Source organism: Shivajiella indica, assembly GCF_042683085.1.
GTDB classification, from domain to species: Bacteria; Bacteroidota; Bacteroidia; order Cytophagales; family Cyclobacteriaceae; genus Shivajiella; species Shivajiella indica.
The window spans coordinates 115,343-173,013 of sequence record NZ_JBHUIV010000018.1 but is presented as its reverse complement, the minus strand read 5'-3'; the positions used below and the strand labels follow the sequence as shown (position 1 = coordinate 173,013).

Sequence of the window (57,671 nt, the reverse complement as noted above, 5' to 3'; positions counted from 1 at the left end):
CCAGAGGATACCTAAGAGAATTGGGATTGAACAATGGATTTATCATTACCTATATCAACGGAGAACCTGCCAAAAACCCAGAAAATTCAGGGAAATTTCTTGAAAGTTACAGCGGAAGGCTAAGATTGGAAGGAATGACTCCATCTGGACAACCCTTTATGCAATCTTACAATGTAAGGTAAATTATTTTTTGTAACTTAATAGAAAATGATAAAGCCATGAAAAGTGCCGCTCCTACCTGTGAAAAGTGCTTCCTTGATTTCCAAGAAGCACTTGAAGAACTGGATGAAAACATCCAATTAGGGAAACTTCATAATTTTGAAGAAAAGTATCAAAAAAAGATCATTCGCTCTTTTGAAATATCCCATGAGCTAGCCTTAAATACGGTAGGTGAATATTTAAAAAAAATGGGTAGAAAAGCAGATTTAGGGCCTAGGGACACTACCGTGGAAGCCTTCAATGAAGATCTCATTGATGATGGTCAGGCATGGTTGGATATGATAATTGACAGGATAAAATCCGACCCACTATATGCGGTGGATTTCCAGCGAGATCTGACTGGAAATATCATCAAAAAATATTTCCGAATGCTAATGAACTTTGAAAGAAAAATGAAGGAAAAAATGAATTGAATAAAATTTTCAACCTTGATGTAGCACAATGGCCAAACTTTACGTCAAGGTAAAGTCAACAACCCAAACTTCCCATGGATAATGTCGTAAAAAAGAGCTTGTTAAAAATTTTTAATTGGCCCGTGTTTATTATTTTGGCTTTGGCCATGTTTCTGACTTTACCTTCCTGTCAAGATGAGGTAAAAAGTAGCTACACCTATCGAACTATGATTCCGGTATTTCTGGAAATGAGTACTTTACGGGAAGCTGATATTATTATTGAGCCGGGAAGGCAATTGGACAATCCGGGAAAAATTTACCTTTATGGAGATTATCTATTTATCAACGAACCCCAAAAAGGAATACATATTCTGGACAACTCAAATCCTGCTTCCCCTATAAATTTAAATTTCATCAATATCCCAGGAAATGTAGACTTAGCCATAAACAGCAACATTTTATATGCGGATAGTTATGTGGATTTACTAGCCTTTGATATCAGCAATGTGAATGATATCAAAATGGTCAAAAGGGTAGAGAATGTATTTGAGCATATGTTCACCGATATGGCTAGAAATACCATCATGACCTTTAAGGACACTGTCATTACTTCTGAATCGGAAATCATGTGGGGTTGGACGGGAAGACCTGGAATGTGGATGGCACTGGAATCTGCTGCTCCAGGACGGTCAAGTGATTCACAAAGCTATGGACAAGGTGGATCTATGGCGCGCTTTACGCTGATGAGTGGGCACCTGTATGCTGTTGATGAATACAGCTTAAGGGTATTTGATGTGTGGCAGGAGGATGACCCCAAGCACCTTAAAAATATCAACCTTGGTTGGGGGATTGAAACCATTTTCCCGTTTCAAGACAAACTTTTTATTGGTTCGAATACTGGTATGCATATCTATGATGCAAGCGTACCCTCTGAACCTAAGGTAATGTCTGTATACGAACATATTACCGCTTGTGATCCTGTAGTGGTAAACGAAGAACATGCTTTTGTCACCTTGAGATCCGGGATGTTTTGTAGATTAGGAGTTGATGAATTACAGGTAGTGGACATCAAAAATCCCTATGCTCCAAAATTAGTAAAGGCTTATCCCATGCTGAATCCTCATGGACTGGCTCTTGCAGGGGATTTTCTTTATTTGGCAGAAGGAAAGCATGGACTAAAAAGTTTCAATGTGGCAGATGTGTTCAATATTGATAAAAACCAATTGGAATTTCTAAAAAGTATGAAGTCAGTGGATATTATTCCAGGTCCTAAATCATTGATCGTAATAGGTCCTGACGGAGTATGTCAATTTGATTATTCTACCCCTTCAGTTCTTCAACCCTTAAGCTGTATTCAAGTGAAAAATCCGGTTGTGGTTTAGACTTTCATTTTCTCTTCATTAACATATAAGGATTTAGACTAATGCTCCTATGAGGAATTTTATTTTTGCTTTCATTATTTCTCTATTCTTTATTGAGCATGGTTATGCCCAGGAAAAAGCCTTCATCAACCATACAGATTTTGGATTGAGCTTTGGCCGGGTGCAAATTTGGGATGGAAACTATAACACAAGGGTAAATATTTCTTTTTCAAGCTTCAATGGGGTAAGAATTAATCCCAACCATGCTGTAGGATTTGTTGTAGGTATTGATACCTATCCTAATTTGACCCTTATGCCTTTGGCATTTGCTTGGAGAGGATTCTTAGAAAAAGGGAAGAGAACATCTCCCTTTGCGGGATTTGATTTGGGATACAGTTCTGCATGGATGGAGAATAGGACCAGTAATGATTTTTCAGAACAATGGTATGAAGGCGGCCTAATGGCTAGCCCTACAATTGGGATAAAAAGAAATTCAAAAAAAGGGAACTATGCCTTTACTTGGAGTTTGGGATACAAAAGACAAAATGCTACGTATTTTGATGGAATAAAAGAATTGCAAATAGCAAGTTCATTGAATTCCAATGACTTGCCTCCTGGATTTTCTTCTGTTCGGGAAGAAGCCTATATTTTCAACAGCCTTTTTTTTAAATGGGGATTGATTTTTTAATCAAAAAATAAGGCAAACTAATTATTTAGAATTTTCGTAAAATTGATCTCTCCTAACTTTTCCATCTCTGTTAAGATTCCTGGATTAGCGAATTGTTGAAAGATGCGAACAATAAGGGGTTTTAATTGTTCAACCATAAAATTTCATATTTTGTGTAAAAGAAGGAACTGTGATTGAACTGAAAAGCTTAATATTGATTTGTTAAATTTTTATTTCTTAAAAAAATGCTTGAAGTCAATGGATTAGTCAAAAAATACGGAAAACAGAATGCCGTAAACAACATTACTTTTTCCTTGGAGGGTGGAGAAGTTGTTGGACTTTTGGGTCCCAATGGTGCTGGTAAAAGCACCACGATGAAGTGCATAGTCGGATTACTTCGAAAAAGTGCCGGCGAAATAAGCATTGGAGGTCATGACCATTTATCGGTGGAAGCAAAAAAACTTTTTTCTTATATCCCAGAAACTCCCCATGTATATGATTTATTGACTGTAAAAGAGCATCTGCAATTCATTGCCCAGGCTTATAGCGTTATCAACTGGCAGGAAAAGGCAGTTGAACTGATGGAAATTTATGAATTGGATGATAAACAGGATAAATTGGGCCGGGATCTTTCCAAAGGAATGCGTCAGAAAGTATCCATTTGTTGTGCCCTTTTGCCTGATCCCCAGATATTATTTTTTGATGAGCCTATGATCGGTTTGGATCCTAAAGCCATAAAAAACACGAAAAGGATTTTCAATGAACTGAAAACAAAAGGCAAGACAATCTTGGTCAGTACCCATCTTATTGACAGCGTCGAGACTATTGCTGATAGGATAATGATCATGAAAGAAGGTAATATCATAGGAAATGATACCCTGGCCAATTTAAAATCCAATTTCAGTAGGGATGATGATTCAAGTTTAGAGGATCTGTTTCTAGAATTGACTAAGGATGAATGAATTCAAGCTTCTTTTACGAAAGGATATTTTTATCCTTCTGAATAATATCAAACTCATACTTAAAAATCCTTTAAGGTTGCTTCCTTATGCTTTTGTAATTGGATATTTCAGTTTTTTCTATTTTCGAAAAGGTAAGAAATCAGGAGAAATCGATACTTCTCAGGTAGAGAATCTCACAGACGCCGCTGGACAGATTGAAGAGGTGAATTTTGCTCTTCAGAACATCAGCGGAGGTTTGACATTACTGGCATTGATTTTCCTCATGTTCAAATTGTATCAATCCACAAAAAAGAATGTAAGTTTTTTCAGCATGGCAGATGTAAACTTATTGTTTACTTCCCCTGCCTCTGCGTCAAATATCCTGTTGTATTATATGATCCGGGCAATTTTTCCGGCTACGGGCGGAGCATTTTTATTTACTTTGTATAGTACAGCCCAGTTGAATGAGCATTTTGACCTGAACATCCTTAATTTGGGCATCATGTCAATGGGCATCATGCTTTTTTTCTTTATTCTTTCTCCCTTAAGGTTTTTGGTATATACGCTGAATACAAAATATAATATTCTTCCTTTGATAAAAAACGGCGTTTTTGGACTTGGATTGATTCTGGGACTGTTGGTACTGATTCCAGGCCTGATGGCAGAAAAATTCTGGCAAGGAATGTTTTCATGGATTGGGTCCCCCTGGTTTGATTTCTTTCCTTTGGTAGGCTGGAGCAGGGGAATTCTCACTTACCTTGCACATGAAAACCTTGGGATTGCCATAGGGTTTATCTCTGCCTATTTTCTTTCCTTCATTTTAATAGTTCAGGTCGTTCTTTCCAATGCCGGGTATTATTATGAAGATGTTCTGGAATCGACTAAATCCAATGAAGAAATAAAAGAAAAAGCTAAAGGTAAAAGAGAAGCATCTGAATCCTCCCTTAGCATCAATGCTAAAAAGAAGCTCGAACTGAAAAATTTCGGACAGGGTGCCGTTGCTTTGTATTGGAGAAATTATGTAAACAGTTCCAGGCAGGACTTCCACCCATTATTTGGAGTCTACGGTTTGGCATTTGCAGGTATCGCTATCATTTTTGCCGTTTTGTCCCATTTTGATTGGTTTTCTCATAAAGTAATCTATGGTTATCTACTGACTTTAATTACCATTTATTTCTTTGCAGGAATGGGAAGAACGAATGTTGGCGATTTAAAAAAACCCTATTTCATTTTAATTCCGGCTTCCTGGACATCCAAATTTTGGAATATGATTAAGTTGGATATTTACCAGACTCTGATTTTTGCTTTTATTTTAATTATCCCTACTGTACTCATTGCCAAGCTTAGCATTGGACTTATCCTTCTATTTCCTCTTTGTATGGTCATGTTCTACAGTACAGGTTTTGCCATTGCCCTGAGTACGGTTGTAGGTTTTGATGAAGGATGGGACAGAAAATTGATCAAACCGCTTATCATCGGAGGAGTTTTTATATTTGGCATAGCGCCCTCACTTGGAGCAGGATTTTTTTCTTATCTGGTTTCCCAACAGTTTGTTTATGCTCTTTTGGGCACCTCTGTTGGAATGATAATCGTCGCTGCAATCATGCTGCATGTGACCCTGGATATTATCAGTAGGCTAGAGTTTAAAGAAATGTAAAAAACCCAAAATCCAGGTTTGAAATTTTAAAACTCAATCTTCCATTAACAATTAAAAATAATCTTCATTCAATTTCAATCCCATATTTATTCAAAAGACCGGGCAGACCTTGTAGTGAAAACTTTGCCTTTTTCAACCTATTGGATTCAGGATCTATTTGGTAATTGTATGCAGTTCTAAAATCAGCCTTTTCCAGAAAGGTATTGTCAAAAATTGCCCCAAATAGGTCACAATTATCGAAAACCACTCCACCCAATTGGGCTCCACCAAAATCAACCTCCTGAAGTTTACAATCCTTAAAAATAGTTTTCCCGATTTTGCATTGGTAAAATGAAGAATGATCCAATATGGAGTCTTTGAATTCAAAAGATAAACCTACCGGTTCACATTTGTCAAAACGCAAACCCAACAACTTGCAATCTTTGAATTTCACATTTTGAAAAGAAGACTTAAAAATCGAAGCCATTGTTAAATTGCAGCCTAAAAACTCGCAATCCATAAAAAAGGAACCTGAAAGTTCCACATTTGAAAAATCACAGGACTTAAAAATACAAGATTCATATTCCCCTTTCTTAAAGGGAATACCTGTAAAATCAATTTGAGTATAAGTTTGCTCAAACACTGTTTATGATATTGAATTTTAACCTTGAGTTTTGGATCATTGATTTTGACTAATTGATAATTGATAATTGGTAATTGGTAATTGGTAATTGGTAATTAAAAATTAACTCCCTCTCCCGCTTTTCTTCAATTCTATATCAGTCAAATCAGCAATTTTTACCGGTTTTCCGCTTTCAATACTGTTTCTGGCTGCTATGCCTACCAAAATGGACATAGCCCCATCCCTGGTTCCTGCGGATTGCCGAAAGGGGTCGGCCATATTCGGGTCTTTGAATAATTTATCTTTTAATCGGGTATCCCCACCACCATGTCCTCCACCTCCATGGGGGATCACTATAATTTCTGATTCACCGAAGTTTTTGGTCAACCTTAATTCATCCTGAGCTAATTCCTGCCATGGTTGACTTTCTTTAATCCATGCTTCCAAACGGCCTTTGGTGCCATTAAATGCGATGCGATAGCCTTCATATGGAGAATAGGTTGTAAGAGAATAACTTACCTGCACTCCGTTCATATAGCGAATCTGAACAGCCATTTTATCATAAATGTCAATATCTTCCCTGAACACACATCCATCTCTGAGATAGCCATCATATTGCTCATTTTTTACATATAATTCCACCAAATGATTGTTTTTGGTGATGTCCCAGTAGAAGTTACACTTACTTTTGTGGGGACATGGCCGGCAATGTGTATGGCGGAATTCTCCGTTTTTTCCGTAAAACTCCAATGCACCATAAGCAAAAACTTCCTCCGGATCTGAATCCAACCACCAATTGAGCAAATCGAAATGATGGGTGGATTTATGAACCAATAATGTACCTCCCTTTTCTTTGTAGGCATGCCACCTTCTAAAATAATCCGCTCCATGAGAGGTATCCAAATACCAATGAAAATCCACTGATGTAATTTCACCGATTTCCCCATTTCTCAAAATTTCATAAATTCGCTGACGATGTGGAGAATAGCGGTAATTAAAGGTGACTATCACCTTTTTACCGGATTTCCTTTCAGCATCCAAAATAGTCTGACATTTTACCTCATCAGTGGTCATCGGTTTTTCGGTAATGACATGCGCACCAAATTCCAGAGCCTTTGTAATAAAGATATGGTGGGTATTATCGACTGTGGTCACAATAACAACCTCAGGTTTGGTTTCTTCCAGCATTTTATCAAAGTCAGTAAAAAGCGGGCAGCTAAGCCCTATATATTGTTGGCCCAATTTTAACCTTCCTTCATTTATATCACATAGTCCAACGAATTGCACCTGATCTTTATATACATTCTGAACATCCCTGCCGAACATGCTCACTCCTCTGACTCCAAGACCTACTAAAGCAATTTTCATTTTTTGATCCGGCTTATCACGTAATTCCAAAGCCTTTGCGATGCCACTTAAAAAAACAGACCCTGCAGCCATGGTTGCTGTTTTCGACAAAAAATTTCTTCTGGATTGGTCTGTAATAAACTTGGTTTTCATGGGTTTGATTTTGAAGGTTATTCTTTAAAAATATTAATTTTTAATTGAATTGTTAAAAAACTTTTTTTTACGGACTTAAATCCATCGATCCATTAAGGCATTAAAAGTAAAAATCATGACTTATATCAGTTAGCCTGGGAATATTTATCATTAAATAGACCTTGACAAAGGATGAAATTTGTTGAAACAAATTATAGCATGAATTCTTTTCCTCAACAATTGCTTCAAAAGTATAACGTACCAGCGCCCCGATATACATCCTATCCTACAGTTCCGCTTTGGTTAGATGACTTAAATGAAATAGGTTGGATAAGTTTGGTGAAAAAGGCCTATGAAGACTTTGGTGAGGAAGAAGGAGTAACGCTCTATATCCACTTACCTTATTGCGAAAGCCTTTGTACTTATTGTGGATGCAATAAAAGAATTACCAAAAACCATTCGGTTGAGACTCCCTATATAACCACAATCATGAACGAATGGGAAGCATATCTAAAGATTTTTGAAGGAAAACCAAAATTGGCCGGAATCCATCTGGGTGGAGGTACACCTACATTTTTCTCCCCGGAATCTCTTCAGGAAATGCTGGGTTTTATTATTGAGAGTTCCGATGTGATGCCTGATGCAGAATTCAGTTTTGAAGGTCATCCAAACAATACCACCAGAGGTCACCTACAGACCCTATTTGACCTTGGCTTTAGAAGAGTCAGCTATGGGATTCAGGATTTTAATGAGGAGGTACAAAAAGCCATACACCGAATCCAACCATTTGAAAGAGTGAAGGAGGCAACGGATGTCGCCAGGGAAATTGGGTATAAATCCATAAACTTTGATTTGATTTATGGTCTACCCCACCAAAACCTTCAAACAATTGCCGATACCTTTGAAAAAGTTGCAACGCTAAAACCTGATAGAATAGCATTTTATAGTTATGCCCATTTACCGTCCGCCTTTCCTGCCCAAAAAAGTTTTGAACAACATCTTCCCATAGAATCCCAAAAAAGGGCATTATATGAAAAAGGCAAAGAAATCCTGGCACAAATGGGTTACCTCGAAGTAGGCATGGATCATTTTGCCTTGCCAAATGACCCCTTATATCTCTCAAAGATAAATAAAACCCTGCATAGAAATTTTATGGGCTATACTACATCCCCTTCAAAGATATTAATCGGCTTGGGAAATAGCTCAATTTCGGATGTCTATTATGGATATGCCCAAAACACCAAAGAAATAGACCTCTATAAGGAACAGATCAGCTTGGGACATTTTGCACTCAGCAAAGGCCATATCATGAGTAAGGAGGATATCAAGACACGAAATTTGATCTTACAACTTATATGTAATCAGGAGGCCCAATGGGATTTCTGCTACTATTCTCTACTGGGAAAGAAAAACTGGGATAAATTGAAAACTTTCAAAGAAGAGGGTTTAATTGAATTTGATACTACTGGGATTAAAGTGAAATCCGAAGGCCTTCCTTTTATCCGTAACATCTGTATGGTATTCGATTTAAGAATGCAGGCTAAAGAAACTGAAAAGTTTGGGTTCAGTAAAGCCATTTAGGTTAAGATGAAGAAATAAACCCGGATAACCCTATTTTTCAGGAAATGCTGTCCTGGGTTTTGGGACAGCATTTTTTTCATGAATAAAGTTCATGTGGCCATTTATAAGTATCATTCACACATGGTGATTTCTATTTTTTCATCGCCATAATCAAAAACCTGGAGCTTCGGACTGAGGTAATGAATTCCTAACCCCATACCTCTGACAATAAATAGAATTCCAATGAACATAGCCACATAGGGGAGAGCTTGGGTAAATTTTGCTCTCAACGAAACGGAGATGATTTTCCCTGTGATCATGATAGCCAGCAGCATTGGAATGGTTCCTACTCCAAAAAAGAACATATACAGTGCGCCATTGAGCGGACTTTGAAGAGCCAAAGAGGCAATTAATGCGATATATACCATACCGCAGGGCAAAAACCCATTCAAAACTCCAGAAGCAAAAAATGCAGTGGTTCCACCCTTCTTTAAATAATAACCCAACAAAGATTTAAGCTTAGCAACTGCTCCAAACAAGCCTGTTTTGGAAATCCATTTTTCTGAGCTTTTATAAGAGAAAGCCATCACCAAAATGACCGATCCCATTCCTATGGATACCCATTGCTGTAAACCTGCCAAAGCAATTGAAAAACCTAGAAGGCCAATCAATGCACCCAAAAAAGAATAAGTGATGGTTCTCCCTAGATTGTAGATGATCTTGTTTTTCAAAAATCGGGAATTGTCCTTTGAAGACACAGCCAAAGCAATAGGGCCGCACATTCCCAAACAATGGAATGAGCCTAAAAAACCCAACAAAAAGGCTGTCCAGATCATTTAAATATTGATTTTCTCTTCTTTGTAATAGCCCACACCGTTTTCAACCCAAGTAAGTTTTACCCTCCAATATCCGGGCTTTAAACTTTTAACATCTACTGAGTTTACAGCTGGATCAGTTATTTCAAATGTGATTTTTTGATCTAATCTTGCATCTGAAGGCCTAAAAAGGTGTAATGTTCCTTTTGCCCCCACAGGTAAATGGAGGTCTACAATTTTTGATTGATTATTATAAATCAGTACTTCATGATCCAATTGGCCCGCATTGACCATTTTGTCAATTTGGTCCTGATATTTAATTTCTTCCTCATAATAGTTTTGGGTGACCAGATGCAAATCATCCTGCTTGACACAAATAGTTACCATAGATATTATGATAACCCCAAATACTATCAATGATAATGTGATTCCCTTTCCCCAATCCATATTGACTTTATAATTTTAATAATTAATAATTTTCTAATTGATATTTGGTAATTAGTAATTGGTAATTGTTAATTGTTAATTGTTAATTTTCCTACCTTTCCACAGGTCCTACAAAGCTGGTTTTGATCTCATCTATAACTTCCCCATTTTGAGTGAGTAAAAGGGTGATTTTATCCTGATTGGTTTTAATATTATCTGAATCAGTCACCAAAAAGAATCTTCCTTCAAATTTTGCTTGTCCTTCCAAAGACCAATTTTGATCACCTACTACTTCCACTCTATATTTTTCATCCATAGGAACCAAGGTTACCTCCTGGGGATCAAATGTTTTATTGATGAAGGTAACTTCGTAAAGGTTACTTATTTCTCCGGTATCCCTAGTTTGATAGGTCATACCCCTGAACCTTGTAACTGTTGCCCCCAAATCTTCCCTTGTAGCCAAAAGGGCAACAAAGGCCCCTACCAATATTACAAGCAATATAGAATACAGCTTTACTCTTGGCGTAATGAGATTTTGAGTGCCTTTTAAGACAGAATTATCAGAGGCATAACGGATCAGACCCAATGGTCTATCCACTTTTTCCATGACTTCATCACAAACATCTATACATGCCGTACAATTGACACATTCCATTTGCACCCCATTCCGGATATCAATGCCTGTCGGGCACACCTGAACACAAAGCCCGCAGTCAATGCAGTCCCCTTTGGGTTCTTTTTCAACAATATTTTTCCTTATCGGAGCCCTGGGTTCTCCCCTGACATGGTCATAAGTTACATTGATGGAATTGGCATCTAACAAAACCCCTTGAAGCCTCCCATAAGGACATACCACCAAACAGGCCTGTTCCCTAAACCAAGAAAACACAAACAGAAATATTCCTGTAAAAGCCATCAATGCAATGAAGCCTGCCATATGGGCACTTGGGGGTTGACTGACAATTTCCACTACCTGATCTATTCCAATTAAGTAGGCCATCACAGTATGGGAAATCAAAAGAGAAATGAGGAGGAAAATGGTCATCTTCAATCCCTTTTTCCAAATCTTCTCCCCATTCCATGGCATGGCATCCAACTTTCTTTGTTGATTGGCATCCCCTTCTATCCAATATTCGATCTTTCGAAAAACCATTTCCATGAAAAGGGTTTGTGGACAGGCCCAACCACAAAAGACCCGTCCAAAAACCGCAGTGAATAAAATCACAAATACAAAAAAGATCAAGAGTAAGAAAATAAGCAAATGGGTGTCCTGAGGCCAAAATGCAGCACCGAAAATGATAAACTTTCGTTCAAAGAAATTGAATAACATATATGGCCTTCCACCAACTTTAATAAATGGACCGGCAAATAAAATGGCCAGCAAAACCCATGAAAGGTATGTTCTCCAACGGTAAAATTTGCCGCTGACTTTCTTTGGATATATCCAGTTCCTTTTCCCGTCATCCTTTATGGTTGCCAGGGAATCCCGGAACTTCTCAGGATCCAAATGTGGATTTTTGGTACTCATTTTAATTTTTATTTGCCCAAGAGGAGTGCATGGTTGCCGGACGCCACGCACTCTCTGGTAATTTTTAAATATTTATTTAATTCGCTTCTACTCCTTCCAATACTTCCTCAGCAATTGGCTGTTCTGCTTCTTCGTTGGCAGGCTCATGCCTTTCCCCTTCCGGAGCCTTTGGATTAGCCGGGGTGGTGCCCACCAGAGTCAAAATATAGCTGGAAACATTTTGCATTTCTTCCGGACTCAGTTGGTCCTGCCAAGGAATCATGCCCTTTGCAACCACACCGAATTTGACCACTTTGAAGATATCATTAATACTACCTCCATGTAGCCAGTATTCATCCGTAAGGTTTGGTCCTACTCCCCCTCCTCCGTCAGATGCATGACATGCCACGCAATTGGTATCAAAAATACTTTTGCCTGAGGACAAAGCCGTGGCAGAATTATCAAAGACAACGGTATTTTCATCAATAGAACTCAAAGCCAATGCTGCTCTTTCTTCGGCCTGTACAGCCGCAATCCTCATTTCTTCTTCATACTCTTCTAACTGGGTTTTTCCCAAACCTAGAACTGAAAAGTATGTGAAATAAACCACACCGAAAGCAATGGTTATGTAAAATATATTGGCTAACCAGGGAGGCATATGATTATCCAACTCAACAATTCCATCATAGCTGTGGTCCATCATAAGAGCTTTCTCTTCCTTACCTCCCACTGGTTTCATTTTTCCGGTAATATATTTTAGCTTGAACTCATCCCACCAGGTAGGTTGGGCTGCCAATTCCGGATTCTCCTTTTTGAAAACAGACATCATGAATGACATCAGATAGATCATGAGGATGAGAAGCAAAACAATTACTCCAAGGATAACCGCAAGGATAACCAATAAGGTAAGTTGACTACTTTCCATTTGCTGGATTTTATCAACCCAGCCGATTTCACTGGTCTGAGCCATAGTTGGCAAAGCGGTTATCATCCCTGCCAAAAGAAATAATAAGGATTTAAACTTTTTCATAGCCGCTGGATTTATGTGGTTCATCATGCAAAGGCATTTCCTTCATATGATCTATATATTTTTTATCTACTTTGATCACCCAAATAAACATCCCGATAAAGAAAATCACGAAGATCAATAAGGATATAATGGGATAGATTTCAATGTTCTCGATGGAACTCAATACTTCCTTTTTCATAACTTTGATAATTAAGGATTAGAAGCTGTCGTTTTTTTGATATCTGTTCCCAATCTCTGCAGATAGGCTATCAGAGCTACAATTTCAGATTCTGGCAATACCTCCACACCAGAGGCCTTAAGGTTTGCCACTATCTGTTCTGCCTGAAGCATCAAGTCAGCATTAGCCTGGGCATCATATCCATCAGGATAAGGAACTCCCAATTTCTGCATGGTCCTGATTTTGGCAGGTAGATCACTATGGTCCATGATGTTGGTCGACAACCAAGGATAAGGTGGCATCAATGACCCAGGAGACATACTTTCAGGGTCGACCATATGGTAATAATGCCAGCTGTCAGGATATTTACCCCCAACCCTATGTAAATCCGGGCCTGTACGTTTGGACCCCCAAAGGAAAGGCCTATCATATACAAATTCTCCGGCTTTGGAATATTCACCATAGCGCTCAGTTTCGGAACGGAAAGGCCTGATCATTTGGGAATGGCAGCCCACACACCCATGGGAAATGTATAAATCCCTTCCTTGCAGTTCGAGTGGTGTGTAAGGTTGAACACTGGAAATAGTCGGTACATTAGATTTTACCAGAAGTGTAGGAATAATCTCTACCGCACCACCTATCAATATTGCGACAGTTGCCATGATGGTAAAGAAGACTGGCTTTCTTTCCCAAGCCCTGTGCCAGAATTCTCCTTCATGGGAAACAGAAGGTTTAAGAGCAGGTGCTTCATCTGCCTCCTCAGCAACAAATTTCCCTTGCTGGGCAGTTTTCACCATATTATACACCATCAAGAAAGCTCCTGATAAATACAAAAGACCACCAAATGCTCTCAGCATATACATGGGAACAATCTGAATGACTGTCTCAAGGAAATTAGGATAGGCCAATCTTCCCGCTTCGCTAAATTCTTTCCACATCAAAGACTGGGTCAAAGCCGCAACATACATAGGCAAAGCATAGAATATGATTCCTATCGTTCCCATCCAAAAGTGGGTAGTTGCCAATTTCGTGGAATAAAGGTTGGTTTTCCACATTCTAGGCCACAACCAATACAGCATGGCAAAAGTGAAAAATCCATTCCATCCCAATCCCCCAATATGAACATGGGCTACAATCCAGTCAGTGTAGTGTGCAATGGCATTCACGTTTTTCAAAGACAACATAGGTCCTTCAAAAGTGGACATACCATAAGCAGTGACAGCCACTACCATAAATTTCAATACCGGATCCACACGTACCTTGTCCCAAGCTCCTCTCAATGTCAGCAAACCATTCACCATACCACCCCATGAAGGTGCAATCAGCATTACTGAAAAAACAACTCCTAATACCTGTGCCCATTCGGGAAGTGCTGTATACAATAAATGGTGAGGCCCGGCCCAGATATATAAGAAAATCAGTGACCAGAAGTGGATGATGGATAGTTTATATGAATAAACAGGTCTGTTTGCTGCTTTTGGCAAATAATAGTACATCAACCCTAAAAATGGGGTAGTCAAGAAGAATGCTACTGCATTATGACCATACCACCATTGTACTAATGCATCCTGCACGCCTGCATAAGCGGAATAACTCTTCAAGAAGGAAACCGGTAGAGCAAGTGAATTGAAAATATGTAGAACCGCCACGGTCACAAATGAGGCCAGATAAAACCAAATGGCCACATACATATGTTTTTCCCTTCTTTTGATCAGTGTACCGATCATATTGGCGCCAAATGCTACCCATACCAAGGCAATGAGGATATCAATCGGCCATTCCAGTTCCGCGTATTCTTTGGAGGTCGTAATACCTAAAGGTAAGGTAATTGCTGCCAATAGGATTATTAGCTGCCATCCCCAAAAATTGACCCAGCTAAGGGCTTTACTCCACATAGGAGCTTTCAATAATCTGGGCATGGAATAATAAATTCCTGCAAAAATGGCGTTTCCTACAAATGCAAAAATAACTGCATTTGTATGAAGTGGTCTTATCCTGCCAAAGGTAGTGTAAGGATTTCCCAAGTTGGCTTCGGGTAGAAAGAGCTGAGTGGCTGCAATCACACCGACCAACATTCCGACGAGGCCCCATGCAATTGTGGCGACCCCGAAGTACTTTACGATTTTGTTATCGTAACTGAACTGTTCAAGAGTTGTTCCAGGCATACTTATTTCGATTTAGTTGATGGTACTTTTTTATCTTTGTTTTTTGTTTCATTATCAAATAGGATTCTTATTGCCGGGGTATGGTTATCCTCAAACTGCCCACTTTTCATCGCTCTAAAAAAGAGGAATAAAAAGGATCCAGCGAGAATCAAACTGATGGCAATAAGTATAAATATCACTTCCATAATTACCAGATTTTTTCCTTTAGGCCACGTTTATAAGCAATCAAATTCGTTGCAACAGTGGTAAACAGAACTACCGAAATACTACTTATAGGCATCAGTACCGCACAGAAAACCGGGCTGACCAATCCTTGCACCGCAAAGAATATCCCTACTAGATTGTAGGAAAAACTCAGACCAAAACTGGCCTTGATGATTTTCCTGCTTGTCTTGGTGAAATCCATAAAAGCCGGAAGTTTTTCCATCATGCTTGCGTCCATGATGGCATCGGATGCAGGTGAAAAATTGGTTACCTTGTCTGTGATTGCCACCCCTACATGACTTTCCCTCAATGCCCCTGCATCGTTTAAACCATCCCCTATCATAAGGGTATTTGCACCCCCTTTATTGAGGTTCTTGATATACAGTAATTTATCGGTCGGACCCTGATTGAAATTCATCCGGATTTGATCACCGAATACCTTTTTTAGATTTTCCCGCTCATGGTCCTGATCCCCGGAAAGAAAATGGACCACCTTGCTTTTTTGAATGGTGGAAACCACTTCCCTGATTCCCTTTCTTAAGCCACTTTGAATAAAGAAATAACCCAAAACAGTATCTTCAATGGCAAAAAATACCAGGTTACCATCTTGTGGTAGGTTTTTGATTTCAGCTTTCACAAATTCAGCTGAACCCAATCTAATTTCCTGGGTTTTATAGGTGGTCCTCAAACCCATCCCTTTGACTTCCTCCACTTCGGATAACAAACTCATGGCTTTTACATCTTTCAGCCAGGAATTAATCCTGTTACTTAAGGCATGGGTAGACTGATTGACCATGGCCTTAATCAGAGCTTTTGATTCCAAAGCAAGGGGTTCTCCATGATATTTAATTTTTGCCTGGTCAGGCGCGGTCAGGGTTCCTGTTTTATCAAATACCACGGTATCGATTTTGGCAATCCTTTCAATAACATGGGAATTTTTCAGATAAAATTTCCCCTGACCAAAAACCCTAAGGGTATTTCCTAAAGTAAATGGTGTAGACATCGCAAGTGCACAGGGGCAGGTTATGATTAAAACCGATGTAAAAGCCAGCACACCCAAGGAAACATTTCCGGAAAGAAACCAAAAAACAAGCGCTGCAAGTGCAATCAAAAGGACTGTAATGGTAAATTTCCCTGAAATCCGGTTTGCCAAGGACTCAAGACCGTCATTTTTCTCTTTCCCGAAAGAATCATTGTTCCATAAATCAGTCAAATATCCCTGAGAAGGAGACTTTTGAACAGCGAGCAAGATAGCTTTTCCTTTTTGCCTTCCTCCCGCATGAATAAGTTCCCCTTTTTTCCTTAATACAGGAACCTCCTCTCCTGTTACAAAAGAATAATCAATAAATGCCTCACCTTCCAACAATATACTGTCAGCTGGTATTAATTCCTCATTCCGTACTTTGATGATATCCCCTACATTCAACTTTATCAGAGGAATAACTTCCTCTTCATCCCTGGCAACTTTTGTGACAGCCACAGGAAAATAAGATTTGTAATCCCTATCGAATGATAAAGTATCATATGTTTTTTGCTGATAATATTTTCCGATTAAAAGGAAAAATAAGAGACCTCCCAAGGTATCCATGTACCCTTCATTCCCAAGAAGAAAAATGTCATAAAGGCTGTAAGAAAATAGGGTGATTATCCCGATCGCAATGGGTACATCCATATTGACTGACCCATTGCGTACCGAAAGCCAGGCCGAACGGTAATAATCAGTGGCCGCATAAAAAAATACAGGTAAGGCCAGCATGACATTCAGATAATTAAAGGTTTTTTTGAACCCTTCCCCCAATAGTTCTGCCTCTGCAAAGTATTCAGGCAAACTGAATAACATCATGTTGCCAAAACAAAAACCTGCAACTGCCAATTTGTAGATAAGTTTTTTGTCAGTTATACTGACCTTTTTCTTTTCTACATCAGAAAGGTTAATGGCAGGTTCATATCCTATTCTTGAAAGCAGTTGAACCAGCTCTTTTAGGCTAATTTTTTCCTGATTGTATTTGACCTGAACCTTTTTCTTTAAAAAGTCCACTCTCCCTGAAACAATGCCAGGATTCAGCTTGTGCAGGTTTTCCAACAACCAAATACAGGAAGCACAATGTATCAAGGGTATTGAAAAAGTAATATGGGTTTCTTCCTCATTTTGGAAATCTACCATTTTTCGAATGATATCCCCATCGTCCAAATAATCAAAACGATTCTCTCTTGAAGATACCGATTTCTGGTTTAATCCAGGGTTGTCGGCAATGGCATAGTAGTTACAGAGATCATTTTCATTCAATACTTCATAGACCAACTTGCACCCTGTACAGCAAAAATCCTTTCCATCAAAATTTAGGACATCATCTTTGCAATTCTCCCCGCAATGGAAACAGGATGAAATTACTTTTTGTGACTCTATTTTTGTTGGTTTTGACATTTGGTACAATTTAACACGCTTGGAACCTAAAAAACATGACGAAAATCATACTTTGACTAAGATTAGTATGATAAATAAAATGAGAGCCGATCGTACCACATCCCTCCCTTATAAAAATGAAACAATACTTTTGCAAGATCAGATTGATAGTATTTGGTAGTGACCAACAAAGTACATTTGTGTTTTACTGCATAGGACCAAAAATCACCGATCCTTGTAAAATTAAATTTAATAAATGAAGTCTCTCTGGTTGATTGGGTCAATAACTGTACAATTTCCTGCTCTTCTTTTAACTTGGATTTTGGAATAAAACAGGGAGAAATAATAGTTGCTTTACTTTCTCTGATATTTTCTTTAAAAAGGCCAACGAAATTTCGGATCAATCTAGCAGAGGCAGGTGTTCCATCATAGTGGAACAATAAACTTTCGGTGGACATCTCCCGGTCAAACAAAAGAACAGGTATTTCGCAGGGTTCTTCTTCCAATGGCCGGGGTTTATCTAAGCCATGCAGCCAATCCAAAACCTCCGGAAGGTGAGCGGTATAGAGACTTGGCTCCTGTTCTGGGCTACACATCAATCCTTTCCCTCCTTTTGTAAGGTGGGCAGGAAATCCAATGGGTAATCTCTCACAATAGTGGGGAGAGATGATTTCTTCCGGTACGGCAAACTTTACCGTGGTTTCTATTTTTCCCTGCATAGCTTCAAAACATTTACTACAAAGCTAATTCGGAAGGGAAATTTTTAGAGTGATATTAAAAAGGTTCAAACATGATTATTGTCATGTTTTTTGCAATTTTATTTTGAAAAGTTATGGCTTTTGGAATAAGACAATAGGATTTTGTTTTAACAAGAATACCATTGCCTTATAAAGTTCAGGGTGATATTGCTCGAATTCAGAAGGTTTTTCAAAAAATGACTCTAAGGATATTGCAAAAAACTCATGGATATTGATAGCAGCAGCATCCCTAAAAAAGGAACCTTCGCGAGCTATGATTTTTTGGATCTCCTCATTTGCATATTTAGTATAAACTTTCCAACGTTGAGGATTAAAAAAATTACTTTCCTGATTATAATGAATTTGGTTCTCTAATTTTAGTGCATGGGCCATTTCATGAATACCAAGGTTCACCCCATCATTGGCTATAAGAAAACCTTCAACAAAACTCTTCCAAGAAAGAACAATGATGCCGAGTTTAGGATTAACTTCTCCCTGATGGTATTTTTTATTGATTGTGGAATAATAATTATCCGGGTAAATCAAAATTTTAGAAAAATGCTTCATCCTCACCTGATTGAATCCAAAAGTAACCATCACAGCAGTAGCTCCTATCAACAATTCCATTTCTCTTGTAATCTCTTTCAGCCCTCCTCTGGCAAAAAAAGTTTTGGATGCCAGAAAAATCCTTAGTTTCTCAAGGAATTCTTCCTGGTGCTCTTTCCTAAGTTGATTAAAAAAAGGGAAAAGTTTTTGAAGAACAGTAATGTCATCCTTGGTTAGCTTTTTTGAAAATAGGAGCAATCTGATCTCAGAAAAAAGCTCGAAAAGCGAACGGGGTAAATGGAAAATAAAAAGCATAAGTACAATAATAAAAAAAGGTGCGATAAAAATACCGCACCTTCTTATAAAAAGAAGATTAATTTACTTCGCGTAATTAACAGCTCTCATTTCCCGGATAACGGTGATTTTGATCTGTCCCGGATACTGCATTTCTTTTTCTATTTTTTGGGAAATATCAAAAGAAAGCTTGCTGGCGGTCTGGTCATCTACATTGTCAGCATCCACCAAAACCCTTAGCTCACGGCCGGCCTGCATGGCAAAACACTTGTTTACCCCATCAAATGCCAAAGCCAGTTCTTCCAGTTCTTTCAGCCTCTTGATATAACTATCCATGATTTCCCTTCTGGCACCTGGTCTGGATCCTGAAATAGCATCTGAGGCCTGTACAATCGGAGATATCATTGAAGTCATTTCAATTTCGTCATGGTGTGCTCCAATAGCATTACATACTTCAGGATGTTCCTTATATTTCTTGGCCAGTTCCATACCTAATATAGCATGGGGCAATTCTGCTTCTTCCGGCCAAACTTTTCCAATATCATGAAGTAAACCCGCCCTTTTGGCAAGTTTGGCATTCAACCCCATTTCAGCTGCCATCGTAGCACAAAGCTTGGCAACCTCCCTGGAATGCTGTAGCAGGTTCTGCCCGTATGAGGACCTGAATCTCATCCTCCCCACCATCCTGATCAGCTCGGGATGTAGACCGTGAATACCCAAATCAATACAGGTTCTTTCCCCTATCTCCACAATCTCTTCCTCTATGTTTTTCTCTGTTTTGGCCACCACCTCTTCAATTCTGGCAGGGTGAATTCTGCCATCCTGAACAAGTCTGTGCAGGGAAAGTCTGGCAATCTCCCTTCTTACCGGATCAAAGCCGGAAATAATAATGGCCTCAGGAGTATCGTCCACAATAATTTCAACACCCGTAGCAGCTTCCAAAGCTCTGATATTTCTGCCTTCTCTACCAATGATTTTCCCTTTGACATCATCAGATTCTATATTGAACACGGACACGCAATTTTCAATAGCATGCTCGGTTGCTGTTCTTTGAATTGTATCCAACACGATTTTCTTAGCCTGTTTGGTGGCAGTCAATTTTGCCTGATCCAAGATATCCTTGATCTGGGAAGACGCTTTTGTAGTGGCCTCATCCTTGAGCATTTCCACGATTTGCTCTTTAGCTTCTTCTTTGGTCAATCCGGCAATTTTTTCCAAATCGGAAATTCTTTGGTTGGTAATCCGGTCAAGTTCTTCTTTTTTCACCTGTACGGAATGAAGCTGGGCGCTGAGGTTTTCCTTCTTACTGTCCAACTCTGCTTCCTTTCTTTTGATCTGTTCTATTTCTTTGGACAGGGCCTGCTCCCTTTGTTTAAGCTTGGTTTCGTTGGTGATGATGATGTTTTTCTTTTTATTCACCTCATCCTCAAACTCAGATTTAAGTTTCAGGTATTTTTCCTTGGCCTCAAGTATTTTGTCTTTTTTCAATGCTTCAGCATTGATTTCTGCCTCACGGATGATACTTTTTGCCTTTTCCTTGGCTTCTTCTTCCATCTTCTTGCTGTTATTTTTGATGAAAAAGCCTGCAATAACAGCGCCTATACCCAGGCCAATGATGCCTGCGATAATAATGTATAATGATTCTCCCATAGGTATATTAGATATATTTTACCTACCGGAAAAGAAAAATTCCGCGAATTTGAGGGGGAAATAATTATAAAAGCGAACTCAGATGTTGGTTGATTTGAATGATTTTTGAATTGATTAAATCTGTATCTTCATTATTGACTGCGGTCACCTCCATGGATTCCACCATACAATCAAACGCAACCATTGCCAATAAATCCTGACGATCATCCAAACCAAACTCTTCTCTGTATCTTTTTATTTTATCATTAATCAATTTGCCTGCCCGTCTGATTTTGGCCTCATCCTCTGTCTTCACCTTCATAGGATATTCCCTATCTCCAATTTTTAATCTAATTGACAGTGTTTCCATATTACTCGGACAAGTAGGCGATTATATTGTCGATTTCCTTTATATAATTATTGATCTTTTCTCTCAATTCGGCAGACTCTACTCCTTCCACCGGTAAGCTATTTACAAGTTTAGCTAATTTAATTTGATTTTTAAAATCCTCCAACAATCGCTCCTTCTCCTCCAAGGTAGATCGCAATACAAACAATTCTTCATTCAGGGCATGATTGTCCTGTTCCAGTTGTTGCAACCTTTGCCCCACCTTTTCGGCTAGCTTTTCCAAATGTTGAAGTTCTTCTTGAATCATTGGTTATTTTCTGATAAATGCATGTACTTCTTTTTCAAAACTTTGGATTAAACGGTCCATCGTTCTCTCTATAACTTTGTCAGTAAGTGTCTGTTCTGTATCCTGAAGATAAAAACTTAAGGCATAGGCTTTTTTACCAGCTTCAATTTTATCCCCTTGATAAACATCAAAAACCCCTATCCTTTGCAATAACTTTCCACCTGCCTTTAAAGCTACCGTTTTTATCTGATCAAACGTCACTTCTTTATCGATAACTAAAGAAAGATCCCTTCTCACTTCAGGAAATTTGGAAATTTCCATGTACTTTTTCAAGCCTTTTGATTTTTTAGTCAACAGATCCCAATTAAGTTCTGCAAACAATACTTCCTGCCTTACTTCTACCAGTTTGGCCAAATCCTCCTGAGCCACTCCGATCGAGCCTAATTCTTTAGACCCATGCATCATTTTTAATCCATAATCAAAGGGAGAGGAATGAATGATTTCAACTTCAACATTATCTACTCCCAACTTTTCCAGGATAAGTTCAACTACAGCATATAAATCAGCAAAAACAACTGTCCTAGATGCTTCTCTCCAGCTTTCAGCAGCTTTATCTCCCGTCAGAAAGAGGGAAAGTTTTCTTTCTTCCCGATAACCCCCTGCCTCTTTGAAATATACGGTCCCAAATTCGAACAACTTTAAATCCTTCTGTCTACGGTTGATATTATAGGCCAAAACCTCCATACCTGAAAACAACAGCGTTTGTCTCATCACCCCCAAATCCTCAGATAACTTGTTTTGTATTTCCACCCTCTCACTGACATCAAGAAAACCTGATTTATCCGCATATTGAGGTTTGGTCAGGGAATTGGTGATGATTTCATAAAAACCCAGGGAAGAAAGAACTTCTGACAACCTATATTGCAGCTTATTGAAATCTTTGGACGGATGTTCGGCCAAATAATCTGCCTTCAGATTTTCGGAAAGCGCTACATTGTCAAATCCATGTATCCTAAGAATTTCCTCGATTACATCTGCTTCTCTTATCACATCAACCCGATAAGGTTTAACAGCAACTTTAAATCCATTTTCATTTTCTGAAATAAAACTAATTTCCAAGCTTTCAAGTATTTCCCTGATCTCTTGTTTTGGAAGTACTTTTCCAATCAAGCGGTTAATGCTGGCATAGCTGACTTCAATTTCAGTATCTCCAACCGGATTGGGATAAACATCGATGATATCGGAAGTTATTTCTCCTCCTGCTATTTCTTTGATCAACATGACCGCCCTTTTCAGGGCATATACCGGCATGTTGGGATCTGTTCCCCTTTCAAAACGGAAGGAGGCATCTGTCTTTAAGTTGTGAAACTGTGACCCTTTGCGGATTACATCTGCTGAAAAATGTGCTGATTCTAAGAAGACTGAGGTAGTGCCTTCAGAAATACCAGAGCCTTTACCTCCAAAAATCCCGGCAATACAAAGCCCCCCTTTTTCATCACAGATCATCAATTCTTCTCCTGAAAGCTTTCTTTCCTTATCATCCAGGGTTACAAAAACACTGTCCTTAGGAAGTTTTTTTACAATGATTTTCCCTCCCGAAATTTTATCTGCATCAAAAGCATGTAAAGGCTGTCCAAGATCATGGAGGATGAAATTGGTTACATCCACAATGTTATTGATCGGCTCCAAATCAAGTGCCCTCAGATAATTTTGAAGCCATTCAGGAGATGGGGCCACTTTAATATTCGAAATGGTAATCCCTGAATATCTCGGACAATCCGTGGAGTTTTCGACTTCAACATGAATTTTCCTGTTCTGATTATCAATCCTAAAATCACCTACTGAAGGAATACATATCTCTCTCTTCAATAATGCCTTTAGGTCTCTGGCAACACCTAGATGAGATGCTGCATCAGCACGGTTTGGGGTCAGTCCAATTTCCAAAACATGGTCTTTGACAACCTTAAAGTATTCCGATGCAGGAGTTCCATTGGGTAAATCTGTATCAAGTACCATAATGCCTTCATGGCTTTCGCCTACGCCGATTTCATCCTCAGCACAGATCATTCCCTGAGAAACTTCTCCTCTTATCTTGGCCTTCTTGATTTCAAAGGGCTCGCCTGAAATAGGATAAAGCGTACTGCCTTCCTTTGCGACCACCACTTTTTGGCCTTTGGCCACATTGGGTGCCCCACATACTATAGGAACTACTTCCCCTCCAATATCTACTGTGGTAACACTGAGTTTATCCGCATTGGGATGTTTTTCACAGGTAAGCACCTCTCCAATCACCACCCCTTCCAAACCGCCTTGTATGGATTCATAAACTTCAATTCCTTCTACCTCGAGGCCACTTCCTGTCAAAAGAGCTGCTATCTCTTCCGGTGATTCTTCAAAATAAATAAAATCTTTTAATCTATTGACGGATATTTTCATGTATACAGTTCTATTCAGAATAAGGCACAAATTTAAGAGAATTGGCTTAGCTAAGAAGAGGAAGCCCGAAAAATGTAAATCTGAACAGTGATTCTTTTTCTGTGTTAGTTATTCTTAAGGAAAAAACTGAATCCTAATTCAAAAGGAACTGCCATATTTTAGCGTTTGTGAAAAGGAATCATCCTGGGAAAAAAGTTTCTTAGGGATTTTTTGCCTTCCGAAATCAGCTTTCCGAAATCTTAATTCTTGCCTCTTGGTTCTTGAGTCTAGATTCTAATCTCTCTCTTTTAACTTCTCTCTTCATTCCTTCTTATAATCCTTTTCCCCTGCCAGAACCGGAATTTCCAAAATATTTTCTTTCGGAGGAAGCGGGCAGGCATAATCCGGGTTATAGGCACAATAGGGATTATAAGCCAAATTGAAATCAATGGTTATACTATTTTTCCCATCCTGACGGAGATTGAGGTAACGCCCTCCACCATAGGTTTCTTCTCCACTGGTGGCATCAGCAAAAGCCAAAAAGAAATTTCTCTTATCGGATTCTTTGGCTGCCTGAAGCAATAGCAAACTGATTTTTTGTCCATTCAACTCAAATTCTGCAAAAGAGTGCTTCAGGTATTTCTCTACAGTTCCATCTGTCATCGGTAATTCCAACATTTTCCGGTCTTCAACAGGAACCATTTTTGCCCTCACCTTATAGCTGGGGTCAATAGGGTAATATTCCAATTCCTGAAAATCTGACTTCTGCTTGTCGGTAAGTGGAGAATCCATACCATATTTAAGGAATTTATATTGTCTTTCTCTTTCTTTTTGAATAGTCTCCTGATAGAACTCTTCACTTTCAGTACCTGTAATGGTATATATGATAGCGATACCTATCACCAACAAAATTCCTGTAATCAGAATATTCCTTGTGTTCATAATTTAAATCAAACCTTCATCTGCGAAGCTAAAATAGGCAACATCAGTGAAAATCACATGGTCTAATACCGGTACTTCCAGATTTTTACCTACTTCCTTCAATCTGGAAGTCAAACGCCTGTCCTGCTCTGAAGGTTTTATATTCCCGGAAGGATGATTGTGAACCAAAATGATTGAAGAAGCAAGGTTATCTAAAGCATGTTTAAAAATAATTTTCGGATCAGCCACTGTGCCACTTGTCCCCCCTTTACTGATCAATTGCTTTTTGATGACATAATTCGCACGATTCAACAACAAAATATAAAAATATTCCACATGCTCATCCATTAATTCAGGCTTCATCAAATTAAAAACATCTCCTGAAGATGCTATTTTAACTTTTTGGGCAGAAGCCGTCACCAACTTTCTCCTCCTTCCAAGTTCTAAGGCCGAAACAATTGTAATTGCCTTGGCCTCTCCGATGCCTTTGAATTTTTTCAAATCTGAAATACTGAGTTTGGCCAATAGGGAAAGATCATGATTAACCGAGGACAAAATATGTTTAGCCAAATCCACCGCACTCAGGGATTTGGTCCCTGACCCCAATAATATTGCAATTAATTCAGCGTCTGATAGTACCGATTTGCCCTTTAGAAGCAATTTTTCCCTAGGCCTGTCCTCTTCTGCCAAATGGGAAATCTTAATTGAAAGAAAATCCTCCATAAAATTTTAAAAAATCAAACAATAAAAATTTAAACCAAAGCTAGAATGGCATTACTGGCTATAAAATTACCCAATCCCTAAAAACAAAAAAAGTCCTGATGGGACCATCAGGACTAATTAATCGGATAAGATTTTATATTATGCTAATGAGTTTACAAGTTTAGTCAGTTTAGACTTCTTGTTTGCAGCATTGTTTTTATGAATGATATTCTTTTTGGCAAGCTTATCAATCATAGAAGTTACTGTTTTAAGAAGCTCTTGGGCCTCAGCTTTATCAGTTGTCAACTTCAACCTTTTAATAAAGGTTCTCGTTGTTTTATGCTGATATTTGTTTCTCAAACGCTTGGCTTCGTTTGCACGGATTCTTTTAAGTGCCGATTTATGATTTGCCATATCTTAGTTAACTTAATTTCTTTTTCACCCCATTCTAAACGGAGTGCAAATTTAATAGAATAATTTTGAAACACAAAAGGATTTCCGAACTAAACCTCGTGAAGCCCGAAAATATATGGATATTTTTAATTTTCCGCCGATTGGATGCAAAGGTAATACAATTTCATTTTAATAATAAGATGTTCTTTATTATTTTTAGGTATGAAAAAATTTTTTGGTTTGATTACGCTCCTTACTTTTTTGAGCGCTGAACTGGGGGCCTGGGGATTTTTCGCCCATAGAAAAATCAATAGGCAAGCCGTGTTTTCGCTTCCTCCTGAAATGATTGGATTTTATAAATCCCATATCGAATACATCACTGAAAATGCCGTTAATCCTGACAGAAGGAGGTATGCGGTCATAGGTGAAGCCGAAAAACATTATATAGATGCAGATGCCTATGGGGACAGTGCAGTGTTCAAACTTCCCCGGTATTGGCATCAAGCCCTGGAATCCTTCTCAGAGGAAGAATTACGCAGCAAAGGAATTGGCCCTTGGAACGTTTACCATACTAAGATCCAGTTGACTGAGGCATTTAGACGAAAAGATGTGAAAGCCATTCTGAGATTATCAGCAGATTTGGGCCATTATATTGGAGATATGCATGTTCCCCTTCATACCACCCAGAATTATAATGGCCAACTCACAAACCAATATGGTATTCATGGTTTTTGGGAAAGCAGAATCCCTGAACTTCTTTCTGAGGAATATGATTTTTTTGTAGGCAAGGCAGATTACCTGGAAAAACCACAAATTAGTGCATGGGAGGCGGTGATAGGAGCTCATCTTGCTTTGGATTCAGTATTTCAGTTTGAGAAAATTGTCAGTGAAAAATTCCCCGAGGACAAAAAATACTCCTTTGAAGATAGAAACGGTATCAGTACCAGGGTATATGCAAGGGAATTCACCATGGCCTATCATGACCTTCTCGATGGACAAGTGGAAAGGCAAATGAAAAAGGCCATCAAAATGATTGCTGATTTTTGGTACACTTCATGGGTGGATGCCGGGCAGCCGGATCTGAACAGCCTCTTAAAAATGAGCATTGAAATGCCAGAAGAAAAATTCGAATTCAGCAAACCCTTGGATGTTCGGGATCATGAAGGCCTCACATCTCAAGAAAGCCTCAAAGACTTGCGGAAGTCTTTTTTAAGGGCAATGTGGAGGGTTAATTGATATTGGCTGATATTTTGGATATTGAAATTTGAATACATCATAATATTTCAATATCAATGAAATATCTATAAATATCATACTAATTCCTTTTTTGTTGAATTCAAATAGAATCGGATTGCTTGTCCGAGTTTTTGGAAAGTCTGCCTAAATACCTCTTCATTTTCTTCTAAAAGGGTGACCCTGAATCCCCTCAAATCAGAACAAAAAGAGGAAATCGGTACCACACAAATATTGGCAGATGCCAATAAATAATACACAAATCGCTTATCCATTGGCATTTCCTTTTCATTAAGCCAGCCTTCCAATAAGGTTTTTATTTTTATATCCTCTATCGGTAAAAACTGCTCTGGATTTAAAAAGGACTCCTCAAAAACCACCGTATTATAAAAAGCCCCTTGGGTTGGATTAAACTTTATACCAGGAATATCCCCCAAGATTTCTTTCATTATCCTGCTCCTTTTCCCAATCTTCTCATTGGCTTCTTCCCGATAAGCCTTATAAGCAGGATGACTCATGATCCTCGGGATGGACAATTGTGGCAAAATTGTTGAACAGACTTCAATCATTTTGGCATTTTCCAAGGTCTGGCAAAGTTTACTGAATTCCTTTGAACCATTTCTATTATAAAATTCCATCCAACCACATCTCGACCCTGGCCAAGGAAATTCTTTGGAAATACCTTTTAGGGAAATGGCAGGCAAATCGCCGATAACCTCCGATAAGGCTATGGCCTTGATTCCATTGTAGGTGATATTTTGATAAATCTCATCCGCAATTAACAGCAGACGGAATTCCCTTGCTATTTTCACAAAACCCTCCAAAACCTCTTTAGGATAAACCATTCCCGTCGGGTTATCAGGATTGATAATCAAAATCCCCACGATAGAAGGATTGTACTTGACTTTATTGTAAAGGTCCTCCATATCAGGAAGCCACTGATTATCGGGGTCCAGATTATAGGTTATTGGGGAAGTATTGGCATGCGCAGCCTCTGCCGAACTATGGGTACTGTAAGCAGGTGATGGACCTATGATCCGCGCTGTCGGAATCAGGAACTGATACAACTTGGCGATGGCATCCCCTAATCCATTGAAAAACAAAATATCCTCAGCACTGATTTGGGAACCACCTTTTTGATTATTTAGACCAGCCAAAAACTTTCTTGTCTCCAGCACTCCTTTTGAATCTGCATAACCATAAGACTTGTCCTGACTCACCAGATCTGCTACGATTTCCTTCATCCAATGGGGTACAACATTGTTTTTCTGAATAGGATCCCCGATATTCTCCCATGTAATTTCATAGCCCAGGGATTCAATCTGACGGGCTTTTTTCACTATGCCCCTAATCTCATAATTAAGCTCTTCAGCACCTGGCCTTAACAACAATGTCCTCATAATACCGGTAGTTGGAAATTGAAAACAAATAAACAAAAAAGGAATGAACCCTTTGTCAGGTCTTGATTTTTCTTGATTCTTTTTTCAACTTATTTTATGTAAAGCCTTTAAGCACGCCTAAACGCACTCAAAGGTCTTTACTTTTTTGTTTCAAGGTGCTGAATTTAATTGTCATGGTACAATTAGATCTTGCCCCTTGAACCTATCCTGTAATCTCTATATTCTGTATTTGGTACATCGTACCTGGTACATCTTGTCTCTTGATTCTTGGTTCTTATCATTATTCTCTCATCTCCTACCTAAAGGCAGAAAAGTTTGCTTTTCAATTCACTTCACCATACTTGGTAAATTGTACATGGTACTTGGTACAATCCGACTCACTTCAACTTCTTATACTTAATCCTCTTGGGTGTCACATCACCCAATCTCTTCTTTTTATTCTCTTCATAATCAGAGAAATTACCCTCAAACCAATACACTTGGGAATCTCCTTCAAAGGCCAGGATATGCGTACAGATTCTGTCCAGAAACCACCTGTCGTGAGAGATGATCACCGCACAGCCTCCGAAATTTTCTAAAGCTTCCTCCAATGCCCTCAGGGTATTTACATCCAAATCATTGGTTGGTTCATCCAGAAGCAACACGTTTCCTCCTTCCTTCAAGGTAATGGCCAAATGTACCCTGTTTCTCTCTCCTCCAGAAAGTACCCCTAACTTCTTCTCTTGGTCAGAACCTGCAAAATTAAACTTGCTTACATAGGCCCGTGCATTCATTTCCTTATTGCCCAGTTTGATGATTTCATTTCCACCTGAAATGGCTTCGTATACCGTCTTGTTCGGATCCAGGTTGTCATGTTCCTGATCCACATAGGCAAGTTTAACAGTATCACCCACCTCAAAATGACCTGCATCAGGTTTTTCCTGTCCGGTAATGAGCTTAAAAAGGGTAGATTTCCCGGCACCATTTGGACCAATTATACCCACGATACCGCCCTGAGGTAAACTAAAGGAAAGATTTTCGAATAAAAGTTTATCTCCATATGCCTTGGATACCCCATTGACTTCAATGACTTTCGCCCCTAACCTTGGCCCTGGCGGAATATACAATTCCAATTTTGCTTCTTTTTCTTTACTTTCCTCACTTACCAATTTATCATAAGCACTCAACCTTGCCTTTCCTTTGGCCTGTCTGGCTTTGGGAGTCATTCGAATCCATTCCAATTCCCTTTCAAGGGTTTTCTGACGCTTGGATTCAGTTTTCTCCTCCTGCTTTAACCTGTTCTGTTTTTGATCCAACCAAGAGGAATAATTCCCTTTCCAAGGAATACCTTCCCCCCTATCCAGTTCCAAAATCCAACCAGCAACATTGTCCAGAAAGTACCTATCGTGGGTTACGGCAATCACTGTCCCTTTATATTGCTGCAAATGTTGCTCCAACCAAAGTACTGATTCAGCATCCAGGTGGTTGGTTGGTTCGTCCAATAATAGCACATCAGGTTCCTGCAGCAAAAGCCTACAAAGTGCCACTCTTCTCTTTTCACCTCCGGAAAGATTCCCCACTAAGGCTTCACTTGGAGGAAGTCTTAGGGCATCCATGGCCCTTTCCAACATGGTATCCAGCTCCCAAGCGTTGGCAGCATCCAGTTTTTCCTGGACTTCACCCTGCTTTTGGATAAGTTTATCCATGGCATCCGGATCCTCCATCAAAGCCGGATCCATAAATTTTTCATTGATCTCTTCAAACTCTTTCAGTAAAGCCACTGTTCCAGCTACTGCCTGTTCAACGATTTCCTTCACAGTTTTGCCGGGATCCAATTTGGGTTCCTGCTCCAGCATACCGACTGAATATCCGGGAGACCAAACCACTTCTCCCAAAAATTCTTTATCTATTCCTGCTATGATACGCAAGAGGGAACTTTTACCGGATCCATTAAGCCCGAGGACACCGATTTTTGCTCCATAAAAAAAAGAGAGGTAAATATCTTTCAAAACTTTTTTCTGTGGAGGGTAGATTTTTGAAACCCCTGCCATAGAAAATATGATTTTTTCGTTACTCATAAGTTTATTTTCAATGTTTTTAATTCTAATAAGGACAAAGATGGCAAAAAAAGGGCTTTCTTAGGATAAATGCTTTTGAATTAATTAATTTGCAAAAAATAAAAAACTACCACACAAGCAACCTATTAAATTGATATGGAGCATCCATACGGGTACATCAAAGATAACAAGGTTTATCTCAAAGGATTTTTGAATCAGCCAGACAGGGTGATTGGAGAAGTTAAAGAAGACGAAGCATCTACCATCAAATATTTTGAGGATAGGTACACTGCTTTATTAGAAAAGATAGAAGCCCTTAAAAAAGACATCGAAGAAAATCAAAACAAAGGCTCTTTTTTAATGAAGTTAATACATCTTAAGGATTCTTTATTGGAATACGATGCTTTGGGTGATTTTGTCCCACTGATAGAGGACCTTGGGAAAATCCAGGAATCCCTTGAAGAAATCATTAAGAAAAACAGGGAAAGAAACCTTGAAATTAAAAAAGGTCTGATTCTCGAAGCTGAGGCTCTAAAAAACGATACAGACTGGAAAAAAACAGCGGAGGAATTTAAAAACCTTAAAATGCGCTGGATAAAGACAGGCCCCGTTGAAAAGGAATTTGAGGAAGAAATCGAGAAAACTTTCAATACTTCCGTAGATACTTTTTTTGAAAACCGCAGACATTATTTTGAAGGTTTAGCCCTTCAGGCTGAAGAAAACATCAAAGTATATGAGGACCTGGTAAGACAGGCAAGAGCTGCATTTGATAATCCAGATGCCAAAGCCGCATTTGAAATCTCCAAAAGAATCCAAAAAGAATGGAAAGCTGCCGGAAAAGTACCTGCCGAAAGGAGACAGCCTTTATGGGATGAATTTTCAAAACTGAATAACAGGATCTTTAGCAGGTTTAAGCGGACGGTGCAAACTGAACCACAAATGAAACCTTGGGAGTTGATGAAAAAGATGGAGGCCATGACTGCTGAAATGAAAAAACTGGCCCATGCTGAAACAAATCCTGACATTATTTCGTCTGCCAAGAAGCTTCAGGCAGAATGGAAAAGACTCCCTCAAAGAAAACCCAAAGAGGCAAATCTCGTCATGCGTTCTTTTACATTCTTTTCTGAAGTTGTCTTTGAAAGGTTGTTTTTGAACAAACTTGCCACGTCAAAATTCGAGGATTTTTATTCCAAGAGTGTGGAAGAGCAAAAAAAATTAAAGGCAGGAATTTTACGGGATCTGATCTTTAGAGATGAAAATGAACTCGCCACTGTAAAAGCCAACGCTGAAAACTTCAGAACGAACGAAGAAGAGTTTGAAATTATGCTAAGGAGAAAAATCGGGGCCTTTAAGAGAAAATTAGAAGTTAAAAATTTCCTTCTAAAGGAACTTTTAAATAAATAATAAGTTAACAATTGAAATTTTAAAACTATTTCTATTTTTGCGTGCCGTTAGCACGGTAAACATAAACTCTGAAAATTATGTATTGGACATTAGAACTTGCTTCTTACCTTGAAGATGCACCTTGGCCAGCAACCAAAGATGAGTTGATCGATTACGCGATCCGTTCTGGAGCCCCTTTGGAAGTCGTTGAAAACCTCCAGGAATTAGAGGATGACGGCGAGCCATATGAAAACATTGAAGAAATATGGCCTGATTATCCAACTAAAGATGACTTCTTCTTTAATGAAGACGAATATTAATTAAAGCCCTTCGCAGGGCTTTTTTGCTATATACCCAAAACGGATCTAAGTTTGGGCATACCCGATTTGCTTACGGGTATGCTTTCTCCTGACCTAAGTTTAACCAAATAACCCTCTTTTTCATAAGGTTCCAACCTTGATATTTCACCTACATTAACCAGGTAAGAGCGATGTATCCGGACAAATAAGGTGGGATCCAGGTTTTTTTCGAAATAGGATAATGTTTTGTTTTTTAAAAATTTACCCTCTGAAGTGTAAACATTGACATAATCATCATTTGCCTCCATATATTTCACTTCGGAAATCGGAATGATTTTGATTTCATTCTTCACTTTCAAAACGATCCTATCAATGGATTCCTGCCGGGAATTATCTTCGGAATTGATCAAACCGTTTATAACTTCACTATTGCTGAATTGATTGAATTTTTTAATTGCCATTGCAAACCTGTCTTTGGAGAAAGGTTTCAACAAATAATCAACCGCATGGGTATTAAAAGCCTCTAAGGCATATTGGTCGAAGGCTGTGGTAAAAATCACATGAGGCGGATTCTCAATCAGTTCCAATAATTCAAAACCATTCAGCTTGGGCATCTGAACATCCAGAAAAATTAAATCCGGATTAAATTCCTGTATGGCCTTCAACCCCTCAAATCCATTATGACAAACTTTTACCACTTCAAATTGGGGGAAGTCACTTAAATATTCCTTTACAATTTCCGTGGCCAAAGGCTCATCATCAATTATCAATGTTTTAATCATAATGCTGCGGTATTTTTAGGGTAACTTTAAAAAGCCCATTATTATTCTCAATTTCAATCAGGTCATGCCTGCCAAACATAAGATATAATCTTCTTTTAACTGCTTCCAATCCAAACCCCAGACCTTTTGATTTAACTGGATTTAATTCAAATGGATTGGTTACCGATACCAAAAGGTACTTATCTTTTTCTGCAAATTTTATTTGGATGAGAACATCCTCCAAAACTCCATATAAGCCATGTTTAATGGCATTTTCCAGTAAAGGTTGAATGAGCAATTGGGGAATCTTCAAATCTTTGCTTTCCTCTGAGAGCTCAATTTCTGTTTTGAGCCTATGGCCAAACCTTACCTTTTCTATGGATAAAAATAAATCCAAATATTCCAATTCTTCCTCAACCTTCACCCATTTTTGATCATTTTTTTTGATGGTCTTTCTTAGAAAATCTGCTAATTGCACCACCATTTCCCTGGCTTTATCTGGGTTTGATTTGACCAAAGCGCTGATGGAATTGAGGCTGTTGAAAATAAAATGGGGCTGTAATTGTTGACGCAGGTGGAACAATTCCGCCTCTTTGGACATTTGTTGGATTTTTTCCTGCCTTTCTTTTGTCTTTATTTGATCTTCTAATTTCCTGTTAAAAAATAAGAGTATTGCCCAGGATAAATACAGAATAAAAAATAAAAACAACCTGACAGGAATGGAATAATCCACAAAATGAAGGTAGTCCGTTTCAGATACAAGAATCAACTTGAGCAAATACCTTGATAAAAAAGTAGTGCTGACAGAAAAAATTAAAGGCATAGCTACGATCAACCACCTTTGTGATTTTTGGGGAACATAAAACCCAAAAATGTTGTCGAGTAATAAAAAACCGCCCACCACCAAAAAGACATTCAGGGAAGCATCTATTAAAGATAGGCGGTAATTAAATCCAAAATATTGGATAAGAAGGGCAGCCGCCAATATTCCCAAGAGAATAATGGAAGCTGCCTTAAATCCACTTTGGCCTTTGGAAATTAGAATTTTCCAGATCATTGTAAATTAAAAAGATTTGATTTCTAATCCTCCAAAAACAACTGAACCATAAATTCTGAGCACTTTTGAGGGATCCGGGGCAGTCTGGGGATACATTCTTTTGTCTTCAACTCCCGCAAACACATTGGAAACATTGATTTGCAGATCCCAATGGGGAGGTACCACAAGTTTTACACCACCAAATGCCACCTCAACATTTAACATAGCACCCGGTGCCAAATCAGCCTGGGAAAGATCAATTTCTGTTCCCCCAAAAATCGCAGAAGCTTTCCCTCCCTTGAAATTTTTGGACAAAACCCTCTTTTGGATACCGGTAAACAGGGCTTGGGCACTTATGGTATCACCCGTATCATTAAAAGCGAAATTAGTGTGACTTGAATAATTTCCTTCCTGGGGATTGCCATCCAATTTTTCTGAATCTTTGGAAAAAGTTTTAAAAAAGTCTTCGTTAAACTTTTCCTTATCTCTGCTCCGCTTTAATATTAGGTACAAACCAAAAATAATTAGCCCTATTGGAATCAAATAAGGTTCAACTTCAAAAGGAAACCCAAAATTTCTTTTGATCAAAAAGAAACTACCAACCAATAACAGTACTACTCCAAAGCCACTCTGAAAATTATTTTTTGCAGAAATGACAAGCCCAATAACTATGAGTATCATAGGCCAGGAAAATATCCAGGATGGAAACCAAAAGCCTATGGCTTTCAATAATAGAACTCCTCCTATGATCAGAATGACCAAACCTGCGTTCAGGTCACTTTTTGTTGAAGAAAAACCTCGTTTTGTCATGATGAATGCATTTAAGATTGAATGAGACAAAACTAAGTTAATGCAAAAATAATAGGGAGTCATAATAGGCCATCCACCGCAAAAACTCGGTGAATAATCAGATTTACTCGGTGAATTACTTTAAAAAAACTTCTTACTGACCAAAAAAGAGGCATAATCCATATCCTCAGGAGTAGTTATTTTGATATTCTCCGGATTTCCTGAAATTAAACGAACCTGCAATCCCTGATGTTCATATACTGTGGCATCGTCTGTGAAATGATGCAGTTCCTGCACTTCAAATGCTTTTTTTATTTTGGACACTTGAAAAGTCTGTGGTGTCTGGACCAGTCTAAAATATTGCCTCTCCTGAAAAAAAGATTTCCCATTGTCGGTAAGTTTTCTCAAAGAATCTTTCAATGGAATTACCGCTACTGCGGATCCGAATATTTCTGCCTGTTTAAAACTTTCCTGAATGACTTCTACTTTAACAAATGGTCTTACTCCATCATGGATTGCCACTAGTCCTTCTTCCTTTTGGATGGCGTTCAGGCCATTTTTGACAGACTGAAACCGACTGTTTCCCCCAGCTATTACCTGATGTTCAATACTAAAGCTGTAATCCTCACACAACTGGTTCCAAAAACCAAAATCTGAAGAAGGAATAACCAAAATCAAATGCGTCCCTTCATCTTCCTTAAAAAAAGCTTCCAGAGTATGCATCAAGATGGGTTTTCCTCCTATTTCAAGGTATTGTTTGGAAATGGGAGCGCCCATTCTGGTACCAGTTCCTCCGGCAACAATGATTGCAAATTTATCCATGGTAAAATCTAAATGTGCAAAAATAAAATGATATACTTTAACAAAGTTAATTTCAAGATGAATTAAATGATCATAAAAAAAAGCCCTCTTAGGGCTTTTTTATTAAAGTATTAACATGGCGTCTCCATAGGAGAAAAACCTATATTTTTCTTTCACAGCTTCCTGATAAGCCTTCATGATAAGGTCATATCCCCCAAATGCCGCAGCCGTCATCAATAACGTGGATTCGGGTAAATGGAAGTTGGTGATCAATGCATTGGCAATTTTAAAATCATAAGGAGGGATAATAAATTTATCTGTCCAACCACTGCTTACTTTCAATCTACCGTTAGCCGTCACTGAAGATTCAATGGTCTTCAAAGTGGTGGTCCCAACAGAAACCACTCTTTTTTTATTATCCAAGGCCTCATTTACCAAATCAACGGTCTTTTGTGGAATATCATAATTTTCCGAATCCATTTTATGCTTTGTCAGATCCTCTACATCCACCTGTCTAAATGTACCTAACCCAACATGCAAAGTGATAGGGGAAACTGACACCCCTTTCAATTCCAATCGTTTCAACAAATGGGGTGTGAAATGAAGACCTGCAGTAGGCGCAGCAACAGCTCCAACATGCTTCGCAAAAATGGTCTGATACCTTTCCCTGTCCTCAGGCTCCACCTTCCTATCGATGTATTCCTTAAGGATTGGGGTTTCTCCCAAAGTATCTATTGTCTTATAAAACTCCTCATCCGTTCCATCAAATAAAAACCGGATTGTCCTTCCCCTTGAAGTAGTATTGTCAATTACTTCAGCTACCAGATCACTATCACCAAAGTATAATTTATTACCCACCCTGATTTTTCTTGCAGGATCAACTAACACATCCCATAACCTCAATTCCTGATTGAGTTCCCTCAACAAGAAAACCTCAATTTTTGCACCTGTTTTTTCTTTGTTACCGTACAATCTTGCAGGGAATACTTTGGTATCATTCATGATGAAGACATCCCCATCTCCGAAATACTCAATAATATCCTTGAAAACACGATGCTCAATCTGCCCGGTTTTTTTATGGACTACCATTAGCCTGGACTCGTCTCTGTTTTCTGAAGGATATAAGGAAATAAGTTTTTTGGGAACGTCGAATTTAAAGTCTGATAACTTCATATGTTATTGAATGGTGATTGCTTTATATTTTACCAATAGGATTCAATTTAAAAACTGCAAAGTTAACAATAAAATTCCCGAATTCTACCTATCTTGTCAATTAGTTTTTAACTACTTACAAAAAACGTGATCTACCTTAAACTTATCTGGGAAAGTTTAAGGTTTGCTTTGCAGGCCTTAAAATCCAATCTTACTAGAACAATTTTATCCCTTCTGGGGGTCACTGTGGGTATTTTTGCCATCATAGCGGTATTTACTCTAGTGGATTCTTTAGAAAAAAACATCAAATCAAGCTTTAGTTTCTTGGGAAGCAATGTGGTAACGGTCAACCGCTTCCAATTTGTGGGTGGTCCCGATTATCCTTGGTGGAAATTTTTCAGAAGACCCTACAATACTTATAGTGAATACGTCTTCTTGAAAGATAAGATAAGGAATGCAGAGGCCGTAGCCTTTTTTGCAGGAGTAAACACCACGGTTCAGGCAGGAAACAATTCTTATAAAGGGACGAATCTTAATGGGGTAGTGTATTCCTACAAGGATGTTTATGATGTCAAACTCCAATCGGGAAGATTTTTCACCGAAATGGAAATCAACGCTTCAAGAAATGTGGCCATTATTGGGGTAAAAATTGCCAACACTCTTTTCCCCAACAAAGACCCTTTGGGAAAAGAACTCAAAATTAAAGGCAACAAATTCATAGTAGTTGGTGTATTTGAAGAAGAAGGAGAGGGAATCGTCAATATTGCATCAAAAGATGAAGCCTGCATGATTCCTTATGGTAGTTTTACCAAACTTTATTACGTAGGCAAAAACGGTTTGGAGCCAAGTATTGCATTAAAAGGAAAAGATGAAGATGTGGGCATGGTCGCCTTAGAGAATGAATTAATTGGTCTCCTAAGGGCCAAAAGAGGTCTTAAACCTACGCAAGAAGACAATTTTTCTTTAAATAAATCCGAATTCATCATGAATACCTTGGGCTCCATTTTTGATGTAATCAGTGCCGCAGGATGGGTCATCGGAGGTTTTTCCATTTTGGTTGGAGGCTTTGGTATCGCAAATATCATGTTTGTTTCTGTAAAAGAAAGAACAAACATCATAGGAATACAGAAGTCTTTGGGAGCAAAAAATTACTTTATTTTATTCCAGTTTTTGTTTGAAGCTGTGTTTTTAAGCATGATTGGAGGAATTACAGGAATTATCCTGGTTTATGCCATTACATTTATTCCTGTTGGATCATTAGAACTGGTACTATCCTTTAAAAATATCATTCTGGCTTTGGGCATTTCCTCTTCGATCGGAATCATCTCAGGGATTGTTCCCGCCACTTTAGCGGCAAGACTAGATCCTGTGGAAGCCATCAGAGCCACCTAATTCCAAGAAAAACAATAAAAAAAGCTGTCCAAGATTATTTGGACAGCTTTTTTTTGCCAGAATAAATCAATCTCCTTCTCCGGATTCCACTTTCAAAGTTGCTTCGCCCATTCCTGCCTTTTCTTTGATCTTCTTCTCCAATTCTTCCATGAGTTCCGGATTATCCAAAAGCAAACTTTTTACCGCATCCCGTCCTTGACCCAATTTATTACCTTCATATGAAAACCAAGAGCCTGCCTTTTTAATAATATCAAATTCAACACCCAGATCAATGATTTCCCCAACTTTAGAAATGCCTTGACCATACATAATGTCAAATTCCACTACTTTGAAAGGTGGGGCAACTTTGTTTTTAACCACTTTGACTTTGGTCCTGTTTCCCAACACATTATCTGCACCTTCCTTAATCTGTCCTATCCTTCGGATATCCAATCTTACCGATGCATAAAACTTAAGGGCATTTCCACCTGTTGTAGTTTCAGGATTACCGAACATCACACCAATTTTATCCCTTAATTGATTGATAAAAATACAGGCACATCCTGTTTTATTGATTGCTCCGGTGAGTTTTCTTAAAGCCTGGGACATCAATCTTGCCTGCAGGCCCATTTTACTGTCCCCCATATCGCCTTCAAGTTCTCCTTTGGGCACCAAAGCAGCCACTGAGTCAATAACAATGATGTCAATGGCTCCGGACCTGATCAAATGCTCTGCAATCTCCAAGGCCTGTTCTCCATTATCCGGCTGGGAGATCAAAAGATTCTCTGTATCGATCCCCAATTTCTCTGCATAGGTCTTGTCAAATGCATGTTCTGCATCTATGAATGCTGCCAATCCCCCAGCTTTCTGCGCTTCTGCAATGCAATGCATGGTGAGTGTGGTCTTACCTGAAGACTCAGGCCCATAAATCTCAGTCACCCTTCCCCTGGGTATCCCTCCTATTCCTAAAGCCATATCCAAACCCAAAGATCCCGTTGAAATAGCAGGAATATCCTGTACCTTATTGTCACTTAACTTCATCACAGTACCTTTTCCATAGGTTTTTTCCAGCTTATCGATAGTAAGCTGTAGGGCTTTGAGTTTTTCTGTATTCGCGCTCATAATTGTTTAATGATCCTTTAATTTGAAATATAAAATTAATCATACATAATTGGAGTCCCAACTCTTCCAAAAAAGTTTACGTAATTACTTTTTGGCACCAAAAATCAGGCATCTTCAATATTTTGCTAATATTGGAATAAAGTTTGAAAAGCTTTCAGTCGAAAACTCAATTTAATGAAAAATCACTTATTAAAGTCAGTAATTGTCACATTTTTTTTATGGATAGATGGAACACATGGCTTTGCCCAAAAGAACACATCTTTTCATACCGGTGAAGAATTGACTTTTAAGGTGAGTTATGGATTTTTGGACGCCGCAGAGGCAAAAATGATCATTGCCCCTCAGGTCATGTTCATCGATAACAAACCCACATATAAAATTGATGTGTATGGAGAAACCCTGGGAATTTTTAAATTGTTTTATGTGAAAGACAATTGGGGGAGTTATCTCGATACTACTAAAATCATCCCTTACCAGTCTTACCGCCATATAGAGGAAGGCAAATACAGGAAACATGAACAGGTATTATTTGACCATGAAAAGAACAAGGCCCATGTGATGCTATACGATAGGGAGAACAAACATTTGGTAGATACCAAAGAATATAAAATACCTTCCAATGTTCAGGATATAGTCTCTGGATTTTATTTTTTAAGAACAATGGACTTGAAAAAATTAAAAAAGGGTGATTCAGTTACCCTCACAGGTTTTTTTGACAAAGAAGTATACCATTTAAAATTATTATACGAAGGAAAAGAATCAATAAAAACCAAAATAGGAAGCTTTGAAACATTTGTGTTTTCACCTGTTATCCCAAAAAACAAAATATTTAGGGGTGAACAACCTGTGAAAGTATGGGTAACAAATGATAACAATAAAATACCTGTTAAAATAAAAGCTAAATTGGTGGTGGGTTCTTTGGATATGGAAATTATTGATACCAATGGCCTTCGTAATAATTAATTGAACTTAAAATAACAATGAGTTAATATTAAAGCGTCCAATAAAAATTTTATGTTGTATTTTCATGTCAGTTCTATTGGATGATTATAATATGTGAGGTCTTTCTCTAAATTAGCATCATATTAGCGAAACATAAACGCTATTTCTAATGAGTGATAAAACGAAAATAAAAGTCTTAGTAGTTGATGACGAGCCTGATATTGTAGATATATTAACCTACAATCTTAAAAAAGAAGGCTATGAGGTGGAGTCCGCTGAGGATGGCATAAAGGCAGTGAAAATTGCATCCAAATTTCTACCGGATGTCATACTCCTGGATATCATGATGCCAAATCAGGATGGCGTAGAGACCTGTAGGCAGATGCGGGAAATTCCAGAGTTGAAAAACTCATTCATTATATTTTTAACTGCAAGGTCTGAAGAATATTCAGAGGTTGCTGCATTTGATGTTGGAGCGGATGATTATATTACCAAACCCATCAAACCCAGGGCCCTTATGAGCAGAATTGCTGCTTTGTTCAGAAGGGAATCGAAAAAAGAACAGGAGTTTACCCAGATTAAAATCAAGGACCTGGTCATTGACCGATCAAGTTACACCATTGATAAAGCAGGCAAAACCATCACCCTTCCCAAAAAAGAATTCGAACTTTTGTATTTCCTGGCCAAAAACCCTAATATGGTCTTCAGTAGAGATGATCTTTTGCAAAATATTTGGGGAGCGGATGTATTTGTTCTGGCCAGAACGGTGGATGTACATATTAGAAAAGTGAGAGAAAAAATAGGCGAAGATTATATCACTACTGTAAAAGGAGTAGGTTATAAGTTCGACTTAAGTTAACAATATGCTAACAACTTCCCGGGGGATCTCTTTGGTGTTGGCTGTAGCCATTTCAGCCCTGACAGTTGCTTTTTTGCTTTTGATGGATGATGCCACCCCAGCCCTTCTATTGGTAGCAGGCGGCATATCATTTTCGGTCTCTTATATCCTGATGCAGGTTACCTTAGAATTTCTGATTTTCAAGGAAATCAGTAACATTTATGGGGTTTTTGAAAAAATCCAAAAAAAAGACTATTCCAACATTCCGGATAAGTCAGACAAACTCTCCATCTCTCCACTAAGGAAAATCAATAAATCAATCAACCTATATGCCCAATCCAAAAATAAGGAAATTGAGGCACTCCAAAAAAATGCGGAATTCCGAAAGGAGTTTATAGCGGACATATCCCATGAACTCAAGACACCTATTTTTGCGGCACAGGGATATATACACACGCTTCTGGACGGTGCAGTAGATGATAAATCTGTCCGTTTGAAATTCCTGAAAAGAGCCGCTAAAAGCCTGAACGCTTTAGACAAATTAGTTCAGGATTTACTGACACTGAATCAGATGGAAAGTGGGGTAGTGAAATTTAATTTTGAATCTTTTGACCTAAAGGAAGTCATCCTAGAGGTCATCGAAGAATTGGAACAAAAGGCTTCAAAGAGGAAGATGCATATCCGGTTTTCTTATGAAAAAGATAAAACATTCCGGACTTTCGCAGATAAGGACAAAATTTTCAGGGTCTGTCAAAACCTGATTTCCAATGCCATCAAATACAATAATGACGGAGGAGAAGTACAGGTAAATCTGAAAACACACAAAAACAATATCACAGTAGAAGTAAAGGATAATGGAAAAGGGATTCCTCCTGACGATTTGAAAAGAATTTTCGAAAGATTTTACAGGGTGGATAAAAGCAGGTCCAGAGAAGGCGGAGGAACAGGTTTGGGCCTGGCCATTGTCAAACATATTTTGGAAGGCCATAAAAGTAAAATTTCAGTAAGCAGCACGCTTGGAAAAGGCTCTATTTTTAGTTTTGAATTGCCTTTGGAGAAGTTAGAGACAAGCTTGCCTACCCTTAGGTAGGGGACAAGAAGCAAGACTTTTGAGTGCTCCTCAGCGTACTAAAAGGTCTAAAAGAAAAAGTGTCTAGTTTTTTCAGGACTTGATAAAGACTCGCTGAGTTAAATATCAAAATATTCTTTTGGCAATATTTCTTTCCCTTGATTTAATTTTCTAATTTTGCGCCCCTATTTGGGAGCTGAAGCTGCATGAAGAAAATTGATTTTAAGGACTTGATTCTGTTTGAAAACAAGGATTACCTTGTCATCAATAAGCTTCCCTATTTATCGACATTGGATGACAGGCACGAGGCGCAAAATATTCTGGACCTGGCCAAAGAATACACCCCTGATGCCCAGGTGTGTCACCGATTGGACAAGGAAACTTCCGGATGTCTTGTGATAGCCAAACACCCGGAGGCCTATAGAAACATCGCCATCCAGTTTGAAGACAGAAAAGTCAATAAAGTCTATCATGCAGTAGTTGAAGGTATTCATGAATACAACAATGTATTGGTGGACCGCAACATCCAGGCAACCAATAAAGGTATCGCCAAGATAACCAAGGAAGGTAAACCTGCCCAAACCATCTTCAACACCCTGGGAACTTATCATGCCTATTCCCTGGTTGAGTGCAAGCCCATTACCGGTAGATTGCATCAGATCCGGGTCCATCTGGCCCATCTGAAGTCACCGATCTGTGGGGATGAGATGTATGGAGGAAAGCCTCTTTATTTATCTGCCTTAAAAAGGCGGTTTAATCTCAAAAAAGGCACTGATGAATTGCCCATCATGCAGCGTGTTTCGCTCCATGCCTATGCCATTGGCTTTGAAGGAATGGATGGAGAACGGATTGAAGTCCAGGCTCCTTATCCAAAAGACTTAGAAGTTTTGGTCAAACAACTGGAGAAAAACCGCTAACTCATAGAAAATGTGGGCAATAATGTTGTTTCTTTTGCAATAAAAAGAAATTACTTCTATCTTTGTGTCCCTTTTTGAGGGTGAAATATATTTAACAAGCTAATAATTAAACATTTACACAGTGGATACATTAAGCTACAAGACCAAATCAGCAAATGCTGCGACTGTAGAAAAGAACTGGGTGGTAGTGGATGCCCAGGCTGCAGTTCTAGGTAGATTTGCCAGTGAGGTTGCAAGAATCCTGAGGGGTAAGCATAAGCCTTACTACACCCCTCACGTGGACTGCGGAGACAACGTGATTGTCATCAATGCAGACAAGGTTAGGTTGACCGGAAGAAAAATGGACGAGAAAGTATATGTTCGTCATACCGGTTACCCAGGTGGTCAGCGTATTTCTACACCAAAATTGTTGAAGCAGAAGTCTTCTTCAATCCTGGTAGAAAAAGCTGTCAGAGGAATGCTTCCTAAAAACAAATTGGGAAGAGAGTTGTACAGAAACCTTTACGTTTATAACGGTTCTGAGCATCCTCATGCAGCACAGCAACCTAAAGAATTAAAATTCTAATCTTAGCAGTTCATGGAAATTATCAATACAATCGGTAGAAGAAAGACATCTGTTGCAAGAATCTACATGAAGCCGGGAAAAGGTGAGATCACTGTCAACAACAGACCGATCGACGTTTACTTCCCATTCGATTTGCATCAGATCGTTGTCAAACAACCTCTTGCTCTAGTAGGAGTTGATGGTTCGTATGACATCAAAATCAATGTTGATGGTGGTGGTATCAAAGGACAGGCCGAGGCAGCCAGAATGGCGATCTCCAGAGCTTTGTGCGAATTTGATGCAGAACACAGATCAGCATTGAAAAAAGAAGGTTTCCTTACCCGTGACCCTAGAATGGTAGAACGTAAGAAACCAGGACGTAGAAAAGCAAGAAGAAGATTCCAGTTCTCTAAACGTTAATCTGGATTTACTTCGAATTTTATATCGAAACTATATTATTTATTAATGGCACAAATAGAATATAAAGACTTACTGGATGCTGGTGTTCATTTCGGACACTTGACGAGAAAGTGGGATCCAAGAATGGCTCCGTATATCTTCATGGAGAAGAACGGTATCCATATCATTGACCTAAACAAAACGCTTGTTTGCCTCGAAGAAGCATCCAACGCAATCAAGCAGATCGTTCGCTCAGGTAAAAAAATCATGTTCGTTGCGACTAAGAAGCAAGCGAAAGATTTGGTAGCTGAGGAAGCAAGAAGACTGAACATGCCTTACGTAACCGAAAGATGGTTGGGTGGTATGTTGACCAACTTTGCTACTATTCGTAAATCCTTGAAGAAAATGTCTTCCATCGACAAGATGATGAAAGAAGATTCTTACAAGAACCTTGCGAAAAAAGAGCGTCTGATGGTCAGCAGACAAAGAGAGAAATTGGAATCTGTATTGGGCGGTATTGCTGACCTGACCAGATTACCGGCTGCTTTGTTTGTAGTAGACATCAAAAGAGAGCATATCGCTATCGCAGAAGCACAAAAGCTTGGTATCCCTGTATTCGCATTGGTGGACACTAACTCTAACCCTAACGAGGTAGATTTCCCTATCCCAGCCAATGATGATGCTTATAAATCAATCTCTTTGTTGGTGAAAGCGTTTGGAACAGCTATTGAAGAAGGTCTTTCTGAAAGGAAAAAAGACAAAGAAGAAGCTAAACTTTCTGAAGAGGAAGAAGCAAAAAGAGCTGTGGACGCGGACACACAAGAGTAATCCACTTTAAATTTTATGACTACAAAAGATTGAACATAAGGCTCATCCCTGTGTTCAATTTTTTGTTTCTACTAGACCTTTGAGGTTTTCAACCAATACCCAAAGAAAATCTAGAACTACACCTCAACCTCGAAGGTCTTATAAAACTAAACCTTGAAGGTTTTTCCCAAAAAGAGAAAAAAGTTTAAAATCATAAATTGACTAAAAAAATGGCTATAACTGCACAAGAAGTAAATAAACTGAGACAAATGACCGGAGCAGGTATGATGGACTGTAAAAAAGCCCTTACCGAAGCAGAAGGAGATTTTGAAAAAGCTATTGACATCCTTAGAAAGAAAGGTCAGAAAGTTTCAGCTTCAAGAGCTGACCGTGAAACTAAAGAAGGTACTATCGTAACTTCCGTAAGTGCTGACGGAACTACCGGAACATTGCTTTCCTTGACCTGTGAAACTGACTTCGTAGCTAAGAATGAGGAATTCGTTGCTTTTGCAAACACTTTATTGGACCTGGCTACCAAAAATGCTGCAACCTCAGTGGAGCAAATCCTTGCCCTTCCATTTGATAACATCACTGTTGCCGACAAAATCGTAGAGATGACCGGTAAAATCGGTGAGAAAATCGAAATCTCTCACTACGAAGTAGTCAAAGGAGAAGCGGTAGTTCCTTATATCCACTCTAATGGCAAATTAGGTGTTTTGGTTTCCCTTGTTAAAGTAAATGGTGCTGCTGTTGAAGAAGCTGGTAAAGACGTTGCCATGCAGATTGCTGCCATGAACCCTGTTGCGGTTGACAAAGACGGAGTAGACGCTACTACCGTACAGAGAGAAATAGAAGTAGGTAAAGAGCAGGCCAGACAAGAAGGCAAGCCTGAAGAAATGTTGGAAAAAATCGCTTTGGGAAAATTGCAGAAATTCTACAAAGAAAACACTTTGTTGAGCCAGGCATTTGTGAAAGACAACAGCAAATCCATCGCCCAATACCTTGACGGTGTGAGCAAAGGATTGACTGTGTCTGCATTCAAGAGAGTTTCTATCGGATAATTCTTATTTAGATATAAGACTTAAAGCTTGTCCCGAAGTATTTCGGGAACTTAAGATAATAGATTAAAAAGCTGACTTCGAGAGGAGTCAGCTTTTTTTATCCTTTGAGTGCGCCGCGGCATAGTCGAAGGTATTTATTCAACTTAGCACCTCAATCATCTTTGAAAAGCTCAAATACCTAATACAATAGAAGCATCAATATCTAATTTCCTGCTTATCTCCCTGGCGATTTGAAGGGTTGGCTCACTTTTCCCATTTAGGTATTCACTGATTCTGGAGCTACTTACTCCAAGAAACTCAGCGAGGGCTTTCTGACTTAATCCTCTTTCTTGCATTCGAAGTTTGATTGATTCTGCCAATGAAGGTGGCTGTATGGAATAATGCCTTTCTTCATAATCTGCCACCAAATCAGAAAGAATATTTAATTCCAAATAGCCTTTTGATTCAGCGTTTTCAATGTTATCAGGGTTGGAAAGCAATTCTTCGATCCTTTCAAGAAGCGCATTATATTCTTTTTCAGACTTAATCATGGTTCAAATATTTTGGATGTCCTTTATCTTATCATATTCGGCATGGGTACCGATAAATCGGATATACACTTTCTTCGCATTAAATGAAATGATGACAACCAACCTGTATTTATTTCCTTTGATATTGAAAACAAAACGATGATTGCCTACATAATCTACAGAATTGAAATCTTTTTTTATATCGCTAAGTGAAGTCCATTCCTTTTTACTTACTGATGCATACCAGAACCTTAATGGAATTCCAGCATCAGCATGTTTTTCCGAAAACTCTTGAATCCGCTTAAATGTGATTATTCTCATTAACGCATATAGATCATTACTTATAATTCCATATTTCAAAACAAATTTACATATTTTGGAAATCAATTCTATTATTTCTATGCATATTTTTTAAGGACGGGTTTTAGATGAATTGAAAGCCTGAAAGGCGGATCTGTGATAACCCAGACTACCGCTTTAAGAAATATGGGTAAATAAGGGAAAAGTAAATCAGAGGCCTTAAGGGCCGATCTGTTTTAGATTAAAAAAATTCTTTCAAATACTTCTGATGGTAAAAAAATCGGTCCTTCATATCTCAGGAGCTGGACATGCGGTTTTCATCCGGGACTGCATACAGGGCTCATACAGGACGACCCTTCAGACCTGCCCTCTGTGGACCTCCGTGCCTCCTCAGTGAATCTCTGTGATACAAAAAGAATTTCAACTAAAAAACCACCCCGGTAATCCAAGGTGGCTTCGAAGGTGAATTAAACAACTACTCTATACTATTCCAGCCACTGGGGCTTCGTGGTCTTGACATTGGCCTGCAGCTGGTTTAAGAGATTGTACAATCCAAAATAGGTCCTGTTGATATACAGTCCATGTCTGGATCCTCTTGCCTGCCGGGATTTTTTGAACATCTTGTCATTGGAAATCCTGTCTCCTAATTTGAAAATCTGTTCGAAATAACTGTCATCTGCAAAATCAAAACTTTCTGCATGAAATGGTTTTCCTAACAAAGAAATCATTTCTTTAAACACTCCTTTAAAATAAACCTTCTCCTCTTCGGTGTCTTTATCGCTGATAAACTCCAGACCATAGAAAATCGCATTCAGTTCCTCTTCATTGATCAAAAGATCCCTTTTAATCAGGGAAAAGTAGCCGTGATAAAAATCCTCAGGCAATATTTTGACACAGCCAAAATCAATAATTCCCAACTTGCCATCATCCTGGATAATAAAATTACCGGGATGTGGATCGGCATGTAATTGCTTCAGGTTATGCACCTGATGATGGTAAAAATCCCAGAGTGCCTGACCGATCCTGTTCTTTTCCTCTTGGCTTGGATTGGTTTCCAACCATTCCTTGATATGATTGCCCTCTATCCAGTCCATCGTGATGATACGGTCTGAACTGAGTGCTTCATAATAGTTGGGGAAAGTAAGATCCTGAATATTCGAACATGCTGAAGAAATCTCCCTTGAGCGCTGCACTTCCAGCACATAATCTGTCTCTTCGATAAGTTTTCCCTCAACCTCCTCCATATAATGGTCCAGCTCTTTCTCATTCATATTGAGCAACCTCAGAGCGAATGGTCTTACCAGTTTCAAGTCTGAACTTACCGAATCCGCTACCCCAGGATATTGGATTTTAATGGCAAGTTTTTTACCCTTCAAAGTAGCCTGATGCACCTGACCGATGGATGCCGCATTCACTGCAGATCTGGTAAAGGTATCATACATCTGTTCCGGAGACTTACCAAAGTATTTCTGAAATGTTTTTACCACCAGTGGATAAGACAATGGAGGAGCACTGTATTGCGCCATGGTAAATTTATCCTGGTAGGCCCTTGGCAGGATATTCTTGTCCATTGACATCATTTGGGCCACTTTTAAGGCAGATCCCTTTAACTGACTCAGGGAATTGTAAATATCCTCTGCGTTATTATTGTGAAGTTCTTCTTTGGAAATGGAGGGATTCACTACCTTTTTGGCATAGTGCTTCACATAGTTCCCTCCTACTTTGGCTCCTGTACTGATAAATTTGGCAGCGCGCTGCACTTTGGAAACAGGAATACTCTGCTGTTCCTTTACGCTTCTTTCCATATATTCCTGTATTATTTGTTTTGATATAAAAACTTGGCGAAATCAATAAAGGTATCCAGGGCACTCTTTCCCATGAGGTCAAAGGCCAGGTTGACTGACTTTTCAATGGCTGCATCGGTTTTTTCGAATGACGGAGAACTGTCATTCAGCCAAAATTGAAAGACAAACCAAACCTGCAGCCAAAGCGCTTCATCATATTTATCGGAGATGATAGGTCTACTGGCTATTTCATCCGTTTCTTTTCCCTCAAGGATAATTTCATTGGCAAAATCCTTGAATTTGGATTTGAAGGTTTTCACCTCTTTGGGAAGCAGTTTTTTCAGGTCTTTGTGGTCTGCATACAGAGACAGTAGGTAAGACCTGTTTTTTTTCAATTCTTCTACCAGGGTAAATAAAAAGCCCAGCAGCTTCTCTCTGGCACTGTATTCCTTAAATACTTCTTGGGATTCCAGGTTCTGAATGGTAGTATCGAATAATTTGCCCCATACTGCTGATTTGATTGCATCAAATGAGGTGAAATAAGCATAAAACTCCTCTTCCTTCATTTTAAGCTCCTTGGCAAATTTGTAAATAGAAACCGGTTCCTGACCTTGTTCCAGCACATATTCTATATATCCATTGATGATTTTGACTCTTGGATCTGCCTTACTTGCCTTTTTTGCAGTTGTATTTTCCATGTTGGTTTATTTTCTATTGATATAACCTAGAAAAGGGATATGAAGTTTAGAAAAGCTGTAAAAATCAGGATGTTTATGGGAAAATTTTTTAGTTTTAAATACCATGCCTCTATTGCATCCAAGGAGCGCTTTGAAAATGCTTAATTGAACCGGAGCCTAGAAAAAAAAATTAAAGTGAAAGCAGGATCAAGTATGAAGAGAATGCTTCCCCATGCTGTGTTTCCCTGTAGACCAAGCCCTGAATCACCATTATTCAATAAGAAATTCGACTGAACAAAAATTCCGTCCCTGCAAAATGCGACAAAGAAGCAGTTACAAAGCAGTCCGACGGAACCACTGCATTACATCGAAAAAACCTAAGCGAATAAGCCTAAAACGGTTTTTGGTCCGAGTGATTTCCTGAGAGTTCTTCTACCACTCAAAAACTTTCCCTTGGAACAATCTATGGACTTATTTAATATAGCAAAGCTATTGATTTCCTTATGAGACATCTTTACTCCCTTTTCGCTTTGTCCTTCCTTGCTACTGCTACTTGGGCCCAAGACAGGGTCACCGGAAAAACATTTACAACCAGATCTGAAGTCATCGCGCAAAATGGCATGGCTGCCACCGCCCAGCCCCTGGCCACACTCGTGGCCTTGGATATCTTAAAAAAAGGCGGTTCGGCCATGGATGCCGCCATCGCCGCCAATGCGATGCTGGGCTTGGTCGAACCCAATGGCTGCGGAATCGGAGGAGATGTCTTTGCCATCATCTGGGACGCCAAAACCAAAAAGCTCTACGGCTTTAATGGAAGCGGCCGTGCTCCTGAATTGCTGACGATGGAAGTTTTTAAAGAAAAAGGCCTGAATTATGTACCCCTGCTGGGGCCACTGCCCGTATCCGTTCCCGGTTGTGTGGACGGCTGGTTTGAGATGCACAAGCGCTTTGGGAAACTATCCATGCAGGAAATCCTCCAGCCTTCCATCGACTATGCCAACAATGGATTTCCCGTCACCGAAGTGATTGCCTGGCAAATGGACGGTGCTTATCCAAAAATGCAGGACATTCCCGGTTTCCGGAAAACCTACATGCCCAATGGCCAAAATACCCCGAGAAAAGGAGAAGTCTTCAAAAATCCAGACCTGGCCAGAACCTACTCCATGATTGCCAAAGAAGGCCGTTCGGCTTTTTATGAAGGCCAAATCGCACAAACCATCGACCGGTTTATGAAGGAAAACGGAGGCTATCTCCGCTATGAAGACCTGAAAAAGCATACCTCCGAATGGGTGGAACCTGTCAGCACCAACTACCGGGGATACGACGTATGGGAGCTCCCACCCAATGGACAGGGAATCGCCGTCCTACAAATGCTGAATATCCTCGAAGGCTACGATATCAAATCCATGGGCTTTGGAAGCGCGGAATACCTCCATGTGCTGACCGAAGCCAAAAAATTGGCTTTTGAAGACCGGGCAAAATTCTATGCCGATCCGGCTTTCAATCAAATTCCCCTGGAAAAATTGATTTCCAAAGAATATGCCGCCGAACGTCGGAAACTCATCGATCCAAACAAGGCCGCTATGGCCTACCCTGCCGGTGAAATCGAAAAAGGCAACACCACCTACCTTACGGTGGCGGACAATGAAGGCAATATGGTTTCCTTTATCCAGAGCATTTATGATGAATTTGGATCGGGCATGGTTCCTGACGGCTTGGGTTTTGTGCTGCAAAACCGCGGACAACAGTTCAATGTCCAGGATCCAAACCATTGGAATTCACTGGCAAAAGGCAAGCGACCTTTTCACACCATCATTCCTGCCTTTATCACCAAAAACGGGGAGCCTTACATCAGTTTTGGTCTGATGGGGGGTTCGGTACAGCCTCAGGGACATACGCAGATTGTGGTCAATCTGATTGATTTTGGCATGAATCTACAGGAAGCCGGAGATGCACCGCGGATGCGGCACAACGGAAGCTCCGAGCCCACAGGCTCGAAGATGACAAACGGTGGATCACTGAATCTCGAAAGCGGCTTTTCCTATGAAGTCATCCGCAAACTGGAAGAGATGGGACATCGGGTAGAGTACAGTGTCGGGCCTTTTGGAGGCTACCAGGCCATCTTATACGACAAGGTCAACAAAGTCTATATCGGTGCTTCAGAGTCCAGAAAAGACGGACAGGCAGCAGGGTATTGAGGAATGGCACACCTGCCCGTCCGGCAGGCGGGTGTGGTTTTTCCCGACACAAGAGCTAACGCTTTGGCTATATTAACAATGGCTTTATTAATCCCCCGAATTACAGATAATCCTTTATCCCTAAAAAAAATCATGAAAACATATGTCTTATATTGTATGCTACTTTTGATGCTAAGCGCCTGCAGCCAAAATGAACAATGGTACTCGCTTGAGGACTTTTCGAAGGTCAGGAAAATCGATGCCCATGTTCATATTGATACAGAAAGGTCAGCCATTGTTGAAAAGGCCATAACCGATAATTTCCGTCTAATCCATGTGAGCCTAGAGGTTGATAAGGGGTGGAATGATGTATACAGGAAATATGGGGATGGACTTCATCAACATCAATCCTTTCCCAAAACGGTAGATATGATCACTTCCTTTGCTGTTTCGGACTGGGACGACGAAAATTGGGAGGGGAAGGTTATTTCCTGGTTGGACAGTTGTTTTAAACAAGGAGCTTTGGGAGTTAAGGTTTGGAAAAATATAGGCATGGTTTCCAGAGACAGTTCAGGAAATTTAATCTCGGTAGACGATGAAAAGTTTGATCCTGTTTTCAGGTTCATTCAAGAGCGCGGAATAACCTTGATGGGTCATCTTGGAGAACCCAAAAACTGCTGGTTGCCATTGGACTCCATGACTACAGAAAATGACCGCAACTATTTCAAAAACCATCCCCAATACCATATGTACCTTCAACCAGAGATGCCTTCCCACGAGGACTTGATGGATGCCCGGGACCGTATGTTGGAAAAGCATCCCGAGTTAAAATTTGTTGGTGCCCATTTGGGAAGTCTTGAATATAGCGTAGATGTATTGGCAGAGCGTCTTGATCGGTTTCCAAACATGGCGGTGGATTTAGCTGCAAGAATGGGGCAGTTGTTTTATCAGACTGCAAATGATCGGGAGAAAGTCCGGAATTTTTTCATCCAGTATCAGGATAGGATTTTGTACGGGACTGACTTGGGTGATAATGGGGAGCGTTCTAAGGAAAACCTGTACAGGAGCATAGATGAAAATTGGAAACGGGATTGGGAGTTTTTCGTGACTGATCATGATATGCAAAGCGACCTGATCACACAGCCATTTAAGGGTTTGCAATTGCCCAAGGAAGTGGTGGATAAGGTATATTACCGAAATGCTGTGAAATGGTTTGGAATGGAGGATGAGAAATTTTAAAATGAAAGCAATTATCAATGAGACATCCTAATTATTATTTCTTAAAATTATTCCTGTTCCATATCCTTCTTTTCATTGGCATAGCTGATGCCAATTCCCAGAACAAATCAATTCCTATGACTGAAGACATATATGAAATCAAAGATAAAGACCTCTTAAGAAAAGAACTGTATGACCTCTTGGGGAAGCTTCCGGATCGGGAAAGACCCATTTCCGTAGAATTGGTATCCACTGAAGAAAAGGATGGGGTCATCATTGAGAAATTATTACTGGACATCAATGGACTGGAGAAGGTGCCCGCCTTCTTTACCAAACCAAAAAATGCCAATGGGAAGTTGCCGGTGGTCCTTTTTAACCACTCTCATTTCGGTCAATATGAGGTGGGAAAGAATGAATTTATCTATGGCAGAAAAGAAATGCAGGTGCCCCCCTATGCTTTTGCTTTGGCCCGGGAAGGTTATGCGGGTTTTTGTTTGGATTCCTGGGGATTTGGTGAGAGATCGGGAAAGTCCGAATTGGATTTATTTAAAGAAATGTTGTGGAAAGGACAAGTGCTTTTTGGGATGATGGTATATGACAATTTGCGGGCATTGGATTATTTGGATTCCAGGGAAGATATTGATAAGGATAGGATAGCCACTATGGGCATGTCCATGGGAAGTACCATGGCTTGGTGGCTTGCTGCATTGGATGAGCGTATTAAAGTGGTGGTAGATCTAAATTGTTTAACTGATTTCCAAACGCTTTTGGAAAAAAATGACCTCAGTCTTCATGGCATTTATTATTATGTTCCTGATTTATTGAACCACTTTTCAACTTCAAAAATTAACGGATTAATTTCACCCCGGCCTCATTTTGGTCTGGCAGGAAAATTTGATCCACTTACCCCATTGGAAGGTTTGTCAATCATTGATGAAAACCTGAAGAAAATTTATGCAAAAGACGGAGCTCCCCAAGCATGGAAATTAAAAATTTATGATGTTGGACATGAGGAAACAGCTGAAATGAGAGCGGATATTTTACAGTTTCTACGGGATTGGTTATAGGGGGAATAATTTCATACCTGGCATACAAATCCTCCAAAGATCCAAAACAGATCTACCCTTTTATATTTATCCTTCACCCGATATTTCAATTTTAAAATTTCCCGTTTTCTAATTAAGATTATCGAATACCGAAGGTAGAATAAGAATGAGCATATAGCCCTAAAAAGATCTAAAAAGGCTTTTTTAGACCCGTAAATTCATTTTTCATTGACATCTCCTTATGGACCATAAATCGGAGGAGTTCGAAGTTCATAAACTTTTGGAGGTCATTCCTTTCTCCCTTGAAGTACTTCCCACCCACTGCGGCAAAGGGCAAACCTTTGGCAAGGATATAAATGAAATTTGCAAGTGATGCGTTTATGGTGTATTTTTACATCAAATAGAATTAATATGGCAAGGCAAAGTATTTCACTCACGGAACCAAATGATGAATGGCTTAAAACCCAGGTGGACAAAAAGGAATATTCCAGCAAAAGTGAACTCATTAATGATTTAATTAGACAGGCCCGAAAGCAACAGGTCCAGATTGATTGGCTTAAAGCTAAAATTGAAAAGGCTGAAAAAAACGGTTTCACGAGTGACAGTAAGCAAGAAATTTTAATTCAATCAAAGTCTTTGCTTAATGGGTAAATATCGTTTAAGCAATGCAGCTAAAGAGGATCTTATTCGAATTCACCATTATGGAGTTGAGACATTCGGCATGTCACAAGCCGATAAGTACTTTGATTCACTTTTTGAATGTTTTGAAATCATATCTCAACAACCATTTTCCTTTGAATCTGTGGATTATATAAAAACAGGCTATAGGCGATGTGTATGTGGCTCAGACAGCATATACTTTAAAATTGCTAATGATGGTGTTGTAGAAATAATGGCAATAGTAGGCAGACAGGATTTGAATAATGTCCTATAAAAAAATAATGTTGCCGATCAAGTAGACAGCCCTACGCTTGAAGCCCCAAAATGTGAGTAGAATAGGCCCGGAACTTGGAGTAATTTATTGCTACTCCTTTATATTCAAAAACCTTCTGAAAATATGACTTGCAGAAGGCTTTTAGATCCCTTGAAGCTAAAGGGATGAGACACTTCTCCCATCGGGATACCAATGACAGATTTTTGATATTCCCCTCGGCAAGCTCGGGGACCGGGAGGTTTGGTTCTACAGGAGGGGGGAGTGAAATGCGGCAGAGCCGCATTTCACTCCCCCCTCCTCTTATTTATTGCTTATCCGGTGGCCGAGCTTGTCTGTGCCAATCAGGCTTGCCGAGGCCTTACCATTTAATATGTCATTGCCTTTCTGTAAATTTCAAATTTTCAATACTCCGGGTGATGTATTGTTTACAGGGGATTTTTAGGAAAAGTCTACTTCACTACTTTCTCCACCACCAGGTTATGGTTGGTGTAAATGCAGACATCTGCCGCTATTCCCAAACTTTCTCTGACCATTTCTTCGGCAGATAGCTGAGGGGCGAATTTCTTCATCGCACGGGCAGCAGACTGGGCATACATACTTCCTGAACCGATAGTCGCAATTTCCATATCCGGCTCGATCACATCACCCGTTCCGGAAATGATCAGAATATCCTGACTGTCCGCTACGATCATCATCGCCTCCAAACGGCTCAGCATCCTGTCCATCCTCCACTCCTTTGCCAATTCCACCGCAGCCCTTTTCATATTGTTCCCAAAGGCACCCAATTTCTCCTCAAATTTTTCCAAAAGGGTAAAGGCATCGGCGGTGGATCCTGCAAATCCAGTTACAATTTTACCCCCCTGCAATTTTCGGATTTTATTGACCGTACTTTTGGCAACTGTATTGCCCATGGTAGCCTGACCATCTGCACCAATGACTACTTCTCCATTATGTTTGATGGCCACAACGGTGGTTGATTTTATTTTTTCCATTTTTATTTAGAATTAATTTTTTAGATGCAAGACGCAAGAATCAAGACGCAAGATTTAGATGAAATAAACATGATGAAATAAGATTGAAATAGATATTTGCTACGCGATATTGGGTATTCCCTTTGCGATATTTTTAAATTAGAAATGGTACATGAATTTGTTCAAATTGAAACCCAAGAAAATATCCCAATATCAATTAATATCCATTAATATCGCCTCCTTGTTTCTACCCTATTTCCATTTATCCCGAATCGCTTTGCTCTCGGGACTTCCGCAATAGCTCCAGTTTCAACATTATTCCAATCTATACCTCTCCGATATCGCTGCAAGCTAATATCCCAATATCTTATAATATCTATAAATATCCCTCCTCTTCCTATTTCAATAACCATACTAAAAACAAAAAGTCCTGACAGATCAGGACTTTTTGGCATATTTCTAGGCTTAAATTAAATCAAAATTCTTACAGGATCTTCCAATAGGCCTTTTAAGGTCTGTAAGAAGGCAGAACCTACTGCTCCATCCACTACCCTATGGTCACAGGACAAGGTTACCTTCATCACATTACCAATCTTCATTTGACCATTTTTTACAATCACTGTTTCCTTGATACCCCCAACTGCCAAAATACAGGCATCCGGAGGATTGATGATCGCAGTAAATTCATCGATGCCAAACATACCCAAGTTGGAAATAGTAAAGGTATTTCCTTCCCAATCCTTAGGCTGTAATTCTTTGTTTTTCGCTTTTCCTCCCAAAGTTTTGGCCTCATTGGAAATCTGGGACAAGGACTTGCTGTCTGCAAAACGGATCACAGGAACCAACAAACCTTCCTCCACTGCTACGGCCATACCGATATGGATATGGTCATTGTATCTTATTTTGTCACCTAACCAGGAAGAATTCACCTTCGGATGTTGGCGCAGAGCAGCTGCTGCGGCTTTGATCACCATGTCATTGAAAGAAATCTTCACCGGTGAAATTTCATTCATGCTTGCTCTGGCCTCAATTGCCTTATCCATGTTGATTTCCATGGTCAGGTAGAAGTGCGGTGCCGTGAATTTGCTTTCTGCCAATCTCTTGGCAATCACTTTACGCATCTGGGAAACTTTTTCCTCCCTGTAGGATTCTTGACCTACTGCAGGGGCAGAAGTTGCCATAGCGGTAGGTGCAGCAGCCGCTTTTGCAACCGCAGGATCAAAGCTTTCCACATCTCTTTTCACGATCCTTCCTGCTTCTCCGCTTCCTTTTACCAAAGCGATATCGATACCTTTTTCAGAGGCCATCTTTTTGGCCAATGGGGAGGCTTTCACCCTGCCATTTTCTGAAGATGATGAAATGGAAACAGCACTGACAGGTGCCGGAGCCTTCGCTTCCTCTTTAGGAGCTTCAGGAGCGTTTTCTTCTTTCTTTGCTTCTGGTGCAGGTGCAGCTGAAGAAGCTGAACTATTCTTATGCGCTTTCAACAAAGTCTCATAATCAGCTCCTTTTTCACCTATGATAGCGATCACACCATCTATTTCAACGGAATCTCCGGCTTCTACACCTATGTATAATAAGGTACCGTCTTCATAGGATTCCAGTTCCATAGTGGCTTTATCAGTCTCCACTTCCGCAATAATATCCCCTGATTTGACAGTATCACCCACCTTTTTCAGCCAGGAAGCAATGGTTCCCTCTGTCATCGTATCACTCATTTTAGGCATGGTGATTACAGTTGCGTTGATTCCGGAAACATCGATTTTTTCAGATGCTGGAGCTTCCTTTTTCTCCTCTTTTTTCTCTTCTTTTGGTGATGCAACCTTTTCTTCCTGTTTTGATGCAGGAGCAGCTCCCCCATCAATTTCTTTCAGCAATGCATCTATGTTTTCACCTTTTTCACCAATGATGGCGATCACTCCATTTACAGGGACAGCGTCTTTTTGCTGAACTCCAATGTGCAACAAAACCCCTTCTTCATAAGACTCCAGCTCCATGGTGGCTTTGTCTGTTTCCACCTCGGCTATAATGTCTCCCGGTTTTACTACATCTCCTACTTTCTTCAACCACGCTGCGATCACCCCTTCTTCCATGGTATCGCTCATTTTAGGCATTCTAATTATTTCGGCCATAATTTAATTTTGTCCTAGTCAAATTTTAAGGAGTTCAAAAATAGTTGTTAAAATATCTTTATTCAAATTTAATAGTAGTATTTTCAGGATTATAAATACTTAAACT

Annotated in this window: 59 protein-coding genes and 1 pseudogene (1 of these 60 cut by a window edge); 24 read left to right on the top strand and 36 right to left on the bottom strand. The window is 39.4% G+C overall.

Going from position 1 to position 57,671, the window contains the following annotated elements:
* From ACFSKV_RS13535 to ACFSKV_RS13510, 6 genes are all read left to right on the top strand, one after another.
* A protein-coding gene (locus tag ACFSKV_RS13535) for a S1C family serine protease (protein WP_380803682.1) crosses the window boundary here: on the top strand, positions 1-182 show its end. It extends 1,267 nt beyond the left edge of the window; only the last 182 of its 1,449 coding nucleotides appear in the window; the start codon falls outside the window, past its left edge; it ends in the stop codon at positions 180-182.
* Between the two features lie 36 nt (positions 183-218).
* Complete coding sequence (locus tag ACFSKV_RS13530) at positions 219-632, top strand: nucleotidyltransferase substrate binding protein (RefSeq protein ID WP_380803679.1); 414 nt, start codon at positions 219-221, stop codon at positions 630-632.
* 146 nt (positions 633-778) lie between these two features.
* Positions 779-1,993 carry an LVIVD repeat-containing protein gene (locus tag ACFSKV_RS13525; protein ID WP_380804020.1) on the top strand — a complete coding sequence of 405 codons (1,215 nt, stop codon included), beginning with the start codon at positions 779-781 and terminating at the stop codon, positions 1,991-1,993.
* Positions 1,994-2,042: 49 nt separating this feature from the next.
* Positions 2,043-2,660, top strand: coding sequence for a hypothetical protein (locus tag ACFSKV_RS13520; protein WP_380803676.1), 618 nt, complete (start codon positions 2,043-2,045; stop codon positions 2,658-2,660).
* A gap of 224 nt (positions 2,661-2,884) precedes the next feature.
* Positions 2,885-3,601 (top strand): ABC transporter ATP-binding protein, encoded by a 717-nt coding sequence (locus tag ACFSKV_RS13515; protein ID WP_380803674.1) that lies wholly within the window; start codon positions 2,885-2,887, stop codon positions 3,599-3,601.
* A complete protein-coding gene (locus tag ACFSKV_RS13510) occupies positions 3,594-5,237 on the top strand; it encodes a putative ABC exporter domain-containing protein (protein WP_380803671.1) in 1,644 nt (547 codons plus the stop codon). Before ACFSKV_RS13515 ends, ACFSKV_RS13510 begins: the two co-directional genes overlap by 8 nt.
* A 64-nt stretch (positions 5,238-5,301) precedes the next feature.
* Here ACFSKV_RS13510 and ACFSKV_RS13505 read toward each other — a convergent pair whose 3' ends face one another.
* From ACFSKV_RS13505 to ACFSKV_RS13500, 3 genes and pseudogenes are all read right to left on the bottom strand, one after another.
* Positions 5,302-5,670, bottom strand: coding sequence for a pentapeptide repeat-containing protein (locus tag ACFSKV_RS13505; protein WP_417774591.1), 369 nt, complete (start codon positions 5,668-5,670; stop codon positions 5,302-5,304).
* A 12-nt stretch (positions 5,671-5,682) separates the two neighbouring features.
* Positions 5,683-5,859 (bottom strand): annotated as a pseudogene (locus ACFSKV_RS20550) (pentapeptide repeat-containing protein); the annotation flags it as partial.
* 102 nt (positions 5,860-5,961) lie between these two features.
* Entirely contained in the window at positions 5,962-7,338 is a 1,377-nt protein-coding gene (locus tag ACFSKV_RS13500) for a Gfo/Idh/MocA family protein (RefSeq protein ID WP_380803667.1), read from the bottom strand.
* A gap of 198 nt (positions 7,339-7,536) precedes the next feature.
* Between ACFSKV_RS13500 and hemN the strand changes: the two genes are divergently transcribed.
* The gene (hemN, locus tag ACFSKV_RS13495; RefSeq protein WP_380803664.1) at positions 7,537-8,898 is read left to right on the top strand and encodes an oxygen-independent coproporphyrinogen III oxidase; all 1,362 of its coding nucleotides are present in this window, start codon (positions 7,537-7,539) and stop codon (positions 8,896-8,898) included.
* A 110-nt stretch (positions 8,899-9,008) separates the two neighbouring features.
* On the opposite strand, the gene ACFSKV_RS13490 is transcribed toward hemN, so the two are convergent.
* The 17 genes from ACFSKV_RS13490 to rpsT all read right to left on the bottom strand — a co-directional run bounded on the left by ACFSKV_RS13490 (position 9,009) and on the right by rpsT (position 25,878).
* The gene (locus tag ACFSKV_RS13490; RefSeq protein ID WP_380803663.1) at positions 9,009-9,713 is read right to left on the bottom strand and encodes a sulfite exporter TauE/SafE family protein; all 705 of its coding nucleotides are present in this window, start codon (positions 9,711-9,713) and stop codon (positions 9,009-9,011) included.
* A complete protein-coding gene (locus tag ACFSKV_RS13485; protein WP_380803660.1) occupies positions 9,714-10,139 on the bottom strand; it encodes a FixH family protein in 426 nt (141 codons plus the stop codon).
* Between the two features lie 91 nt (positions 10,140-10,230).
* Complete coding sequence (gene ccoG / locus ACFSKV_RS13480; RefSeq protein ID WP_380803657.1) at positions 10,231-11,646, bottom strand: cytochrome c oxidase accessory protein CcoG; 1,416 nt, start codon at positions 11,644-11,646, stop codon at positions 10,231-10,233.
* Positions 11,647-11,722: 76 nt separating this feature from the next.
* Positions 11,723-12,655 (bottom strand): cbb3-type cytochrome c oxidase N-terminal domain-containing protein, encoded by a 933-nt coding sequence (locus ACFSKV_RS13475; RefSeq protein WP_380803655.1) that lies wholly within the window; start codon positions 12,653-12,655, stop codon positions 11,723-11,725.
* Entirely contained in the window at positions 12,642-12,833 is a 192-nt protein-coding gene (locus ACFSKV_RS13470; RefSeq protein WP_380803653.1) for a cbb3-type cytochrome c oxidase subunit 3, read from the bottom strand. Before ACFSKV_RS13470 ends, ACFSKV_RS13475 begins: the two co-directional genes overlap by 14 nt.
* 11 nt (positions 12,834-12,844) lie before the next feature.
* Positions 12,845-14,977 (bottom strand): cytochrome-c oxidase, cbb3-type subunit I, encoded by a 2,133-nt coding sequence (gene ccoN / locus ACFSKV_RS13465; protein ID WP_380803651.1) that lies wholly within the window; start codon positions 14,975-14,977, stop codon positions 12,845-12,847.
* Positions 14,978-14,979: 2 nt separating this feature from the next.
* On the bottom strand, positions 14,980-15,162 hold the full coding sequence (gene ccoS / locus ACFSKV_RS13460; RefSeq protein WP_380803649.1) for a cbb3-type cytochrome oxidase assembly protein CcoS: 183 nt from the start codon (positions 15,160-15,162) through the stop codon (positions 14,980-14,982).
* Positions 15,163-15,164: 2 nt separating this feature from the next.
* A complete protein-coding gene (locus ACFSKV_RS13455; RefSeq protein WP_380803646.1) occupies positions 15,165-17,606 on the bottom strand; it encodes a heavy metal translocating P-type ATPase in 2,442 nt (813 codons plus the stop codon).
* Between the two features lie 62 nt (positions 17,607-17,668).
* On the bottom strand, positions 17,669-18,304 hold the full coding sequence (locus ACFSKV_RS13450; protein WP_380803644.1) for a hypothetical protein: 636 nt from the start codon (positions 18,302-18,304) through the stop codon (positions 17,669-17,671).
* Positions 18,305-18,415: 111 nt separating this feature from the next.
* A complete protein-coding gene (locus ACFSKV_RS13445) occupies positions 18,416-19,183 on the bottom strand; it encodes a zinc-dependent peptidase (RefSeq protein WP_380803643.1) in 768 nt (255 codons plus the stop codon).
* Positions 19,184-19,246: 63 nt separating this feature from the next.
* Positions 19,247-20,812, bottom strand: coding sequence for a ribonuclease Y (rny, locus tag ACFSKV_RS13440; RefSeq protein ID WP_380803641.1), 1,566 nt, complete (start codon positions 20,810-20,812; stop codon positions 19,247-19,249).
* Between the two features lie 64 nt (positions 20,813-20,876).
* Entirely contained in the window at positions 20,877-21,161 is a 285-nt protein-coding gene (locus tag ACFSKV_RS13435; protein ID WP_380803639.1) for a cell division protein ZapA, read from the bottom strand.
* 1 nt (position 21,162) lies between these two features.
* Positions 21,163-21,447: a hypothetical protein gene (locus ACFSKV_RS13430; RefSeq protein WP_380803637.1), complete on the bottom strand. Its 285-nt coding sequence runs from the start codon at positions 21,445-21,447 to the stop codon at positions 21,163-21,165.
* A gap of 3 nt (positions 21,448-21,450) precedes the next feature.
* Complete coding sequence (gene pheT / locus ACFSKV_RS13425) at positions 21,451-23,862, bottom strand: phenylalanine--tRNA ligase subunit beta (protein WP_380803635.1); 2,412 nt, start codon at positions 23,860-23,862, stop codon at positions 21,451-21,453.
* 300 nt (positions 23,863-24,162) lie between these two features.
* A complete protein-coding gene (locus ACFSKV_RS13420) occupies positions 24,163-24,783 on the bottom strand; it encodes a DUF1684 domain-containing protein (RefSeq protein WP_380803633.1) in 621 nt (206 codons plus the stop codon).
* Positions 24,784-24,786: 3 nt separating this feature from the next.
* Positions 24,787-25,485 (bottom strand): RadC family protein, encoded by a 699-nt coding sequence (radC, locus tag ACFSKV_RS13415; RefSeq protein WP_380803631.1) that lies wholly within the window; start codon positions 25,483-25,485, stop codon positions 24,787-24,789.
* A gap of 138 nt (positions 25,486-25,623) precedes the next feature.
* Entirely contained in the window at positions 25,624-25,878 is a 255-nt protein-coding gene (rpsT, locus tag ACFSKV_RS13410; RefSeq protein ID WP_380803628.1) for a 30S ribosomal protein S20, read from the bottom strand.
* A gap of 201 nt (positions 25,879-26,079) precedes the next feature.
* Between rpsT and ACFSKV_RS13405 the strand changes: the two genes are divergently transcribed.
* Positions 26,080-27,093, top strand: a complete 1,014-nt coding sequence (locus ACFSKV_RS13405; protein WP_380803625.1) for a zinc dependent phospholipase C family protein — start codon at positions 26,080-26,082, stop codon at positions 27,091-27,093.
* A 74-nt stretch (positions 27,094-27,167) separates the two neighbouring features.
* On the opposite strand, the gene ACFSKV_RS13400 is transcribed toward ACFSKV_RS13405, so the two are convergent.
* On the bottom strand, positions 27,168-28,490 hold the full coding sequence (locus tag ACFSKV_RS13400) for a pyridoxal phosphate-dependent aminotransferase (RefSeq protein ID WP_380803623.1): 1,323 nt from the start codon (positions 28,488-28,490) through the stop codon (positions 27,168-27,170).
* A gap of 377 nt (positions 28,491-28,867) precedes the next feature.
* Positions 28,868-30,547, bottom strand: coding sequence for an energy-dependent translational throttle protein EttA (gene ettA, locus ACFSKV_RS13395; RefSeq protein ID WP_380803620.1), 1,680 nt, complete (start codon positions 30,545-30,547; stop codon positions 28,868-28,870).
* Positions 30,548-30,682: 135 nt separating this feature from the next.
* Here ettA and ACFSKV_RS13390 point away from each other — a divergent pair, with 135 nt between their 5' ends.
* Together ACFSKV_RS13390 and ACFSKV_RS13385 are read left to right on the top strand one after the other, a co-directional pair.
* Positions 30,683-31,930, top strand: a complete 1,248-nt coding sequence (locus ACFSKV_RS13390) for a DUF349 domain-containing protein (RefSeq protein ID WP_380803619.1) — start codon at positions 30,683-30,685, stop codon at positions 31,928-31,930.
* A gap of 77 nt (positions 31,931-32,007) precedes the next feature.
* The gene (locus ACFSKV_RS13385) at positions 32,008-32,229 is read left to right on the top strand and encodes a DUF2795 domain-containing protein (protein WP_008625540.1); all 222 of its coding nucleotides are present in this window, start codon (positions 32,008-32,010) and stop codon (positions 32,227-32,229) included.
* 26 nt (positions 32,230-32,255) lie between these two features.
* Here the strand turns inward: ACFSKV_RS13385 and ACFSKV_RS13380 are convergent, their stop codons facing one another.
* From ACFSKV_RS13380 to queA, 5 genes are all read right to left on the bottom strand, one after another.
* Positions 32,256-32,990: a LytR/AlgR family response regulator transcription factor gene (locus tag ACFSKV_RS13380; protein ID WP_380803616.1), complete on the bottom strand. Its 735-nt coding sequence runs from the start codon at positions 32,988-32,990 to the stop codon at positions 32,256-32,258.
* The gene (locus tag ACFSKV_RS13375; RefSeq protein WP_380803614.1) at positions 32,983-34,026 is read right to left on the bottom strand and encodes a sensor histidine kinase; all 1,044 of its coding nucleotides are present in this window, start codon (positions 34,024-34,026) and stop codon (positions 32,983-32,985) included. Before ACFSKV_RS13375 ends, ACFSKV_RS13380 begins: the two co-directional genes overlap by 8 nt.
* Positions 34,027-34,032: 6 nt before the next feature.
* Positions 34,033-34,815, bottom strand: a complete 783-nt coding sequence (locus ACFSKV_RS13370) for a LiaF transmembrane domain-containing protein (protein ID WP_380803612.1) — start codon at positions 34,813-34,815, stop codon at positions 34,033-34,035.
* A 120-nt stretch (positions 34,816-34,935) separates the two neighbouring features.
* Positions 34,936-35,616, bottom strand: a complete 681-nt coding sequence (locus tag ACFSKV_RS13365; RefSeq protein WP_380803609.1) for a 2-C-methyl-D-erythritol 4-phosphate cytidylyltransferase — start codon at positions 35,614-35,616, stop codon at positions 34,936-34,938.
* Between the two features lie 102 nt (positions 35,617-35,718).
* The gene (gene queA / locus ACFSKV_RS13360) at positions 35,719-36,768 is read right to left on the bottom strand and encodes a tRNA preQ1(34) S-adenosylmethionine ribosyltransferase-isomerase QueA (protein ID WP_380803608.1); all 1,050 of its coding nucleotides are present in this window, start codon (positions 36,766-36,768) and stop codon (positions 35,719-35,721) included.
* Positions 36,769-36,894: 126 nt separating this feature from the next.
* Here queA and ACFSKV_RS13355 point away from each other — a divergent pair, with 126 nt between their 5' ends.
* Positions 36,895-38,139 carry an ABC transporter permease gene (locus ACFSKV_RS13355; protein WP_380803606.1) on the top strand — a complete coding sequence of 415 codons (1,245 nt, stop codon included), beginning with the start codon at positions 36,895-36,897 and terminating at the stop codon, positions 38,137-38,139.
* Between the two features lie 66 nt (positions 38,140-38,205).
* Here ACFSKV_RS13355 and recA read toward each other — a convergent pair whose 3' ends face one another.
* Positions 38,206-39,240, bottom strand: coding sequence for a recombinase RecA (gene recA / locus ACFSKV_RS13350; RefSeq protein WP_380803603.1), 1,035 nt, complete (start codon positions 39,238-39,240; stop codon positions 38,206-38,208).
* Positions 39,241-39,414: 174 nt separating this feature from the next.
* On the opposite strand from recA, the gene ACFSKV_RS13345 reads away from it, so the two are divergent.
* The 8 genes from ACFSKV_RS13345 to tsf all read left to right on the top strand — a co-directional run bounded on the left by ACFSKV_RS13345 (position 39,415) and on the right by tsf (position 45,817).
* Positions 39,415-40,203 (top strand): DUF3108 domain-containing protein, encoded by a 789-nt coding sequence (locus ACFSKV_RS13345; RefSeq protein WP_380803602.1) that lies wholly within the window; start codon positions 39,415-39,417, stop codon positions 40,201-40,203.
* Between the two features lie 148 nt (positions 40,204-40,351).
* Positions 40,352-41,041, top strand: coding sequence for a response regulator transcription factor (locus tag ACFSKV_RS13340; protein WP_380803599.1), 690 nt, complete (start codon positions 40,352-40,354; stop codon positions 41,039-41,041).
* Between the two features lie 4 nt (positions 41,042-41,045).
* Complete coding sequence (locus ACFSKV_RS13335) at positions 41,046-42,110, top strand: sensor histidine kinase (RefSeq protein WP_380803598.1); 1,065 nt, start codon at positions 41,046-41,048, stop codon at positions 42,108-42,110.
* A 185-nt stretch (positions 42,111-42,295) separates the two neighbouring features.
* Positions 42,296-43,006, top strand: a complete 711-nt coding sequence (locus ACFSKV_RS13330) for an RluA family pseudouridine synthase (protein ID WP_380803597.1) — start codon at positions 42,296-42,298, stop codon at positions 43,004-43,006.
* 121 nt (positions 43,007-43,127) lie between these two features.
* Positions 43,128-43,571 carry a 50S ribosomal protein L13 gene (rplM, locus tag ACFSKV_RS13325; RefSeq protein WP_380803594.1) on the top strand — a complete coding sequence of 148 codons (444 nt, stop codon included), beginning with the start codon at positions 43,128-43,130 and terminating at the stop codon, positions 43,569-43,571.
* 12 nt (positions 43,572-43,583) lie between these two features.
* Positions 43,584-43,970 (top strand): 30S ribosomal protein S9, encoded by a 387-nt coding sequence (gene rpsI, locus ACFSKV_RS13320; RefSeq protein ID WP_380803591.1) that lies wholly within the window; start codon positions 43,584-43,586, stop codon positions 43,968-43,970.
* A 45-nt stretch (positions 43,971-44,015) separates the two neighbouring features.
* Positions 44,016-44,777, top strand: a complete 762-nt coding sequence (rpsB, locus tag ACFSKV_RS13315; protein WP_380803588.1) for a 30S ribosomal protein S2 — start codon at positions 44,016-44,018, stop codon at positions 44,775-44,777.
* 209 nt (positions 44,778-44,986) lie between these two features.
* A complete protein-coding gene (tsf, locus tag ACFSKV_RS13310) occupies positions 44,987-45,817 on the top strand; it encodes a translation elongation factor Ts (RefSeq protein ID WP_380803586.1) in 831 nt (276 codons plus the stop codon).
* Positions 45,818-45,987: 170 nt separating this feature from the next.
* Here the strand turns inward: tsf and ACFSKV_RS13305 are convergent, their stop codons facing one another.
* From ACFSKV_RS13305 to ACFSKV_RS13285, 5 genes are all read right to left on the bottom strand, one after another.
* Positions 45,988-46,347: a helix-turn-helix domain-containing protein gene (locus ACFSKV_RS13305; RefSeq protein ID WP_380803584.1), complete on the bottom strand. Its 360-nt coding sequence runs from the start codon at positions 46,345-46,347 to the stop codon at positions 45,988-45,990.
* 3 nt (positions 46,348-46,350) lie between these two features.
* Positions 46,351-46,647: a type II toxin-antitoxin system HigB family toxin gene (locus ACFSKV_RS13300; protein WP_380803583.1), complete on the bottom strand. Its 297-nt coding sequence runs from the start codon at positions 46,645-46,647 to the stop codon at positions 46,351-46,353.
* Between the two features lie 464 nt (positions 46,648-47,111).
* Positions 47,112-48,431 carry an ABC1 kinase family protein gene (locus ACFSKV_RS13295; protein WP_380803582.1) on the bottom strand — a complete coding sequence of 440 codons (1,320 nt, stop codon included), beginning with the start codon at positions 48,429-48,431 and terminating at the stop codon, positions 47,112-47,114.
* 11 nt (positions 48,432-48,442) lie between these two features.
* Positions 48,443-49,108 (bottom strand): TetR/AcrR family transcriptional regulator, encoded by a 666-nt coding sequence (locus ACFSKV_RS13290; RefSeq protein WP_380803579.1) that lies wholly within the window; start codon positions 49,106-49,108, stop codon positions 48,443-48,445.
* 493 nt (positions 49,109-49,601) lie between these two features.
* Positions 49,602-49,799 (bottom strand): hypothetical protein, encoded by a 198-nt coding sequence (locus tag ACFSKV_RS13285; protein WP_380804027.1) that lies wholly within the window; start codon positions 49,797-49,799, stop codon positions 49,602-49,604.
* Here ACFSKV_RS13285 and ggt point away from each other — a divergent pair.
* The 5 genes from ggt (at position 49,708) to ACFSKV_RS13260 (ending at position 54,462) form a co-directional block, all read left to right on the top strand.
* Positions 49,708-51,285, top strand: coding sequence for a gamma-glutamyltransferase (gene ggt / locus ACFSKV_RS13280; protein WP_380804017.1), 1,578 nt, complete (start codon positions 49,708-49,710; stop codon positions 51,283-51,285). The genes ACFSKV_RS13285 and ggt overlap by 92 nt on opposite strands.
* A gap of 132 nt (positions 51,286-51,417) precedes the next feature.
* On the top strand, positions 51,418-52,503 hold the full coding sequence (locus tag ACFSKV_RS13275; protein WP_380803578.1) for an amidohydrolase family protein: 1,086 nt from the start codon (positions 51,418-51,420) through the stop codon (positions 52,501-52,503).
* 17 nt (positions 52,504-52,520) lie between these two features.
* A complete protein-coding gene (locus ACFSKV_RS13270) occupies positions 52,521-53,549 on the top strand; it encodes a dienelactone hydrolase family protein (protein WP_380803576.1) in 1,029 nt (342 codons plus the stop codon).
* A 390-nt stretch (positions 53,550-53,939) separates the two neighbouring features.
* Positions 53,940-54,179, top strand: coding sequence for a ribbon-helix-helix domain-containing protein (locus tag ACFSKV_RS13265; RefSeq protein ID WP_380803574.1), 240 nt, complete (start codon positions 53,940-53,942; stop codon positions 54,177-54,179).
* Entirely contained in the window at positions 54,172-54,462 is a 291-nt protein-coding gene (locus ACFSKV_RS13260; RefSeq protein WP_380803573.1) for a type II toxin-antitoxin system RelE/ParE family toxin, read from the top strand. The genes ACFSKV_RS13265 and ACFSKV_RS13260 overlap by 8 nt, the downstream gene beginning before the upstream one ends.
* Positions 54,463-54,911: 449 nt before the next feature.
* Here ACFSKV_RS13260 and hslV read toward each other — a convergent pair whose 3' ends face one another.
* The 3 genes from hslV to ACFSKV_RS13245 all read right to left on the bottom strand — a co-directional run bounded on the left by hslV (position 54,912) and on the right by ACFSKV_RS13245 (position 57,565).
* The gene (hslV, locus tag ACFSKV_RS13255) at positions 54,912-55,454 is read right to left on the bottom strand and encodes an ATP-dependent protease subunit HslV (RefSeq protein ID WP_380803571.1); all 543 of its coding nucleotides are present in this window, start codon (positions 55,452-55,454) and stop codon (positions 54,912-54,914) included.
* A gap of 206 nt (positions 55,455-55,660) precedes the next feature.
* A complete protein-coding gene (locus ACFSKV_RS13250; RefSeq protein ID WP_380803569.1) occupies positions 55,661-55,888 on the bottom strand; it encodes a hypothetical protein in 228 nt (75 codons plus the stop codon).
* Between the two features lie 15 nt (positions 55,889-55,903).
* A complete protein-coding gene (locus ACFSKV_RS13245) occupies positions 55,904-57,565 on the bottom strand; it encodes a pyruvate dehydrogenase complex dihydrolipoamide acetyltransferase (RefSeq protein WP_380803566.1) in 1,662 nt (553 codons plus the stop codon).
* Positions 57,566-57,671: the final 106 nt, after the last annotated feature.

Bases quoted from the DNA above. Each gene is read 5' to 3' on its own strand.
- ACFSKV_RS13525 (WP_380804020.1), top strand. From the start codon at position 779: ATGTTTCTGACTTTACCTTCCTGTCAAGATGAGGTAAAAAGTAGCTAC.
- ACFSKV_RS13375 (WP_380803614.1), bottom strand. From the start codon at position 34,026: ATGATCTGGAAAATTCTAATTTCCAAAGGCCAAAGTGGATTTAAGGCA.
- ACFSKV_RS13520 (WP_380803676.1), top strand. From the start codon at position 2,043: ATGAGGAATTTTATTTTTGCTTTCATTATTTCTCTATTCTTTATTGAG.
- ACFSKV_RS13370 (WP_380803612.1), bottom strand. From the start codon at position 34,815: ATGACAAAACGAGGTTTTTCTTCAACAAAAAGTGACCTGAACGCAGGT.
- ACFSKV_RS13420 (WP_380803633.1), bottom strand. From the start codon at position 24,783: ATGAACACAAGGAATATTCTGATTACAGGAATTTTGTTGGTGATAGGT.
- ACFSKV_RS13305 (WP_380803584.1), bottom strand. From the start codon at position 46,347: ATGATTAAGTCTGAAAAAGAATATAATGCGCTTCTTGAAAGGATCGAA.
- ACFSKV_RS13510 (WP_380803671.1), top strand. From the start codon at position 3,594: ATGAATGAATTCAAGCTTCTTTTACGAAAGGATATTTTTATCCTTCTG.
- ACFSKV_RS13500 (WP_380803667.1), bottom strand. From the start codon at position 7,338: ATGAAAACCAAGTTTATTACAGACCAATCCAGAAGAAATTTTTTGTCG.
- ACFSKV_RS13390 (WP_380803619.1), top strand. From the start codon at position 30,683: ATGGAGCATCCATACGGGTACATCAAAGATAACAAGGTTTATCTCAAA.
- ACFSKV_RS13515 (WP_380803674.1), top strand. From the start codon at position 2,885: ATGCTTGAAGTCAATGGATTAGTCAAAAAATACGGAAAACAGAATGCC.
- tsf (WP_380803586.1), top strand. From the start codon at position 44,987: ATGGCTATAACTGCACAAGAAGTAAATAAACTGAGACAAATGACCGGA.
- ACFSKV_RS13330 (WP_380803597.1), top strand. From the start codon at position 42,296: ATGAAGAAAATTGATTTTAAGGACTTGATTCTGTTTGAAAACAAGGAT.
- rpsT (WP_380803628.1), bottom strand. From the start codon at position 25,878: ATGGCAAATCATAAATCGGCACTTAAAAGAATCCGTGCAAACGAAGCC.
- ACFSKV_RS13250 (WP_380803569.1), bottom strand. From the start codon at position 55,888: ATGCCAAAAAGTCCTGATCTGTCAGGACTTTTTGTTTTTAGTATGGTT.
- ACFSKV_RS13380 (WP_380803616.1), bottom strand. From the start codon at position 32,990: ATGATTAAAACATTGATAATTGATGATGAGCCTTTGGCCACGGAAATT.
- pheT (WP_380803635.1), bottom strand. From the start codon at position 23,862: ATGAAAATATCCGTCAATAGATTAAAAGATTTTATTTATTTTGAAGAA.
- ACFSKV_RS13365 (WP_380803609.1), bottom strand. From the start codon at position 35,616: ATGGATAAATTTGCAATCATTGTTGCCGGAGGAACTGGTACCAGAATG.
- ACFSKV_RS13260 (WP_380803573.1), top strand. From the start codon at position 54,172: ATGGGTAAATATCGTTTAAGCAATGCAGCTAAAGAGGATCTTATTCGA.
- ACFSKV_RS13245 (WP_380803566.1), bottom strand. From the start codon at position 57,565: ATGGCCGAAATAATTAGAATGCCTAAAATGAGCGATACCATGGAAGAA.
- hemN (WP_380803664.1), top strand. From the start codon at position 7,537: ATGAATTCTTTTCCTCAACAATTGCTTCAAAAGTATAACGTACCAGCG.
- ACFSKV_RS13335 (WP_380803598.1), top strand. From the start codon at position 41,046: ATGCTAACAACTTCCCGGGGGATCTCTTTGGTGTTGGCTGTAGCCATT.
- hslV (WP_380803571.1), bottom strand. From the start codon at position 55,454: ATGGAAAAAATAAAATCAACCACCGTTGTGGCCATCAAACATAATGGA.
- ACFSKV_RS13290 (WP_380803579.1), bottom strand. From the start codon at position 49,108: ATGGAAAATACAACTGCAAAAAAGGCAAGTAAGGCAGATCCAAGAGTC.
- ACFSKV_RS13275 (WP_380803578.1), top strand. From the start codon at position 51,418: ATGAAAACATATGTCTTATATTGTATGCTACTTTTGATGCTAAGCGCC.
- ACFSKV_RS13470 (WP_380803653.1), bottom strand. From the start codon at position 12,833: ATGAAAAAGGAAGTATTGAGTTCCATCGAGAACATTGAAATCTATCCC.
- ccoS (WP_380803649.1), bottom strand. From the start codon at position 15,162: ATGGAAGTGATATTTATACTTATTGCCATCAGTTTGATTCTCGCTGGA.
- ACFSKV_RS13530 (WP_380803679.1), top strand. From the start codon at position 219: ATGAAAAGTGCCGCTCCTACCTGTGAAAAGTGCTTCCTTGATTTCCAA.
- ccoN (WP_380803651.1), bottom strand. From the start codon at position 14,977: ATGCCTGGAACAACTCTTGAACAGTTCAGTTACGATAACAAAATCGTA.
- radC (WP_380803631.1), bottom strand. From the start codon at position 25,485: ATGGAGGATTTTCTTTCAATTAAGATTTCCCATTTGGCAGAAGAGGAC.
- ACFSKV_RS13435 (WP_380803639.1), bottom strand. From the start codon at position 21,161: ATGGAAACACTGTCAATTAGATTAAAAATTGGAGATAGGGAATATCCT.
- queA (WP_380803608.1), bottom strand. From the start codon at position 36,768: ATGAAGTTATCAGACTTTAAATTCGACGTTCCCAAAAAACTTATTTCC.
- ACFSKV_RS13345 (WP_380803602.1), top strand. From the start codon at position 39,415: ATGAAAAATCACTTATTAAAGTCAGTAATTGTCACATTTTTTTTATGG.
- ACFSKV_RS13450 (WP_380803644.1), bottom strand. From the start codon at position 18,304: ATGCAGGGAAAAATAGAAACCACGGTAAAGTTTGCCGTACCGGAAGAA.
- ACFSKV_RS13475 (WP_380803655.1), bottom strand. From the start codon at position 12,655: ATGAAAAAGTTTAAATCCTTATTATTTCTTTTGGCAGGGATGATAACC.
- ccoG (WP_380803657.1), bottom strand. From the start codon at position 11,646: ATGAGTACCAAAAATCCACATTTGGATCCTGAGAAGTTCCGGGATTCC.
- ACFSKV_RS13385 (WP_008625540.1), top strand. From the start codon at position 32,008: ATGTATTGGACATTAGAACTTGCTTCTTACCTTGAAGATGCACCTTGG.
- ACFSKV_RS13405 (WP_380803625.1), top strand. From the start codon at position 26,080: ATGAAAAAATTTTTTGGTTTGATTACGCTCCTTACTTTTTTGAGCGCT.
- ACFSKV_RS13400 (WP_380803623.1), bottom strand. From the start codon at position 28,490: ATGAGGACATTGTTGTTAAGGCCAGGTGCTGAAGAGCTTAATTATGAG.
- ACFSKV_RS13455 (WP_380803646.1), bottom strand. From the start codon at position 17,606: ATGTCAAAACCAACAAAAATAGAGTCACAAAAAGTAATTTCATCCTGT.
- ACFSKV_RS13485 (WP_380803660.1), bottom strand. From the start codon at position 10,139: ATGGATTGGGGAAAGGGAATCACATTATCATTGATAGTATTTGGGGTT.
- ACFSKV_RS13265 (WP_380803574.1), top strand. From the start codon at position 53,940: ATGGCAAGGCAAAGTATTTCACTCACGGAACCAAATGATGAATGGCTT.
- ACFSKV_RS13340 (WP_380803599.1), top strand. From the start codon at position 40,352: ATGAGTGATAAAACGAAAATAAAAGTCTTAGTAGTTGATGACGAGCCT.
- ACFSKV_RS13270 (WP_380803576.1), top strand. From the start codon at position 52,521: ATGAGACATCCTAATTATTATTTCTTAAAATTATTCCTGTTCCATATC.
- ACFSKV_RS13295 (WP_380803582.1), bottom strand. From the start codon at position 48,431: ATGGAAAGAAGCGTAAAGGAACAGCAGAGTATTCCTGTTTCCAAAGTG.
- ACFSKV_RS13490 (WP_380803663.1), bottom strand. From the start codon at position 9,713: ATGATCTGGACAGCCTTTTTGTTGGGTTTTTTAGGCTCATTCCATTGT.
- ACFSKV_RS13445 (WP_380803643.1), bottom strand. From the start codon at position 19,183: ATGCTTTTTATTTTCCATTTACCCCGTTCGCTTTTCGAGCTTTTTTCT.
- ACFSKV_RS13300 (WP_380803583.1), bottom strand. From the start codon at position 46,647: ATGAGAATAATCACATTTAAGCGGATTCAAGAGTTTTCGGAAAAACAT.
- ACFSKV_RS13430 (WP_380803637.1), bottom strand. From the start codon at position 21,447: ATGATTCAAGAAGAACTTCAACATTTGGAAAAGCTAGCCGAAAAGGTG.
- rpsB (WP_380803588.1), top strand. From the start codon at position 44,016: ATGGCACAAATAGAATATAAAGACTTACTGGATGCTGGTGTTCATTTC.
- rny (WP_380803641.1), bottom strand. From the start codon at position 20,812: ATGGGAGAATCATTATACATTATTATCGCAGGCATCATTGGCCTGGGT.
- ggt (WP_380804017.1), top strand. From the start codon at position 49,708: ATGGCTGCCACCGCCCAGCCCCTGGCCACACTCGTGGCCTTGGATATC.
- ettA (WP_380803620.1), bottom strand. From the start codon at position 30,547: ATGAGTAACGAAAAAATCATATTTTCTATGGCAGGGGTTTCAAAAATC.
- rpsI (WP_380803591.1), top strand. From the start codon at position 43,584: ATGGAAATTATCAATACAATCGGTAGAAGAAAGACATCTGTTGCAAGA.
- recA (WP_380803603.1), bottom strand. From the start codon at position 39,240: ATGAGCGCGAATACAGAAAAACTCAAAGCCCTACAGCTTACTATCGAT.